The sequence below is a fragment of the Bordetella sp. genome (genome assembly GCF_051960075.1).
Classification (GTDB): Bacteria; Pseudomonadota; Gammaproteobacteria; order Burkholderiales; family Burkholderiaceae_B; genus Bordetella.
In genome coordinates this window covers 1-56,797 of sequence record NZ_JBQCER010000044.1, presented here as the reverse complement: position 1 = coordinate 56,797, position 56,797 = coordinate 1, and the positions used below count along the sequence as shown (strand labels likewise).

Here is a 56,797-nt window from a genome sequence, read left to right as displayed (position 1 = left end):
TCGCCCGCCTGGTGCGCGGCAATACGCTGGTGCTCAAGAACCTGACCTACATCGAATCGGCCCGCAGCATCGGCGCGTCCGACTGGACCATAATCATTCGGCACATTTTGCCTGGTACGATTTCTTCCATCGTGGTGTACTTTACGATGCGCGTGGGTACCTCCATCATTACGGCGGCCAGCCTGTCGTTTCTGGGCATGGGCGCACAGCCGCCCACGCCGGAATGGGGCGCCATGCTCAACGACGCGCGCGCCGACATGGTCAATGCGCCGCACGAGGCGCTCTTCCCTAGCCTGGCCATCTTCCTTACGGTGCTGGCCTTCAACCTGCTGGGTGATGCTTTGCGCGATGCGCTCGACCCGAAGATCGACCGGCGCTGACCATGGTTTGAAAAGGGTTTAGACGATGCAAACGATGAAAGAAGGCGACGCGCCGCGCATCGGCGTCCTGCCTTCGGGTCCACGCGATTCGATTTGCGACGTGGACGGCGTGACGGTCGGGCATTGCACGCTCGATCACGATTCGGTGCAGACTGGCGTGACGGTGATCCGCCCGCACGGCGGCGACCCGTTTCGCGACAAAGTGCCCTCCGGCTTGACGGTGCTCAACGGTTTCGGCAAGAGCGTCGGTCTCATGCAGGTGCAGGAGCTGGGCGTGCTCGAAACGCCGATCGCGCTTACCGGCACCTTTGGCGTGGGCGCCGTGTTCAACGCGCAGGTGCTGCAGGCCATCCAGGCCAATCCCGGCGTGGGCCGCGAGCTGGGTACGGTCAACCCGCTGGTGTTCGAGTGCAACGACGGCTATCTCAACGACATGCAGTTCCTGCCGGTGGCCGAAGCGCATTATCTGCGAGCCTTGGATGCGGCCGATTCCGATTTCGCGCAAGGCGCGGTCGGGGCGGGGCGCGGCATGTCCAGCTTCGGTCTCAAGGGCGGCATCGGTTCGGCCTCGCGTGTGGCGACGATAGCGGGGCGACCGTATCAGGTGGGCGCGCTGGTGCTGTCCAATTTCGGCAAGCTGCCTGCACTGACCGTGGCCGGCCGGCCCTTCGGTCGTTTGCTTTCCGAAAGACTGGCGCAGGGCGTGGCGCGGCGCAAAGGCTTGGACGATCAGGTCGACAAAGGCTCGATCATTGTGTTGATCGCCACCGATGCGCCGCTGGACGCGCGCCAACTGCGCCGCCTGTCGCTGCGCGCAGGCGCCGGGCTGGCGCGCACGGGGTCGAATTTCGGCCACGGCAGCGGCGACATCGCGCTGGCTTTTTCCACGGCCTACACCGTGCCGCACCTGGCCGAGCGCGGCATGCCGGCTGTGCCCATGTTGCACGAGACCCGGCTCGATCCGCTGTTCGACGCGGCGGCCGAAGCCGTCGAGCAATCCATCATTGCCGCGCTGTGGCGCGCCGAAATGGTGCTTGGGCGCGACAGCCATGTGCGCCTGGCCGTGCGCGAGCTGATTCCCGATTGGCGCGACTGGCTGGCTCGCACGGTCTTGTGATTTTTACCGCTGCGGCATGCGGGCATTGACTCCTCTCGGATTTGCATCATGAAAATACTCATTTCCACCGATATCGAGGGCGTGGCCGGTGTGTTCCATGCCGAGCAGACACGCGCCGGCAACGGCGAATACGAGCGCGCCCGCGCCTGGATGACGGCCGAGGCCAACGCCGCCGTGCTGGGCGCGTTCGCGGGCGGCGCCACCGAGGTGCTGGTCAACGATTCGCACGGCGGCTTTCGCAATCTGCTGCCCGACCAGATCGACGAGCGCGCCCGCCTGGTGCTGGGCAAGCCGCGCTACCTGGGCATGATGAGCGGCCTGGAAGAGGGCTGCGACGCCGTGCTCATGGTGGGCTATCACAGCCGCGCGCAGGGCCGCGGCGTGCTGGCGCACACCATCAACGGCTTCGCTTTCGCGCGTGTGCGGCTGAACGACACAGAGCTGGGCGAGGCCGGCCTGTACGGGGCGCTGGCGGGGGAGTTGGGCGTACCGGTGCTGATGGCCAGCGGCGACGATGTGTTTGTGGCCGAAACACGCCCTCTCTTTCCGTGGGCCGAATGGGTGCAGACCAAGGTGGCGCATGGGCAGGGCAGCGGCGTGACGCTGTCGCCCGGCGCTTCGTGCAAGGCTATCGCCCAGGCGGCCGAGAGGGCCGTGCGAGCAACCCTGTCGCGTGAGGAGAAGGACAAGGCAGGGCTTTTCCGCATTCCCGGTCCGATAGAATGCCAACTGCAGACCCAAAGCACTGCGCTGGCCGATCTGTTCTGCACATGGCCAGCGCTGGAACGCGTCGACGGCGTGACGCTGCGCTTCACGGTAGGTACCGTGCAGGCCGCCGTCCGTACGCTCAACAGCCTGTCGGCCATGTCTTTCATGCTGCGTTAGCGTCACCAGGCCCTCGTACAAACAGGAATCCCATGTTCACTATTCCCGACCGCATTGCCTCCCTGCGGCAAGCCATGCGCCGCCTCAAGCTCGATGCCTGCATCGTGCCCTCCTCGGATCCGCATCTTTCCGAATATCTGCCGCAATATTGGCAAGGCCGGCGCTGGTTGTCGGGCTTTACCGGCTCGGTGGCCACGCTGGTGGTAACGGCCGATTTCGCCGGGCTGTGGGTCGACAGCCGCTATTGGGTGCAGGCCGAGAAGCAACTGGCCGGCAGCGGCATCGCGCTGATGAAGCTGGCCGTGCAGGGGGCGCTGGGTCACGTCGAATGGCTGGCGGCCAATTTGCGCGCGGGCGCACGCGTAGGCGTGGACGGCCGCGTGCTGGGCCTGTCGGCCTTTCGCGCGCTGACGCAGGCGCTGACCCCGGCGGGCGTGGCGCTGGACATCATGGCCGATCCGCTGGGCGAAATCTGGCAGGACCGCCCGCCTCTCCCGGCCGAACCGGTCTTCGAACACCTGCCGCCTTACGCCACGCAGTCGCGCGCCGAGCGTCTGGCGCGCGTGCGCGCAGCCATGGCAGAACACAAGGCCGACGTGCACCTGCTGTGCACGCTGGACGACATCGCCTGGGTGTTCAATCTGCGCGGCTCCGATGTCGAATACAACCCGGTGTTCCTGGCCCATGCCCTCATCGGCCAGGACCATGCCACGCTCTTCGTGGGCGAGGGCAAGGTGTCCGGCGCGCTGCGCGCGCGTCTGGCTCAAGACGGCGTCGACATCGCGCCCTACGAGCAGGCCGCCGAAGCCCTGGGCTCGATCGAAGCGGACCAGACCCTGCTGATCGACCCGGCGCGCGTGACCTGCGGCGTGTTCCACCTGATGGATCCCGCCGTCGCGCGCGTCGAGGCAGTCAATCCTTCGACCTTCTTCAAGTCGCGCAAGAGCGACGCCGAACTGGCCCACGTGCGCGAGGCCATGGCGCACGACGGCGCGGCGCTGTGCGAATTCTTTGCCTGGTTCGAGGCCGCGATGGCGGCCGGCGAGACCGTGACCGAGCTGGACGTCGACACGCACCTCACGGCCGCGCGCGCGCGCCGGCCCAACTATGTCAGCCTGAGCTTTTCGACCATCGCCGCCTTCAACGCCAACGGCGCCATGCCGCATTACCGCGCCTTGCCCGAGTCGCACGCGGTCATCGAGGGCGACGGTCTGCTTCTCATCGATTCGGGCGGCCAGTACCTGGGCGGCACGACCGACATCACCCGGGTCGTGCCGGTGGGTACGCCGTCGGCCGACCAGAAGGTGGATTACACGCTGGTGCTCAAGGGCATGATCGCGCTGTCGCGCGCGGCCTTTCCGCGCGGCACGCCCGGCCCGGTGCTCGACGCCATCGCGCGCGCGCCGATCTGGGCGGGCGGCGCCGAATACGGCCACGGCACGGGCCACGGCGTGGGTTATTTCCTCAATGTGCACGAAGGACCCCAGGTGATCGCCTACCGCGCGATGCCGCTGCCGCACACGGCCATGGAGCCGGGCATGATCACCTCCAACGAGCCCGGCATCTACCGGCCCGGCCGCTGGGGCGTGCGCATCGAAAACCTCACGGCCTGCCGTCCCTGGTTGTCGGGCGAGCTGGGCGAGTTCCTGTGCTTCGAGACGCTCACGCTCTGCCCCATCGACACGCGCTGCATCGACCGCGACCTGATGCGTCCCGACGAGATCGATTGGCTCGACGATTACCACGCGACGGTGCGGCAGCGCTTGTTGCCGTTGGTGTCGGCAGGAGCGGCGCGGGATTGGCTGATCGCTCGTACTGAGCCGTTGTGAGCGCTTTAGCTGCCTAGACCGATTTCTTGAGTCGCCGAGGCTGCCCTGCGCAATTCCGATGCTCGGCGCTTGCGCGCCTGTGCTTCGGATTGCTCCGGGGTCCTCGGCTTGCAGCAGCCTCATGCGGGGGCTGAAGAACGCAAATCAAATCAGCAACTCCAACGACCGATACATCCGCCGTCGCTCCGAATCCTGCGCCGTCGCGCCTGCGCGTATCGAGATCGTCAAACAATCAAGAAAACACTCCGCCGCTGCCGACAAAGGCACGCCGCGCCGCGCGACGACGCTCACGGTGGTGCGGTCGACCTCTTCCTTCAAGGTGAGCGCGCGCAGATTCTCGCGCGCCAGCCGCGTCTCCACCAGCGGCCACGGAAAAATGCTCACGATGTCGGTGTGCATGAGCAGGCCCATCGCCACCGCCCAGGAGTGCGCCAGATGCACTGTTCTGGGCAGCGGCAGGCCGTGCCGGTGAAACACCGTGTCGGCGATCATCTCCTTGCTGGCCGGGTCCCAGTTGAGCAGCCACTCGCTGTCCTGGAACTCGCTCAGCGACTGCGCGTGTTCCAGCGGATGGCCCTTGCGCACCACCACGGCCGATTCGGTCGCCATGAGCGGCGTCTGGGCGAATTCCGCATGCAGCGTGGCGGGCATCGGCTTGCCCAGGGAAAAATCCAGGGTGCCGTCGCGCAGGCGCGGCATCGTGATGTTGAGCAGGCCCTCGTAGAACTCCAGTTGCATCTGCGGCATGCGCGCGCGAAAAAGGCTCACGGCATCGGGCAGGAAGGACAGCGCCACCCAGGGCGTGACGCCGATCGCCAGCGTGCCGCGGTATTGGCCGCGTCGGCTGTCCAGGTCCTCCTGCGCGCGCGCCATCTGGTGCATGATGGCGCGGGCATGTTCGAGCAGCGCCTGGCCGGCTTCGGTGAAGGCGATGCCGTTGGCGTTGCGCACGACCAGCGCGATCTGCTGTTCGGCTTCCAGTTCCCGTATCGCCTTGGTCGCCGCCGCGGGCGAGATGCCCAGGGCGCGCGCCGCAGCCCGGATGCTGCCCGTGTCGGCCATGGCGACAAGCGTACGAAACTGGTGGAATTTCATAAGTGAAAACCCTTGGGGCAACTATTGGTTGGCGGGCCAACCATTGTAGGGCTGCCCGCGCAAAACCGTCGTCACTATCCTAACGGGCTATTGCCAACGCATAGGCCCCGCTGCCAGGAGACGACGATGAACGCCCCGCTCATTCCTTCCGAGATTGCCGCGATCGAACAAGAGATGATCGCGCTGCGTCATTCGATCCATGCCCACCCCGAACTGGCCTACGAAGAATTCGTCACCAGCGACCTGGTCGCGCAGCGCCTGCAGGAATGGGGCTACGAGGTGCACCGCGGCCTGGGCGGCACCGGCGTCATCGGCACCCTGAAGGCGGGCAGCGGCAGCCGTCGGCTGGGCCTGCGCGCCGACATGGACGCGCTGCCCATCCACGAAACCACCGGGCTCGACTACGCCAGCCGCGTACCGGGCAAGATGCATGCCTGCGGCCACGACGGCCATACGGCCATGCTGCTGACGGCGGCCCGGCACCTGGCGCAGACGCGCAATTTCGACGGCACGCTGCATTTGATTTTCCAGCCTGCGGAAGAGGGCCTGGCCGGCGCCAAGCGCATGATCGAAGAGGGGTTGTTCGATCTTTTCCCGTGCGACGCGGTGTTCGCCATGCACAACATGCCGGGCCATCCGACCGGCAAATTCGGTTTCCGTTCCGGGGCCTTCATGGCCTCGTCGGACACGGTCGTCATCGACATCGACGGCCGCGGCGGCCACGGCGCGGTGCCGCACAAGACGGTGGACCCGGTCGTGGTGTGCGCCAACTTGGTGCTGGCCCTGCAGACCATCGTGTCGCGCAACGTGGCGCCGCTGGACATGGCGATCATCACGGTGGGCGCGATCCACGCGGGCGAAGCCCCCAATGTGATTCCGCAGACCGCGCAGATGCGGCTTTCGGTGCGCGCCCTGCGCCCCGAGGTGCGCGACCTGTTGCAAGAGCGCATCACGGCCCTGGCGCACGCGCAGGCCGCCGTCTATGGCGCCACGGCCCGCGTCGATTATCAGCGCCGTTATCCGGTGCTGGTCAACGACGCGGCCATGACCGAGTTCGCCGAAAGCGTCGCGCGCGACTGGGTGGGCGAAGAGGGCGTTATCGCCAATCTGGATCCGCTCACGGGCAGTGAAGACTTCGCCTTCATGCTCGAACATTGCGCGGGCAGCTATCTCATCATCGGCAACGGCGACGGCGAAGGCGGCTGCATGGTCCATAACCCGGGATACGACTTCAACGACGACTGCCTCGCGCTGGGCGCAGCCTACTGGGTCAAGCTCGCCGAACGTTTTCTGCGCGGCTGACGCGCACGCCCCGATCACTATCCGGAGACAACAAGAATGAGCGCCATTTCGACGCCGGCGGGCAGCCTCTCGCCCCTATCGCACGGGCGCGTCCAGCGCGCCAAGGCCATCGCGGCCATCACGTTGGGCAACGGCCTGGAGTTTTTCGACTTCACCGTCTACAGCTTTTTCGCCTCGCTGATCGGCGCGCAGTATTTTCCGGTGCACGGCTCGCTGAACCAACTGCTGTTCGCCGCCGGCAGCTTCGGCGTGGGCTTCTTCATGCGCCCCTTGGGCGCGGCGGTGATCGGCGGCTACGCCGACCGGGCGGGCCGCAAGGCGGCCATGACGCTCACGCTCTCGCTCATGGCCGTCGGTTCGGCCATCATCGCGTTCGCGCCCACGTATGCGGCGATCGGCATCGCCGCGCCCGCGCTGATCGTGTTCTCGCGCCTGCTCCAGGGCTTCGCCGTGGGCGGAGAAGTCGGCGCCTCGACCGCCATGCTGCTGGAATACGCTGACGGCCGCACGCGCGGCTTCTACGGCAGTTGGCAGTACGTCAGCCAGGCGCTCAACGCCGTGTGCGGCGCCTTGCTCTGCCTGGCCCTGTCCGCGCTGTTGTCCAGGCATGCGCTGGAAAGCTGGGGCTGGCGGGTGCCCTTCGTGCTGGGCATGCTGGTCGCGCCGGTCGGCATCTACATTCGCCGGCATCTCGATGAAACCCTGCACGACGAGTCGTCCAAAACCGGGCAGGCGCAAGCGCCCATGCACCCCTTGCGCGAACTGCTGACGCGCCACCCCCTGGGCCTGCTGGCCGGCGTGGTCACGACCATCGGCGGCACGGCGGCCAACTACATCGTCCTGTTCTACATCGCCACCTATTCCATCAAGATCCTGGGCCTGCCCATGTCGGTGGGTATGGGCGCAGCGCTCGTGGCCGCGCTGGTCACGGCGGTGTGCTCGCCCTTCGCCGGCTCGCTGTCCGATCGCGTGGGGCGCAAATGGGTCATGGGCGTGTCCCGCGTGCTGCTGGTGCTGGTGATCTATCCGGCCTTCATGGCGATCCATGCCTGGCCCACCGTGCCGACCGTGCTGTCGGTCGTGGCCGGGTTGGCCGTGCTCGTGGCGTTCACGGCGGTGCCCAACATCGTCCTGCTGCCCGAGCTGTTCCCTCGGCACCTGCGCGTCACCGGCATGTCCGTTGTCTACAGCGTGGGCGTGGCGATCTTCGGCGGCTTCGCGCAATTCTTCGCCACGCTGCTGATCAAGCTGCTGGACGACCAGACGGCGCCCGCCTGGTATCTGATCGGCTGCGGCGTAGTCTCTTTGCTGATCTTTCCCTGGATCCGCGAGCCCGCGGGTCGGCCGCTGGATTGATGCACGAAAAAATCAGGGCGGAACGCCGCAGCGCCCCGCCCTGATTTTTTGTCCGTCCGGCGCTCAGCCTTCGCGGAACAGGAAGCTGTAGGCGCTCAGCGCCGGCACGCCGCCCAGGTGAGCGTAGAGCACCTTCGACCCGGCGGGGAATTCGCCCAGGCGCACTTTGTCGATCATGCCGTGCATCGACTTGCCTTCGTAGACCGGGTCGGTCATCACGCCTTCGAGTCGGGCGCACAGGCGGATCGCTTCGAGCGTGCCGTCGTTGGGCAGGCCGTATTCGGGGCCGCCGTAGCGTTCGTCCAGCACAACGTCGGCGGCAGTGATCTCGCGGCCCAGTTCGACCTTGTCCGCCGTCTGGCGCGCGATGCGCAGGATCTGCTCGCGCGTCTGCGCGGGCTTGGCCGAGGCATCGATGCCGATCACGCGGTCCGCGCGGCCGTCGGCGGCAAAGCCCACCACCATGCCCGCCTGTGTGCTGCCCGTGACCGAGCACACCACGATGTAGTCGAATTTGAAGCCGAGTTCGGCCTCCTGTTGGCGCACTTCCTCGGCGAAGCCGACGAAGCCCAGGCCGCCCAGGGGGTGGTCGGAGCAGCCGGCAGGAATGGCATAGGGCTTGCCGCCAGACTGACGTACGCTTTCGAGCGCGTCTTCCCAGCTCTTGCGAAAACCGATGTCGAAGCCGTCGGCAACCAGGCGCACGTCCGCGCCCATGATGCGCGACATCTGGATGTTGCCCACACGGTCGTACACCGCATCGTAGTAGTTGACCCAGTTTTCCTGAACGAGCACGCACTTCATGCCCAGATGCGCGGCGACCGCGGCGACCTGCCGGGTTTGATTCGACTGGATGCCGCCGATGGAAACCAGCGTGTCGCAGCCTTGGGCCAGCGCCTCGGGGATGAGGTATTCGAGCTTGCGGGTTTTGTTGCCGCCGAACGCCAGGCCGCTGTTGCAGTCGTCGCGCTTGGCGTACAGCTCGACCTTGCCGCCCAGGTGCTTGCTCAGGCGGGGTAGGGGCTGAATCGGGGTGGGGCCGAAAGTGAGCGGATGGCGAGGAAATTTCTTCAGATTCATGGGAGGGCTCCGAGGGACAGGGGAGGCTAGGGCATCGATCCTGTAAAGCCAGGGCTGGACGCGTGTTGCGCCGATGCCGCCATGGAATCCATGGTAGATAAGTTGGCAAGAAATAGGGTTGCGAAAATTGCTATTTATATTTACTTAAAATCAATTTAAGTAGATATTGTTTTTTATTTATTTCTTTTAAATAAGAATGAAAGCAATTAAATTGCAAAACGGCTCGGCGAAAAACGATCCGACCAGCCCGGCAATCGATCGGGTCGATCGTGCCATCCTGCGCCAGCTTCAGCGCGACGCTTCCATTTCGAATGTGGCGCTGGCGGCCAAGGTCAATCTGAGCGCGCCGGCCTGCCTGCGCCGGGTCGACCGGCTCAAAGGCATGGGGTTGATACGCGGCACGGTGGCGTTGCTCGACGCCAAGGCGCTCGATCTGGGCATGCTGGTGATGATCGGCGTCGTGCTCGACCGCTCTACGCCCGACTCCTTCGCCGAGTTCGAAAAGGCGGCGCAGAAGGTGTCCGGCTGTATGGAGTGCCATGTCGTTACGGGCGAATTCGACTACTTCATGCTGGTGCGCACCAAGGACGGCGACAGCTTCAGCCGGCTCCATGCCGAGCAGTTGCTTTATCTGCCTGGTGTGCGGCAGATCCGCTCCTTCATGGTGATCAAGGAAATCCTCTCCACCACGAGCATTCCGATCTAGGGCGCGGCAGCGACAAAAGGCCCTAGATTTCGCCGGGAGTTGGCGCTAGTACCCATTGACACCGCTATAATCCAAATTTCCCGCATGCACCTGAGGGGACGCAAACCCTTAAGGTGCCATTACGATGACCAAATACGTGTTTGTCACCGGCGGTGTCGTCTCTTCCCTGGGCAAGGGAATAGCCGCCGCGTCTCTGGCCGCCATCCTCGAATCGCGCGGCCTGCAAGTCACCCTCCTCAAGCTTGACCCCTACATCAACGTCGACCCGGGCACCATGAGCCCCTTCCAGCATGGCGAAGTGTTCGTCACGGAAGACGGCGCCGAAACCGATCTGGACCTGGGCCACTACGAGCGCTTCATCTCGGCCAAGATGCGCAAGGTGAACAACTTCACCACCGGCCAGATCTACGAATCGGTGCTGCGCAAAGAGCGCCATGGCGACTACCTGGGCAAGACCGTCCAGGTCATTCCGCATATCACCAACGAAATCCAGGACTTCATCGCCCGCGGCGCCGATGCCTCCTGGAACGGCGCCACCGACGTGGCCATCGTCGAGATCGGCGGCACGGTAGGCGACATCGAATCGCTGCCTTTCCTCGAGGCGGCGCGCCAGATGAGCCTGCGCCTGGGGCGCAACAGCGCGGCCTTCGTGCACCTGACGCTGGTGCCCTTCATTGCCTCGGCCGGCGAGCTCAAGACCAAGCCCACGCAGCATTCGGTGCAGAAGCTGCGCGAAATCGGCATCTATCCCAACGTGCTGCTGTGCCGCGCCGACCGCCGCGTGCCCGACGACGAGCGCGCCAAGATCTCGATGTTCTCCAACGTGCCGCTGGATGCCGTGATCTCGGTGTGGGACGCCGATTCCATCTACAAAATTCCCACCATGCTGCACGACCAGGGCGTGGACAACATCGTCTGCGAAGCCCTGGGTCTCACGCCGCCGCCCGCCGACCTGTCCATGTGGGACAGGCTGGTCGATGCGCTCGAACATCCGCTGCATGAGGTCACCATCGGCATGGTCGGCAAATACGTCGACCTGACCGAGTCGTACAAGTCGCTGTCCGAAGCCCTGGTGCACGCCGGCATCCACACGCGCTCGCGCGTGCGCATCGAATACCTCGACTCCGAAGACATCGACGCCAACGGCACCGACGCGTTGCGCGGCCTGGACGCCATTCTGGTGCCCGGCGGCTTCGGCAAGCGCGGCACCGAAGGCAAGATCAAGGCCATCCGCTACGCCCGCGAAAACGGCATTCCGTATCTGGGCATCTGCCTGGGCATGCAACTGGCCGTGATCGAGTACGCCCGCCATGTGGTCGGCCTGGAAGGCGCCAGCAGCACCGAGTTCGACGCCGACACGCCGCACCCCGTGGTGGCTCTGATCACCGAATGGATGGACCGCGAAGGCCGCGTCGAAAAGCGCGATGCCTCGTCCGACCTGGGCGGCACCATGCGCAAGGGCGCGCAGCGCTGCCCCATCAAGCCGGGCACGCTGGCCTCGCGCATCTACGGCGCCGAGGTCAACGAACGCCACCGCCACCGCTACGAAGTCAATAACATCTACGTGCCGCGTCTGGAGGCGGCGGGCATGACGATCAGCTCGCTCACGCCCACCGAGAACCTGCCCGAGATGATGGAGCTGCCTTCGCACCCCTGGTTCGTGGGCGTGCAGTTCCACCCCGAGTTCACCTCCACGCCGCGCGACGGCCATCCGCTGTTCTCCAGCTTCATCCGCGCCGCGCTCGAGCACAAGGCGCAGCGCACCAAGGGAGACTGAGATGACGACCCCCACGCTCACTTCGTTCTCTGCCCCCCAAGGGGGCGCGTCGGATCCTAGGGGCGGCCCGGCGAATCCGACCATGAATCTTTGCGGTTTCGACGTCGGCCTGGACAAGCCTTTCTTCCTCATCGCCGGCCCCTGCGTGATCGAGTCGCGCCAGATGGCGTTCGACACTGCGGGTCTGCTCAAGGAAATCACCGGCAAGCTGGGCATCCCCTTCATCTACAAGAGCTCCTTCGACAAGGCCAACCGCAGTTCGGGCAAGTCGTATCGCGGCCCGGGCATGGACGAAGGCCTGAAGATCCTCGCCGACGTCAAGAAAGACCTGGGCGTGCCGGTGCTCACCGACGTGCACGACACGCCGCAGATCGAGGCCGTGGCCTCGGTCGTCGACGTGCTGCAGACGCCGGCTTTCCTGTGCCGCCAGACCGACTTCATCCGCGCCTGCGCGGCCACGAAGAAGCCGGTCAACATCAAGAAGGGCCAGTTCCTCGCGCCACACGACATGGTGCAGGTGGTCAACAAGGCGCGCGACGCGGCCATCGAGGCAGGCGGCGACGGCGGCAACATCATGGTGTGCGAGCGCGGCGCTTCGTTCGGCTACAACAACCTGGTGTCCGACATGCGCTCGCTGGCCATCATGCGCGAGACTGGCTGCCCGGTGGTGTTCGACGCCACCCATTCGGTGCAATTGCCCGGCGGGCAGGGCACTTCGTCGGGCGGTCAGCGCGAGTTCGTGCCGGTGCTGGCGCGCGCGGCCGTTGCCGTGGGCGTGTCGGGCCTGTTCATGGAAACGCATCCCGATCCGGCGCATGCGCTGTCCGACGGACCCAACGCCGTGCCGCTGAGCCATATGGCGGCGCTGCTGGAAACCCTCATTGCCCTCGACGGCATCACCAAGCGCAACGGTTTCATCGAAAGCCGCGCCGACTGGGCCTGCGCGGACTGACGTCGCGCTAATCGGATTTTCATCATTTCAGGAAAGTGAACTCATGAGTGCTATCGTCGACATCATCGGCCGCGAAATCCTCGATTCGCGCGGCAATCCCACCGTCGAATGCGACGTGCTGCTAGAGTCTGGCTCCATGGGCCGCGCCGCAGTGCCGTCGGGCGCCTCCACCGGCACGCGCGAAGCCATCGAGCTGCGCGACAACGACAAGGGCCGTTATCTGGGCAAGGGCGTGCTGCGCGCCGTCGAGAACGTCAATACCGAGATATCCGAAGCGCTCATGGGCCTGGACGCGCAGGAGCAGACCTTCATCGACCGCACCCTGATCGAGTTGGACGGCACCGACGCCAAGGAACGCCTGGGCGCCAACGCCATCCTGGCCGCTTCCATGGCCGTGGCCCGCGCCGCCGCCGACGAATCCGGCCTGTCGCTGTACCGCTACTTCGGCGGCAGCGGCCCGCTCTCCATGCCCGTGCCGATGATGAACGTCATCAACGGCGGCGCGCATGCCAACAACACGCTCGACATGCAGGAGTTCATGATTCTGCCGGTGGGCGCGGGCAGTTTCCGCGAAGCCCTGCGCTGGGGCGCCGAGGTCTTCCACAACCTGAAGAAGCTGATCAGCAAGCAGGGCATGTCCACGGCCGTGGGCGACGAGGGCGGTTTCGCGCCCAACGTGGCCAACCACGAGGCGGCCATCCAGCTCATTCTCAACGCCATCGACGCGGCCGGCTACGAGCCCGGCAAGCAGATCGCCCTGGGCCTGGATTGCGCCAGCTCCGAGTTCTACAAAAACGGCAAATACGTGCTCGAAGGCGAGGGCGGCGCGTCGCTGTCGTCGCAGGAGTTCGCCAACCTGCTGGCCACCTGGTGCGACAAATACCCCATCATCTCCATCGAAGACGGCATGGCCGAAAACGATTGGGACGGCTGGAAGCTTCTGACCGATCAGTTGGGCAAGAAGGTGCAGCTGGTGGGCGACGACATCTTCGTCACCAACACCCGCATCCTGCGCGAAGGCATCCAGAAGGGCGTGGCCAACTCGATCCTCATCAAGATCAACCAGATCGGCACGCTCACCGAAACCTTTGCCGCCATCGAGATGGCCAAGCGCGCCGGCTACACCGCCGTGGTGTCGCACCGCTCGGGCGAAACCGAAGACTCGACCATTGCCGATATCGCCGTGGCCACCAACGCCATGCAGATCAAGACCGGCTCTCTGTCGCGTTCGGACCGCATGGCCAAGTACAACCAGTTGCTGCGCATCGAAGAAGAACTGGCCGAAGTGGCTTCCTACCCGGGAGTCGAGGCTTTCTACAATCTGCGCTGATTTCCGGGCGTAATGCGGCGGCTGCGACGCCGCCGCGTCGCCAGGGAGTTTGTCGCAGCTGTCGAGAAGGTGTGCGCCGATGCGTCTGTTGTTCCTGCTGCTGTTCGTGCTGACCGCATTGATCCAGTACCCGCTCTGGCTGGGCAAGGGCGGCTGGCGCAATGTATGGGACATGCAGAAGCAGGTCGCCCAGCAGCGTGCGTCCAACGACAGCATGCGAGCCCGCAACGCGGCCATGGAAGCCGAAGTGCAGAGTTTGCAGAGCGGCACCGACGCGATCGAGGAGCGCGCCCGCACCGAACTGGGCATGATGCGTCCTGGCGAGGTGTTCGTCGAAATGCTGCCGCCCGGAACCCCTGCGCCCAACACGGCGACGGCCGCGGTAGCCAACGTTACGGCGGCGCAGGAAGCCGAGGCCAAAGCCGCGCGCGCCAAACCGGCTGCCAGGCCCGCGCCCGGCAAACACAAGCCGTAGCCGCGCGCATCCGCCGGCGCAGAGCGACATAAAGACATGAACGATCACCTCAAAAAATACCTATTCGAAAACCGCTCGGTCCGAATCCAGGCCGTGCGCCTGGAAGACACCTGGCGCGACGCGCTGACCCATCATGCTTACACGCCTGCCGTGCGCAGGCTGCTGGGCGAACTGGTCGCGGCTGCGACCTTGCTCGCGGCCAACATCAAGTTCGACGGTTCTCTTCTGCTGCAGATCCAGGGCGACGGCCCGATTTCCCTGGTGGTGGTGGAGTGCAAGATGGAGCCTGCGCGCGCACCGATCCCGCAGGCACCCGAGGGGACTGCCGGCGGCTCGGGGCGGCCCGGCACCGCCGTCGACCTGAGTTTGCGCGCCACCGTCAAAGTGCGCGAAGGCCAGGTCGTGCCCGAGGACGGTACGCTGCAATCGCTGCTCAACGCGCATGGCGAGGGGCGTTTCATGGTGCTGCTCGACCCCAGACGCAAGACACCGGGTCAACAGACCTACCAGGGCATTGTGCCGCTGGAGGGCGACACGGTGGCTCAAGTGCTGGAACACTATATGAAGGCGTCCGAGCAGCTCGACACCCGCCTGTGGTTGGCGGCCGACGACCGACACGCCGCGGGTCTGCTCGTGCAGCGCCTGCCCGATCACGGCGGGCAGGTCGGCGAGGCGCCTGATGAGGCCTGGAATCGCGCCACGCAGCTGGCCTCGACGCTGGGCGCCGACGAACTGCTCGCCGTCGATACCGATACGCTTATACATCGCCTGTATTGGGAAGAGACGCTCCTCACCTTCGATCCGCAGAACGTGCGCTGGCATTGCCCTTGCGGGCGCGAACGCGTGGCCGAGATGCTGCGCATGCTGGGCCGTGACGAGGTCGATTCCATCCTGGCCGAGCAAGGGCAGGTGGAGGTCTTGTGCGATTTCTGCGGCAAACCCTATCGGTTCGACTCGGTGGACTGCGCCGGCCTGTTTGCGGCACGCGCGCCGATGGCCGATGCGCCGCATCCGCCCACGGTGCATTGATGCAGGCGGCCCGCCGGCTGCGTGACGATCCGGTCGCAGCGTAGTTTCCACAATCGACGCGGCTGTGTGCGGCTTGCATACTGCCGCGCCATGCATCGGTCTCTCTTACCTCAACGCGGCAGTGCCCTGGTCGAATCGGCCGTGGCGCTCGCGCTCGTGCTTTTTGCCGGCATGGCGGCGCTGGAGTTCGCGCATTGGCAGTTGACGCGTCACCTGGCGCTGGTGGCGCTGACCGAGGCGGCACGGGCCGGTGCCGCGGCGCATCTGCGCCCTGAGCCCATGGCGCAGGCTTTTGAAGCCGGCATGGCGCCGCGCTACGCCGCACCAGACGGCGGTTCGCGCAGGCGACTGCGCGCGGCCTGGGATCGCCTGCAGGCGCGCACGGGTCTGCCCGTCTGGCGCATATGGGTACTGCAGCCGGATCAAGCGGCCCATGCCGATTTCGGCCAACCCGGCCTGCGGCTGCCCGACGACGCGCGCGGACGTCCGGCCATACGCAACGACTATCAGGCGGAGCAGCATGCGGATCATGCGGCGCGGTGGCCGCAAGGCCGCGGCCTTCGTTCAGGATTGACGATCTACGAGGCCAATGTGCTGCGCCTGCGGCTGATCTATGTGGTCGAACCGCTGGTACCTGCCCTGCGGCCGCTGCTGCGCGCGCTCGCGGCCGGCTCCGCTGACGCGTGCGGACGCCGTATTCTGGCCGCCGGTGCCTTGCCCATTGCGCTGGAGCTGACCATGGACATGCAATCCCATGCCTTGCCGTGGCCGGCGGGCCATGGGGTTTTACCGGCTAACCATACGTGTTGAATCCAGGTCATATATGATTCTGATTCCGCTTCTTGGGGCGTCGATCTCGAACCCGTCCGCCTATATGCCGCTCAGGACCGATTTGTCCGCAATGCCTGCGATGCAAGATGAACCGGCTGCAATGGCCGTCATCGCATCGCAGGACGAAGCGCAGCTGTATGGTCCGGCCTGCGCACCGGGCCTGTCCGCGCTTTTGCGGGACATCGCTCCCCTGGCCGACGATATCATCGAGACCTATCAACGCGGCCTGGCGGGCATGCCCAGGGTGCGCAATCTTCTGAAGGCCTTGTCGAGCGACGAGCTCGATGCGCTCAAGCGCTGGCAGGCAGACAATCTGCTCGGCCTGCTCGAACCGGGCTTGACCGCGCAGGGCCACGAAGCCATGGCCCGTCTCGTGGGGCGCCGCCTCGCGCTGTCTTGCATCGGCCGGGAAGAGCTCGCCTTTGCCAAAGATCTGCTCTACACCCTGATTCTCGAACGGGTGGGGCGCGACAAGCACGAGCAGGCGCTGTCCATCCTGTCGGCCCGCATGATGCGCGACCTGGCCTGGCATCTGACGGTCTACCAGGAAATCTACGCGCGGCGCGCCCGGCTGCTGCTCAGCATCACGCGCCTGGCCTGGGAAGCGGGCAACTATAGCGACCTTGTCTCCAAAACCGCCGAGCTGCTGGCGAGCCATCCCGGCATTTGCGCCTGCCTGGTTGGCCGACCCGGCGACATGGCGTCTCTTTGCTTCGAGGCGGTCGAAGGTGCCGGGCTCGAAACCTATCTTGCTCGCGTCCAGGCGATCCGCGCATCTCATATCGAAAGCGGCGACCAGTGGGCAGGAAACAGCCCCGCGGAAAAGGCCTGGCGCAGCAACCGAATCGAGCATTGCATCAATGTCGCTACCGATGCAGACATGCCGCTCTGGCGCAATGTGGCGCTGGAATATGGCTATCGCTCCATCGTCGCGGTGCCGCTGGCCAGTCAGTCCGGCACCGGCCCCACGGCCATGCTGGGCTTGTACAGCAACTATTCCGGCGGATTCAGCTCAGACGATCAGATCGCTTTTCTCAAGCAGCTGCAGTCGCTGCTGACCTACGCCATCCTCCGCCTCGATGCCCAGGAGGGCGTCATTCATCCGGTGCCTTACCGGCAGCGCCGCCATTGGGCCGATCTGATCACGACCGATGCTTTGCGGATGTATTACCAGCCGCTGCTCGATCTCAAGACGCGCCGTATCGTCAAGGTCGAGGCGCTGGCCCGCTTGCGCGATGGTGACCGGCTGCTGTCACCCGGCGAATTCTTCCCGGCTCTGACCAGTGAAGATTTCCTCGTGCTGTATGCCCGCGGCCTGGATCAGGTTCTGCGCCAGTGGGTCGCCTGGCAAAAGAGCGAGCTGAGTCTGGATCTGGCCGTTTCCATCAATATTCCTGCAGATGCGCTGGGCGACAGCCGCTATTACGATGCCACGGTGCGTGCACTGACGGAAAACGGCTGCCCGGCTTCCATTCTTACGCTCGAAATCCTCGAGACCGACGACATGTCGGTGGGCATCGACGTCGTCGCGGCGCTGGATCGTTATCGGGAATTGGGCGTCAGCCTGGCCGAGGACGATCTGGGGTCGGGTCACAGCAGTCTCAAACGCATGCGCGAGCTGCCGTTCGATGCGGTCAAGATCGACCGCAGCCTGGTGGTGATCGGCGACGAAAACGCCGCCGACGTGCTGCCTTTCATCTATCAGCTCACCCGCCTGGGCCACTCGCTCGGCAAATCGGTGATCGTAGAGGGCGTCGAAGACGAAGACCTGCTCGAGGCCGTGACGATTCTGGGCGCCGATGCCATTCAGGGCTATGTCCTGACGCCGCCCCTGCCGGCCGACGAGATCACCGCCTGGCTGGCGGCGCATCCGACCTATCCCGAGCCGCCGTACAAGCATGGCGTCCTGGGGCAGATGGCTCGGCTGCTGATCTGGGAAGAATGCCTCTATCTGCTGCGCGACGAGGCATCGGTCACGAACCGGGTGGCCGACGTCAATCCGCCGGCGCTGCCTTTCGACATCATCGACCCGGGGCTCGCGCGCGTGTTCATGCTGGCTGCCATCAATCAGGGGCCGGGCAGCCCCGAATATCGCGAAATCCGCGACAAACTCATGCAGTCGCTGTCCGGACGAACCATATAGGTAAAAAGCGCGCGGTTGTTTTGCGCTTTCTACCGCTTTTATCCGATGCGTTTGAGCGCCGTCTTGTATTGTTGGCCGCGTTCGACGTAGTGCCGCGTATTGGCGTGCATGGTGGCGATTTCTTCGGGGGTGAGTTCGCGCACTACCTTGCCGATGCCGATCACCAGGGAGTTGTCGGGAATCACGCGCCCTTCTGGCACGATGGCCCCCGCGCCCACCAGACAGTTTCGGCCGACGACGGCCCGGTTCAGGACAATGGCCTGCATGCCGATCAGCGCGCCGTCCTGGATCGTGCAGCCGTGCAGCATGGCCTGATGGCCGACGGTGACGTTCTCGCCCACGATCAGCGGGCAATCTGCATCCACGTGCAATACGCTGGATTCCTGCACGTTGCTGCCGCGGCCGATGGTAATGGGCTCGTTGTCGCCGCGGATCGCGACGTGCGACCAGATGCTGACGAATTCGCTCAATACGACCTGGCCGATGATGTCGGCGCTTTCTGCAATGTAGGCGCTGGGGGCGACGTCGGGGACGAGATTGTCCAATCGGTAGAGGGCCATGCGATCTATCTCGAAATGTCGGGATGTTGAGGGAGTTGTTCCAGCGGCTCGCGGGTCGCCCGGACGACGTCTGCGGCGCGCCCCGCATGCCATAGGTAGCCCTCGGCGTCGAGGCGGGCCAGTTCGCCCGTGCGGAGCCAGTCGCCGCCGAATTTGTCGCGTGTGGCGGCCTCGTTGCCCCAATAGCCCAAGAATAGCGCCGGATCAGGATGACCGTGTATATCGTAGCGGTTGACGGCCACCTCGCCGATCTGTCCCGCAGGACAGGCCTGGCCTTGCTCGTCGATCACCGCCACACGATGGCCGGGGTAGGGCCGGCCCATGCTGCCGGTTTTGATGGGCCAGCGCTTGCCGCTGTCGCCGATCAGATAACTCGCCTCGGGCTGGCCGAACATGGCATTGGGCGCCAGGCCCAGAGCCGTCTCGCACCAGGTTCGGGCCGCCTCATCCAGGGGCTCGCCTGTGCTCACAACGGCGCGCAAAGCCAGCCGATGGTGCTCGCGCACCTCGGCGGAGCCTTGCATCAGCGCCGTGATCTCGGTCGAGGCGAGGCAGGCGTTGGTGATCTGATAGCGCTGCAGGAGAGCGAAGGCGCGTTCGGGCGAGAAGCGGCCGCGCGTACCGACGACGGGATGGCCGAAATACAGCGCGGGCAGAAGGGCATTGATCAGACCATCGGTCTGGGTCCAGGCGGCGGGCGACCACAGCACGTCGCCGTGCTTGGGAAACCAGTTATGCGCGGCGACGAAGCCGGGCAGGCTGCCTATGAGCACGCTGTGTGGCAGCAGCACGCCCTGGGGCTCGCCCTCGACGTCGGAGGGATAGAGCAGGATGGCCGGATCGCTGGCGCGAGTGGCGACCGGCTTGAAACTGGCAGGTTGGCGTGCCAGCAGACTGCGCCAGGGCAGAATGCGCTCGTTGACCAGATCGACGCCGATGATCAGTTGCAGGTGGGGGCAGCGATCTGCGGCCGCGAGCAGGGCAGGCCCGGCGTCGGTATCGACGATCGCGACCTGGGCGCCCGAATCACGCAGGCGGACTTGCATGGCATCTGTGCCGAGCTGCGAAGGCAAAGGCATCGACACGGCCCCCACCGTGTAGATGGCCATATAGGCCACCACAGTTTCCGGACGTTGGTCCATGGCCACCGCCACACGGTCGCCCGGCGTCACGCCCAACTTGACGAGTCCGTTGGCCAGTTGATTGACGGCCTCGGCCAGTCGTGCGTAGGTCCAGACCTCGCGCTGGCTGTCTTCGTCTTCGTAGAAGATGGCAATGCTGCGCGCATGCGCGGGAGTGGCGGCCCATTGATGGCAGCATGCCTGCGCAATGTTGAATTGAGCGGGAACCAGCCAGCTGAAGGTTTGGTAGAGCGCCTGGTATTGGTCGTTCATGGCCCTGGGGTGTGTAGCGCACACAGCTTCTGCAACCGGCCCGACGGTTCGCGGCAGGGTGCCGGTGGGCCAGATGTCAAGCATGACCTAGCGTGACCGGGACTGCAATATGTACCATGCTCCTATTAGGGACATACAAGGGTTATTACGCACAAAAAGGAGCGGACCTTCTGCAGCAGAGATAAAAAAACCCGCCTCAGCGGCGGGTTTGAAAGGGGCTTCGAAAAGCCCCCAAGGGGAAAGGTTGCTGTCTTACATGCCGGCGCGGGCCAGTTGCGGACGGCCGGAGTCGCGGCGCAGGGCGTGCAGCAGCTTGCCAGCCCATGCTTGCAGTGCGCGCAGCGGATGCGGGCGGAACTGCTCTTCGATCGCCATCAGCACCAGCTGGCGCTCCAGTTCGTCGGACATGTAATTCAGATCGTCAGTCAGACGATCATTGGAGAAATTGTAGGGGGCCATTGCGCTACTCCGAAAAGCTTGCGAACTGGTTTCACTATTCAGTTCGTTCAGGGTTAACCCTATTTTAGGGTAAACCCTGTTCCATTGCAAGCTTGGCGTTGTGCGGGTGCGACGCGTCGCGGTGCTACGCATCGCGGTAGCTGCTGGCCACCAGCTCGAAGCCGAAAAGGCGGCAGTCCAGCGACCCGTTGTGGATGGGCGTGCGGCGCTGGGGTTTGAGGCGCAACTGCTGCGGCAGCGTCATGTCGCTGCTGATGGCGTGCAGTCGCCAGCCGGCGTAATGTTTTTTGAGATTGGAAGCCCAATCGCGCCACAAGCCCTCGTCGATCTGGTCCATCCGATCACCGTAGGGCGGATTGGTCACGATCCAGCCGGGTTCGCTGGGCGGCGCAACCGTGCGGGCGTCACCCACCTCAAAACGGATGGTATCGGGAGTGAGCCAGGCGCGCTCGGCGTTGGCGCGCGCGTATTCCACCGCCTGGAGGTCCAGGTCGCAACCGAAGATCGGAGTATCGAGCTGGGTGCGAATGCGTGTGCGGGCGTCGTCCTTGAGGTCGCGCCAGTGGCGATTGTCGAAGCCGCGCAGGCGTTCGAAGCCGAATGGTCGCCAGATGCCGGCCGGGACGCCCAGAGCGATGCCGGCAGCTTCGATGAGGATGGTGCCGCTGCCGCAGAAGGGGTCCATGAGGGGGGCGGCCGGATCCCAGCCGGACAAAGCCAGTAGGCCTGCGGCCAGGTTTTCGCGCAAAGGGGCTTCGCCCTTGTCCAGGCGCCAGCCGCGCTTGAAGAGCGATTCGCCGGAGGTGTCCAGGTAAAGCGTGGCCAGGGTGCCGTGGATGAACAGGTGCACGCGCGCGTCAGGACGCACGGTGTCGATATCTGGGCGGGCCCCTTCGCGGTCGCGCAGGCGGTCGCAGATGCCGTCCTTGGCACGCAGGTTGCAGTACTGCAGGCTGCGCACCGGGCTTTTGATTGCGGAGGTGTCGACGCGCAGGGTCTGTTCGGCACCGAACCAGCGCTCCCAGGGTACGCCGTAAGCCAGGTCGAGAATATCGTCTTCGTGGCCGATTTCTTCCTGCGCAACCTGGGCGAGGATGCGGGTGGCCAGACGCGAGTACAAATTGGCGCGCTGAATGCCGCTCCAGTCCGCGGTGAAACTGCAGCCGGCGCGGCCGGGTCGGGCGTCGTCGAATCCCAGAGCCTGCATCTCCGCGGCCAAGGCTTCTTCCAGGCCCTGGGGGCAGGGGGCAAAGACGTTGAAGATTTCGGCTTGCCTGGCGCCCAGGGGGCGCCTGCGTTTTTCTACGCGAGGCTCGTCGATGAAAGCGATGGCGTCTTCATCGCCGTCGTCGATTTCATCGGGTCGGTCGGGCTCGGCGAGTTCTTGGGCCGAAGGTTCCCGCGAATGGCTTTGCCGCTGTTCGCCCGGTCGGCCTGATTCCTGCCGATGCCCGGTCTTTGCCTTGTCTCGTTCCGCCTGCGCGGCATGTTTGGCTCGAGCGCCGCTGCGTTTGCGCCGCGGGTTTTCTTGTCCCGAGCCTGCATCGTCGGCGGCTGAGCTGCCGGGGCGGGTCAAAGTCAGCGTCTTGCGCGGGCGGTCGGTGTCGTCGGACATGTGGGTAGGGAAAGCCGCAGCGGCTTCAGAAAGGTTTGACGACCACCAGCGTTACCACGATGAGCAGCAGCACGACGGGAATTTCGTTGAACCAACGGTAAAAGGTATGCGCGCGGGAGTTACGTCCCTGCTCGAATTTGCGCAGCATGACGCCGCAGGCGTGATGGTAGCCGATGACGAGCACCACCATCAGCAGTTTGACATGCATCCAGCCGTTGCCTGCGCCCATGCCGATACCGTAGCCCAGGAACAGCCATAGACCCAGCAGCACGGCGGGAAAGGCCAGGATGGTGGTGAAGCGGTACAGGCGGCGCGCCATGCCCAGCAGACACGCCTGGGCGCCGGGGTCGGTCTCCTGGGCCAGGTTGACGTAGATGCGGGGCAGGTAGAACAGCCCGGCGAACCACGACGTGACGAAGACGATGTGCAGGGCCTTGACCCAGAGCATGAGCATGATGCGCGACCCGTTAAAAGTGGACTTTCGCAATTGTAGGCGGATTGCTCGGCGTAAAATCGTCGACAATCTTGCGATAAATGCTGTGTCATCCTATTGTTTTTTCATAAAAATACAAATATCGTCGACAAAATGAGCAAAGTATTCAAATTGCCAATACCGTCGGCGCCCGAAGGAGAGACCCTGTCGGATCACGCATTCCGGCAGATCCAGTCGGCCATCGTCACGGGCGAGATTGCGCCGGGCAGCCGCATATCCGAGCCCGAGCTGGTGCGCGCTTACGGCGTCAGCCGCGGACCGCTGCGCGAGGCCTTGCATCGGCTCGAAGGGCAGCGGCTGCTGGTGCGTGTGCCGCATTCGGGCGTGCGGGTGGTGGCGCTCAGCCGCCAGGAGCTGAACGAGCTCTACCAGATCCGCGAATCGCTCGAAGGCATGGCCTGCAGGCTGGCGGCGCAGAACATGACGCCTGCGGCTATCGACGAATTGTGCCAGGTGCTGCTGGCCCACGAGCGCGACGAGAATTTCCAGGCCGGACGGGGCTATTACCCACAGGAGGGCGGCTACGATTTCCACTACCGCATCGTGCAGGGCAGCGGCAACCAGATGTTGTTCCGTCTGCTGTGCGAAGACCTCTACCAATTGGCGCGCATGTACCGCATCCAGTATTCGAGCACGCCCAACCGGCCGCCCCAGGTCTATGCCGAGCATCACCGCATACTCGACGCCATCGCCGACGGCGACGGCGAGCTTGCGGAGCTTCTGATGCGCCGGCATATCCGGGCGTCCTATCTCAACATCGAACGTGAAATCGCGCAGGCCGACCTGCAGCGTACCGAGGCATCATGAACTCTCAATACCGCAAGCCCCTGCCGGGCACCAAGCTTGACTACTTCGATGCGCGCGAGGCCGTGGACGCGATCTCGCCTGGCGCCTATGACGGTCTGCCCTACACCTCGCGCGTGCTGGCCGAGAACCTGGTGCGGCGCTGCGATCCCGCGCTACTGCCCGAGCGCAGGCGCGACCTGGATTTTCCGTGGTTTCCGACCCGCGTGGTGTGCCACGACATTCTGGGCCAGACGGCGCTGGTGGACCTGGCCGGCCTGCGCGATGCCATCGCCGGGCAGGGCGGCGATCCGTCCCAGGTCAACCCGGTGGTGCCGGTGCAACTGATCGTCGACCATTCGCTGGCCGTGGAATACGGCGGCTTCGATCCCGACGCCTTCGCCAAGAACCGCGCGGTGGAAGACCGCCGCAACGAAGACCGCTTCCACTTCATCGACTGGACCAAGCAGGCCTTCCGCAATATCGATGTGGTGCCCCCGGGCAACGGCATCATGCACCAGATCAATCTGGAGCGCATGTCGCCGGTGGTGCACGCGCAGGACGGCGTGGCCTACCCCGACACGCTGGTGGGAACCGACAGCCACACGCCACACGTGGACGCGCTGGGCGTGATCGCCGTGGGTGTGGGCGGGCTGGAAGCCGAGAACGTCATGCTCGGCCGCGCCTCGTGGATGCGCCTGCCCGACATCGTCGGCGTGGAGCTCACCGGTCGCCGCCAGCCCGGCATCACCGCCACCGACATCGTGCTGACGCTGACCGAATTCCTGCGTAAAGAAAAGGTCGTGGGCGCGTATCTCGAATTCTACGGCGAAGGCGCGTCCAGCCTCACGCTGGGAGACCGGGCCACCATCTCCAACATGGCGCCGGAATACGGCGCTACGGCGGCCATGTTCGCCATCGATCCGCAGACCATTGCGTATCTGAAGCTCACCGGGCGCGACGACGCGCAGGTCAGGCTGGTCGAGACCTATGCCAAGACGGCGGGCCTGTGGGCCGATACGCTCAAGAACGCCCGATACGAGCGCGTGCTGCGTTTTGACCTGAGCACCGTGGTGCGCACGCTGGCCGGACCGTCCAATCCGCATCGCCGCCTGCCGGTATCCGAACTGGCCGCGAAAGGCATTGCCGGCGAGGTCGAGAACGTTCCCGGCCGGATGCCCGACGGCGCAGTCATCATTGCCGCCATCACCAGCTGCACCAACACCAGCAACCCGCGCAACGTGATCGCCGCGGGTCTCTTGGCGCGCAATGCCAACCGCGCGGGCCTGACGCGCAAGCCCTGGGTCAAGAGCTCGCTCGCGCCCGGTTCGCGCGCGGTCGCGCTGTATCTCGATGAGGCGGGTCTCACGCAAGAGCTGGAGCAGCTGGGCTTTGGCGTGGTGGCATTTGCCTGCACGACCTGCAATGGCATGTCGGGCGCGCTCGATCCGCAGATCCAGCGGGAGATCATCGAGCGCGATCTCTACGCCACCGCAGTGCTCTCGGGCAATCGCAATTTCGACGGCCGCATCCACCCCTATGCCAAGCAGGCGTTCCTGGCCTCGCCGCCGCTGGTGGTGGCCTATGCCATCGCCGGCACCATCCGCTTCGACATCGAGCAGGACGTGCTGGGCAAGGATGCCTCCGGCAAGGAAATCCGCCTCAAGGACATCTGGCCCACCGACGAGGAGATCGACGCGGTCGTGGCCAAGTCCGTCAAGCCCGAGCATTTCCGCAAAGTCTACGAGCCCATGTTCGCCGTGCAGGATCAGCGCGGCCCGGCGGCCGATCCGCTGTACGCCTGGCGCCCGCAAAGCACCTATATTCGCCGTCCACCCTATTGGGAGGGCGCGCTTGCTGCCGAGCGCACCCTGCGCGGCATGCGGCCCCTGGCACTCCTGGGCGACAACATCACCACCGATCACCTCTCGCCGTCCAACGCCATCATGGCCGATAGCGCCGCCGGCGAATACCTGGCCAGGATGGGCCTGCCGGAAGAAGACTTCAACTCCTACGCTACGCACCGCGGCGACCACCTCACGGCGCAGCGCGCCACGTTCGCCAACCCCACGCTCGTCAACGAGATGGCGGTCGACGCCGACGGCAACGTGAAGAAGGGCTCGCTTGCCCGCGTCGAGCCCGAAGGCAAGGTGATGCGGATGTGGGAAGCCATCGAAACCTATATGGACCGCAAGCAGCCGCTCATCATCATTGCCGGCGCCGACTACGGCCAGGGTTCTTCGCGCGACTGGGCAGCCAAGGGCGTGCGTCTTGCCGGCGTGGAAGCCATCGTGGCCGAGGGTTTCGAGCGCATCCACCGCACCAATCTGCTGGGCATGGGTGTGCTGCCGCTGGAATTCAAGCCTGGCGTCAATCGCAAGACGCTGGGGCTGGACGGCACCGAAACCTACGATGTGGTGGGCGAGCCGCAACCGCGTGCAGAGCTGACGCTGGTCGTGCATCGGCGCGGCGGCGAGACGGTGCAGGTGCCAGTCATCTGCCGTCTCGATACGGCCGAAGAGGTTTCGATTTATGCGGCGGGCGGGGTTTTGCAGCGGTTTGCGCAGGACTTCATCGAAGCTGCTCGCGCTTGAAGTTTTATTTGAGGCCGCGTTGTTTGAGTTCTTAAACCGCCGTCGACAGGACTGCGGGAGTTCCGATGCTCGCCCGATGGGCTCCGCTTCGGACTCCCTCCGCCCTATCGCCGGCTCGCCGCATCAGTAGGCGCAAGGCTTTTAAAACCTTCGCATGAGACCGCTGCAAGCCGAGGACCCCGGAGCAATCCGAAGCGGGGGCCGGCCAACCGGAGCCCACCGGGCGAGCATCGGAATTGCGCAGGGCAGCCTCGGCGTCTTAAGAACCCAACCCGTCAACGGCAGTTAAAGAACACAAACCAGGAATCCCTATGTCGACTCACGCACCCCAGATCAAAATCCCCGCCACCTACATGCGCGGCGGCACCAGCAAAGGCGTTTTCTTCAAGCTCACCGACCTGCCCGAGGCCGCGCAGGTGCCCGGCCCCGCGCGCGACGCCCTGCTGATGCGCGTCATCGGCAGTCCCGATCCGTATGGCAAGCAGATCGACGGCATGGGTGCGGCCACCTCCAGCACCAGCAAGACGGTCATCGTCGGCAAGAGCGCGCGCGCCGATCACGACGTCGATTATCTGTTCGGCCAGGTCGCCATCGACCGGGCCTTCGTCGACTGGACCGGCAACTGCGGCAATCTCACCGCAGCGGTCGGCCCCTTTGCCATCAGCAACGGCCTGGTCGACGCCTCGCGCGTACCCAAAAACGGCGTCGCCGTGATCCGCATCTGGCAGGCCAATATCGGCAAGACCATCATCTCTCACGTGCCCATCACCGACGGCATGGTGCAGGAGACCGGCAACTTCGAGTTGGACGGCGTGACCTTCCCGGCCGCCGAAGTGCCGCTCGAATTCATGGACCCGGCCGATGAGGGCGAGGATGGCGGTGCCATGTTCCCCACCGGCAATCTGGTGGACGACCTGGAAGTGCCCGGCGTGGGCACCTTCAAGGCCACCATGATCAATTCCGGCATTCCCACCATTTTTCTCAATGCCAGGGATCTGGGCTACACCGGCACCGAGCTGCAGGGCGACATCAATGGCGATCCTGCGGCGCTCAAACGCTTCGAGACGATCCGCGCCCACGGTGCGCTGAAGATGGGTCTGATCAAGTCGCTGGATGAAATCGCTGGCCGCCAGCACACGCCCAAGGTCGCCTTCGTCGCGCCGCCGGCCGATTACACCGCATCCAGCGGCAAGAAGATCGCCGCCCAGGATGTCGATGTGCTCGCCCGCGCCATGTCGATGGGCATGCTGCATCACGCGATGATGGGCACGGCGTCGGTTGCCATTGCCACCGCGGCCGCGATTCCCGGCACGCTGGTCAACCTGGCGGCGGGCGGCGGCGAGCGCAATGCCGTGCGCTTCGGCCATCCCTCGGGCACGCTGCGCGTGGGGGCGCAGGCCCAGCGGGTCGACGGGCAGTGGGTGGTCAGCAAGGCCCTGATGAGCCGCAGCGCGCGCGTGTTGATGGAAGGCTGGGTGAGGGTGCCGCTGGAGACGCTGCTTTGATCTTCGCTGCGGCGCGCGGCCCGGGCTAATAGGCCTGCGCGAACGCTTCGACGATCACGTCGGCCACGGCGCGTACGCGCGCCGTGCGATGCAGGTCGGCGTGCATGACCAGCCAGATGTCGTAGCCTTCCTCGCGCTTGGGCCAGATGCGTACGAGCTGAGGGATCTCCTGCGCCATATGCACCGGCAGTTCGCCGATGCCCAGGCCGTTGACCACCGCTTCCACGATCATCAGGCCTGAATTGGCCTCGACGGCGACAGTCGCGTTGCGGATCGGCTCGCCGCATAGCGACTCGACCCGATACGACAGCGCCCCGCTCGTATACGTGACGACGCGGTGGCCCGCGAACGCATCGCCCTGGCGAGGCTCGCCGTGGCGCTGCAGATATTCGTGCGAGGCATAAAGACCCACTGCGCGGCGCGAAAGATGTCGCACAATCAGGTCGGGGTTGTCCGGGCGCACGGAGCGCACGGCCAGGTCGGCCTCGCGGCGCGTCAGGTTGGTGACGTGCGTGGATGTGGCCAGCACGATGCGGATGCCGGGGTGCTGCGACTGGAGCCGAGCGATCGCGCTCATCAGGAAATGCCGGCCTATGGTGTCCGAAGTGGCCACGCGCACGGTGCCGCTCAGGCGCCGGTCCAGCCCCTGCATCTGGCGTTCCAGCTGATCGGCGGCCTGCTCCATGCGCTCGGCCGCGGCATAGGCCAGCTCACCCGCCGAGGTTGGCACGTAGCCGCGCGGCGTACGCAGAAAAAGCCGCGCCTCCAGCGCTGTTTCCAGCGCCGCCAGGCGGCGGCCCACGGTGGCCTGGTCCACTTCCAGCGCGGCAGCCGCGGATCGCAGCGTGCCGCTGCGATATAGCGCGAGAAAAGTGCGGGCGTTGTCCCAATCCATAGGCTGATGCGCATTGGCGGCCGCGCGGCGCGGCGAGTGATGCATTTTTGCATGCTACCCAGGCAATTCTACCGCTTTATTGCATCACTTGACGCCCCTACGATGAGGGCCTCGGCGTTCTCGCCCCATCTTTTCGGATCGCGCCCCTATGACTACCTCCTGCCCCTCCATGCCGGCCTATGTCGCGCCGTCCGTCGACAGTTCCCCAAGCGTTGCCGCTCCCAGCCTGCTGCCCCTGGCTACGCTGGCCATCGGCTTCGTCATGGCCATGCTCGACGTTACGGTCGTCAACGTGGCGCTGCCCGGCATTGCCCGGCAATTTCACACCCCTTTGAGCGCCCTGGTCTGGATCGTCGACGGCTATACCCTGACCTTCGCCGCGCTGCTGCTCCTGGCCGGCGCGCTGGCCGACCGGTTCGGCGCCAAGCGCGTCTATCTGGCCGGGTTGGCGATTTTCACCGCGGCCTCGCTGCTTTGCGGTGTGTCGGTCAGCGCCGATATGCTGATCGCGGCACGACTGGTTCAAGGCTTCGGCGCTGCGCTCTTCATGCCCAGCTCGCTCAGCCTGCTGACGCATGCCTATAAAGACGACAGGGTGAGGGCCCGCATGCTGGCGCATTGGTCGGTCATCGTGTCGATCGCCGGCGCCTCCGGGCCGCTGGTCGGCGGCATGCTGATCGACAATTTCGGCTGGCGCAGCGTGTTTCTGATCAATCTGCCCGTGGGCCTGGTCGGTCTGTGGCTGGCCCGAGTCAACATAGCCTCGGCCGCGCGCCATGCGCGCGAGCTCAGTCCCGTCAGCCATGTTCTGGGCGTGCTGTTCCTGAGCGCGGTCAGCTATGCATTGATCGAGGGCAATGTGTACGGCTGGACCAGCCGGCCCATTCTGATCGCGGCGGTCGTGGCCGTCGCCAGCGCCGTGCTGCTGGTTACGCGCGAGCGCTCGCACCCGCATCCGGTGCTGCCCCGGAGCCTGTACCGGTTGCGCGGCTTCGGCGCGTCCAATGCCATCGGTTTTTTGATCAACTTCGGCGCGTACGCCCAGTTCTTTTTGATCAGCCTCTATCTGCAGCAAGCGCAAAAAGCCAGCGCCATGGGGGCGGGCCTGCTGCTGCTGCCCATGATGTGCGTTTTTGCGTGTGGCAGTTTTCTTTCGGCGCGCATCAGCGCCCGCCTGGGCCTGAAGGCCACGCTGGTGGCCGGTTTGTCGGTGGGGACTGCCATGGGAGCCCTGGCCGCGTTCTCCGGCGCTTCCACGTACGGCAGCTTCATTGTTTTCGTCGCGCTCTGCAACCTGGGCATAGGCGCGGCGGTTCCCGCCATGACGGCCCTCACCATGCAGATCGCCGGCCATGCCTATGCCAACAGCGCCGCCGCCGCACTCAATGCCAACCGTCAGTCGGGTGCGCTGGTCGGCGTCGCCGTGATGGGCATGCTGATACACGGGCTGACCGACTGGCCGCAACGCCTCGTCGCGGCCTTTGCCATCGGCGCGGTCGGCTATGGCCTTGGCGTGCTGCTGGCATGGCGGCGGCTGGGCACCAAGGGCCAGGCCGCGGCCGTTCCAGCCGCCTGAGTCGCAATGAGGCCGGCGCGGCGCGCCGCCGCGTGCTAGGCCGGATCGTTACGGCGCTGGCGCTGTATCCGTACTCGCGCCGCTTCGAGCCCCGTGCCCGCATCGAGCACCGCGCCCTGCGCAGAAGCGTCCTGCGCAAAGACTTCTTGCGCCAGGCGCGTCAGCGTCCCGTCCCCGGCTACCTCCACCGCCAGACGCGCGCCGCGCTCTACGGCATGCCGCAGCGTGTCGCGCCACAGCACGGGCCGCGCCATGTTCCAGGCCAGATCATGGACGATTAGGTCTGCGCGCAGCAAGGCCCGCGCCCGGCTGCTGCTCAGATACATGATGCGCGGCGCATGCCGCGCGGCTTTTTCCGCTGCAGCCGCCAGATCCGCCGCTTGCGCATCGAGCAGCGGGCAGTGCGACGGTACCGCCATGCGCAAGCGGGTCGCCGCGCAAGCGCCGTGCGTCTGCGCGAGCGCCATGACGCGGGCAAGCGCCGCATCGCTGCCCGCCACGACGATCTGTCGTTCGGCGTTCAGGTTGGCAATATAGGCAGGGTTCGCCGCCGAGTGGACTTGCGCGACGAGGGCGCTCACCTGCTGTTCGTCCAGTCCGACGAGGGCGGCCATGCCGTAGCCGCGGGGATAGGCGTCCTGCATGAGTTGTCCGCGCAGGCGGACCAGGCGCAGCGCAGCGCCAAAGTCGATCACGCCCGCCACCGCGGCCGCGGGCCATGCGCCGATCGACAGGCCGGCGACCATGTCCGGGGCGGCATCCTGCCGGATCAGTGCGCGCGCTACGGCTACGCCCGCAATCGCCAGGCACAGCTGCGTGGCGACGGTCGACTGGAGGGCCTGCTCGGTGTCGAGTTCGAGGGGGTCGGCATCGAGCGCGTCGCCCGCTTCATCCATCGTCTGCGCCACGGCCGGGTCGTGCGGCAGCGCATGCAGCATGCCCGCGCGCTGACTGCCCTGGCCGGAAAACATGAACAAACTGCTCATGCCGATTCGTCCCAGGGATCGGCGACCAGCCTCGGACCCGCGTCGGTCTTGAGCAGCGTCCGGCGAGGCGTTGCCAGCCAGTCGCGCAGCGCGAAGCCGCCGCGGCCGGTGTCGATCTGCAGGTCGACGCGGCATTCGGCTTGATCCAACAGGCTCGCGAGGCGCCTGCATTGCGTGGCGGATGGGGCCCGTGCCATGCGCATGACAAGGTCCAGATCGCTTTCGCTGCGCAACACGGGCAGGCCGCTGGCGAGCATGAATCCGACGCCGCCGGTCGGGCCCCAGGGCCAGCCGAACGCGTCGAGTTCGGCGGCGAGCGCGCGCAGCGCGCGCAGCGCGGCGAAGGGCGCATCGTGGGGCAGGGCGCTCGCCTTGGCGGCCAGCATTTCGGGAGTGATCACGCGAGTGATCGCGTCGCGTGAGATGAGGACGGCCAAACGTTCATGCCTAGCCCGGCCGCGCAGGCCCGCGGGCACGGCGCCATCGATGCCCTGCGGCGCGCGGCGCACGACCATGGGGGCTTCACGCCGGCATGCCGCTACCGCCCACGCCGGCAATGGCGCACCGTCCGGCGTCCGCGGCATCCCGCCGGCGTTCAGCAAATCGTGCGCGTGCAGCCGCCCCTGTGTCATTGCGCCGACGTCCTCTGCCGCATGCTGTACCGGGGTGGCGACGCGAGCGGCTATTGCGCCGGCGCGTTCCACTGCGCGCGCAGGCGTTCGCGCACTTGCGACGACGCCTTGCGCAACGGCGCGCCCAGCCGGCTTTCCAGGCCGCGCGACGGATCCGCGGCGATATCGGCCAGCGCAGCCGCAAGCGAAGATTTCACGATATCGACGTCGCTCGCATCGGGCGCATCGGCCGAGCGCACCTTCAGCAGACGCCAAAGCAATCCAAGGGAAGCGAAGCTGGCAATATCGTAGGCCATGGGCGCAATGTCCTTGGCGAGGCGCTCGAGATCGGCCACCGAGCGCAACGTCACGCGCGCTGCCGCGGCCTTGCCCATCGCATGCACCATCACTTGATCGTCGTCGAGTGCGAGCAGGCGGTTGGCCTGATAACCGTGAGCCAGCAGCGCGCCCGACATCGCGCGGCCGACGATCAGTCCGATTACCGGATGTCCGGCCAGGCGCGCCGCGGCATAGGCGTCCGCTGCCGCGGCCAATGCGAGATGGATGCCGTAGGCCTCTTCGCGGCGTCCGTAAGCCTGGCTGGCCACGTCGATGACGGCGACAATCGCGCGCTTGGTCTCGCGTACGGCGTCTTCGGCGATGGCATCGCGCACCGCAGCGGCGAGCTGCCAGCCTTCGATCAGGCCGACCTCGCCGCCGCGCGCGCGCGGGAAGCGATTGTGCGCGTCAGGAACGACGGCGATGTAGCGCGCCGGCCGTCCGGCCAGTTCGGCGTCGGCCACTTGCAGCGTATTGCCGTAATCGGCGCGTGGCGCATTGGGGGCTAACGCCGCCATCCAGATCGCGCCGCGACGGGAAAGTTCGGTCTGGCTCATGCGGGATTCCTCGCAGCATAAAGTGCGCGCGCGTTCTCGGCCGAGGCTTGACGCGTGGTGTCGGCGCAGGCGAGTCGTTCAAGATAGTGGCGCACTTGTTCGCTGCGCGCTTGCCGGGTGACGCCTGCCCGCAGCCATGCCAGGACCTGTTCGCGGATGGCGACGGAGTCGTCTTCGATGCAAAGGTCGGCCAGCCCGGTGGCGGCGCGTTGCTCGCCGCCGCTCAGGCTCCAGATGAACGGACGGTTGCCCGAGTCGTACTCTTCAATGCCGGCTTCCTGCTCAATGACTTGCGGACCGTTCAGGCCCAGACGCGCTTCGCGCGTCATCAGCAAATAACTGCACAGCCCGGCGGCAATGCTCATGCCGCCGAAGCAGCCGACTGTGCCCGCAGTGATGCCGATAACGGGCCCGTATTCGCGCAGCGCGCATATGGCGGCATGAATCTCGGCAATAGCGGCCAGCCCGAGATTGGCCTCTTGGAGCCGCACGCCACCCGTCTCGAAGACGATGACGGCGCGCGTCGGGATGCCGGCGCGGTTGTCCTCCACCGCCAGTTCGAGCGCGCCGGCGATTTTCGCGCCCGACACCTCGCCCATACTGCCGCCCTGGAACGCGCCTTCGATGGCGAGCACCACGGCGGACCGTCCGTCGAGCGTGCCGCGCGCCACCACCGCGCCGTCGTCGGCCTGCGCAACGATGCCCTGGCGCGGCAGCCATGGCGACGCCAGTTGTTCGAACGGATCGAGCAGCTCGCGAAAGCTGCCCGGATCGAGCAGGGCGATGGCTCGCCGACGGGCATCGCGTTCGATGAAGCTGTCTCGTTCTAAGGGATTGCGCGACATGTCGTGTCCTTTCAGGCTTGCGCCGCGGTTTCGAACGCCTGCTCCAGCCGCAGGCCCACCACCGCGGGCGTGGCGCCGAAATCGTTGATGAGGATTCGGGCGGCCGGCCAGACGCGCGAACCGAACAGGCGCGCCAGCTGCGCCTGCCACGTGCCGGCCATGCCTTGCACGGAGGTGGTGATGGACACGTCGATGCGGCCGGAGACTCCGGGGGCGAGCAGCACCTCCAGGTCGCCCGAGCCGACCACGCCGGCATGGGCGCGCCGACTGGCCGGCGCGCCGCCGGCGAATTGAAATTCAAGCTTCTCCATATGCGTTTTCCTTGTGAGCGAATCGGGCGCCATCGGCTTCGTTCGCGTTGACGGGCAGGCGGTCGAGGAATAGGGTCGCAGCAAGCAGATCGGCCGCGCCGCCGGACGAGACATGCCGCGCCATCATGGTTTTTTCGAGCAGACGAAAGGCGCGACGGCCCGACTGCGTCGCCAGGCCGCCCGCGGCGCGCACGCAGGTGGCGCCTGCCTGCACGGCATGCAGGGCCTGGGCGCCGCCGCGCGCGAGCACGCAGGTGTCGTCGAGCGTGGCCATGATGGCGAGCAGCGCATCGACGCGCGCATGGTCTTCGCGCATGCCTGCCGCCCGCGCATGGCGCAGCGCAGGCAGTGCCGCGTTGACGACGTGCGGGAAGCCCGCGCGGGCCTGCCCCTTGGCGCCGCCGACGCCATAATCGTTGCAGGCTTGTTCGCCCTTGTGGCCGGTCTGGCGGGGAGCATGGCGGTCGGTGAGCCTGGCGAGCCATCCCGCGCGCACGGCGACCGACGCCGCATCCGGCGTGTGCGGCGCCTGCGCCGCGGCGGTCACCAAAAGGCCCAAGGCCCAGATGGCGCCGCGATGCGTATTGACGCCGCCCGTGGCCCGCAGCATGGCGGCCTCGCCTTCGCGGCCCAGCAGGCCGATGCGTTCGCGCAATGCCAAGGGCGCTTCGATTTGCGCACCGGCCAGCGCCATGGCTTCGAACGCCGGGCGCAGCGCTTGCGCCGAGTGCGTCATCAGCGCCCAGTTCAAGTCATGATGGGCACCGCTGCCGCGCATGTCCACCAGGCCGGGCTTGGGCGAGAGCGTCGCTTCGTCGATCAGCGCCGATTCCACCAGCGCCGCGAGCCGGCGCGCGAGCGCCGCAGTATCGACGGGCCGGGGCCGGTGCGATGCGATCGACAAATTCGGGGAGGCCTGCATCACCAGCTCCGGAAACGCGCAGGCGGTTCGTACAAGCCGCCGGACCATTCCACGAGGTCGGCAATGCTCTTGGCGGCGAGCAGCTCGCGACTGGCGTCGCTGCGCCGCACGTCCAGGTCTTCGGGGAGGGCGATCAGGCCTTCGCGCCGCATCTGCCCCGTCTTGGCCGGGTCGTGCCGCAGGCCGACGCTGGTCACGCCCGCCACGGCCGCAATCATGGCGCGCCGCTCTTCCAGCGTACGCGCCTTGTACAGATAGGCGATGCCGTCCTCGGTCAGCAAATGGGTCACATCATCCCCGTAGACCATGATCGGGGCGAGCGGCATGCCGCTCTGCCTGGCCACGGCCACTGCGTCCAGGGTGTCGACGAAGGTGGGCTTGCCGCCCTCCTGGAATGTCTCGACCATCTGCACGACCAGCTTCTTGCCGCGTTCGAGCATCGTCACGGGCTCGGTCATGTCCAGCCAGGCGGGCGTGGCATGCCTGCGGCCGCGCGGATCGTGACCCATATTGGGCGCGCCGCCGAAGCCCGCCAGGCGGCCGCGCGTGACGGTGGACGAGTGCCCGTCGCCATCCACCTGCAGCGTCGCGCCGATGAAAAGGTCCACCGCATATTGGCCGGCGAGCTGGCACAGCATGCGGTTCGAGCGCATCGAGCCGTCGTGGCCGGTGAAGAACACATCCGGACGAGCAGCCATATAGCGCTCCATGCCCAGTTCGGTGCCGAAGGAGTGCACGCTTTCCACCCAGCCCGACTCGATGGCGGGAATCAGCGTGGGGTGCGGATTGAGCGTCCAGTTGCGGCAGATCTTGCCTTTCAGGCCCAAGCGCTCGCCGTAGGTCGGCAGGATCAATTCGATGGCCGCGGTGTTGAAGCCGATGCCATGGTTGAGCGATTGCACATTGTGCCGCTGGTAGATGCCGCGTATGGCCATCATCGCCATCAGCACGTGCACCGGTTTGATCAGGCGCGGATCGCGCGTGAACAGCGGCTCGATGTAAAAGGGCCTGTCGGCCTGCACGATGAAATCGACCCACGATCCCGGGATGTCCACGCGCGGCAGATCGGACGGATCGTCGACGATCTCGTTGACCTGCGCAATCACGATGCCATTGGAAAATGCCGCCGGCTCCACCAGCGCGGGCGTGTCCTCGGTGCTGGGGCCGGTGTAGAGGTTGCCTTCGCGATCGGCCTTGAACCCGGCCACCAGCGCGACGTTGGGGATGAGATCCACCACCAGACGCGCATAGAGCTCGATATAGGTGTGGATGGCGCCCACTTCCAGCAGGCCGTCGGCCAGCAGCTGGCTGATGCGCAGGCTTTGCGGTCCGGCGAAAGAAAAGTCGAGCTTGCGCGCGATGCCCGCCTCGAAGAGATCCAGATGTTCGGCGCGGCTCACGCTGGGCATGATCATGTGCAGGTCGTGCAGCCGTTGCGGGCTGACCTTGGCCAGCGCGCGCGACAGGAAATCGGCCTGCTTCTGGTTGTTGCCTTCCAGCGCGACGCGGTCGCCTGGGGCGATCAGCGCCTCCAGCGCGGCGACGATGTCGTCTGTGGGAATGGTTTTGCCGCTGACGATCTTGCGGGCCGCAGCCAGGCGGCGTTCCTTTTCGTCGCGCCGCCGGCGCCATTGGGCCGGTACGGCTGAGGTGGGGGACATCGCTTGCATGGATGGGCGGCTCCAGCCGTGAGTGACAGGGTGGTTTCACTCTATGCGCGCGAGCAGGCTGCTTCAATCAAGTTGATCGTGGTTTTATTAATCCCAAGTTAATGAAACAATGCGCGCAAGCGTCGGCGCAACGAGAGAGCACAGCCGGCAAGCCGGCGGAGACCAAAAGTCATGGCAATCGACGAAGAGATCACGCTCAAGAAGCTGGAGGTTTTCCAATCCTTCATGATGCTGGGCAACCTCGCGCGCGTTTCGGAAGCGATGGGGCAGAGCACGGTCAGCGTGCATCGCGCGCTGCATACGCTGGAGGAAGGCCTGCGCTGCCCCTTGTTCAAGCGCGACGGCCGCAAACTGATACCGTTGCCGGCCGCCTATGTGTTCGCCGAGCACGTTGAGCGCATCCTGGACGAATGCGAAGCCGGTGTACGCCGTACCCGCGAAGCGGCGGGCTTTTCGTCGACGGTCTTGAAAATCGGCTGCCTCTATTCGATGACGGTTGGCACGCTGCCGCACGTGCTCGTGGGCTTGAAGACGCGCCGCTCGGCGCTCGATATCGAACTGACGCTGGGCTCGAACGGCAGCCTTCTGTCCAAGCTGGAGGACGGCCAGCTCGACGCCATCATCATCGCCCTGGGCGAGCCGCTGCGCAATCCGGACTTGCTGACCGTGCCGATGTTCGACGACCGGATTTTCTTCGCAGCACCGCTCGATTCGCCCTACGCAGCGTCGGCCGAGGTCGACCTGCAGGCGGTGCGCGGCGAGAAATTCGTCGCGCTCGGCGACGATTTCGCGACTTATCACGATTTTATGGTCGCCTTCGGCAAGGCCGGCTTCGCGCCCGAGATCGCGCTGCGCGTGGGCGATATCTTCTCGCTCATGAATCTGGTGAGCGGCGGCGTGGGCTATGCGCTGCTGCCGCGCCGCGTGGCGGATTTCAGTCCCAAGGTGCAGTTGATTCCTCTGGCCGAACGCTATTGCATAGACCAGCATATCGTGCTGGTCATGCAGCGCAATCGCGAACGCGATCCCAATCTGCTGGCGCTTTCGGCCGAGTGCCGCCTGCTCGGATCATTAACCTGATAGTAATGTACGCACACCGCGCTTGATTGATGCGCGCCCCGCTGGTTCGTAAATTTCCTGCAAGCCGGAGCCTCGCGTCCCGGTTTCGACTCACGCGCGCGACAATGCATCGGCGCACCCGAACGATTCCCCAAGGAGGAATGATGGAGACACTCAATAACGCGGGCACAATGGGCGCGCGCGCCAGGCGCACGCCGCTCACTCGAGCCCAGATCACCGGTTTCTGGGGAGCCTGGGCAGGATGGACGCTCGACGGCATGGATTCGGTGATCTACGCCCTCGTGATGGCGCCTGCGCTGACCGAACTGCTGCCCAACTCGGGTTACAAGGCTACGCCTGCCACGATCGGTCTGGTGGGTTCGATTCTGTTCGCCCTGTTCCTCGTCGGCTGGGGGCTGTCGTTCATCTGGGGCCCGCTTGCGGACCGGTTCGGACGCACCAAAGTGCTTGCGGCCACGATTTTCATGTTCGCGGTGTTCACGGGACTGGCCGCGACCTCGCACACGATCTGGGAGCTCGGTCTGTATCGCTTTCTGGCCGGGGTCGGCATCGGCGGCGAGTGGGCGCTGGCCGGCACCTATGTCGCCGAGGCCTGGCCGGAAGACCGGCGCAAGATGGGCGCGGGCTATCTGCAGACCGGCTACTACACGGGCTTCTTCCTGGCTGCCGCGCTGAACTACACCGTCGGCGCGCATTACGGCTGGCGGTCCATGTTCCTGGTGGGCGCCGTGCCGGTCATCGTCTCCATCATCGTGCTGTTGCGCGTCAAAGAGTCCGACAAGTGGCGCCAGGCCGAGAGCCGCGTCGAAGCGGCCGTAGCGCGCCGCAAAGGGCCCCTGTCGGAGATCTTCAGCCCGCGCTATGTCAAGCGCACGACCGTGGCTGCGGTGCTGCTGACGGTCGCCATCATCGGCCTTTGGGCCGGCGCGGTCTACGAGCCGGCTGCGGTCATCCAGCTCGCGCTCAAGAGCGGCATGAGCCAGCCGAATGCGGTACGCATGGCGTCGATCGCCACGGGCGTACTCTCGATCGGAACGATTCTGGGTTGTCTTGCGCTGCCGCCCATGGCGGAGATGATGGGTCGCCGCAAGACGCTGGCCATCTATTTCGCAGGGATGGCCCTCGCGATCGCCGCCTCTTTCGGCTGGGCTTTCTACCTGCCTGGCGGACTGGTGCCGTTCATCGCGCTGCTTTTCGTACTGGGCTTTTTCGGCGGCAATTTCACGATGTTCAGCCTCTGGCTGCCCGAGCAGTTCGAGACCCGCGTTCGGGCGACGGCATTTGCCTTCTGCACGTCGGTCGGGCGCTTCGTGGGCGCCGGAGTGAATTTCCTGCTCGGCGCCGCAGTGCTGCACATGGGCACGCTGGGTGTGCCGGTCGCCCTGACCGCACTGGTTTTCGTCGCGGGCCTGTTCGTCATCCCGTTTGCACCCGAGACGCGCGGCGAGGTTCTGCCTCAATAAGAGCGTTTGCGCCGCGAGGCGACCTGCGAAAAAATGCCCGCAAATGCGGGCATTTTTCTTTGAGCACCGTACCGCGCGCCTACTTGCGTTTGGCCAGGTCGACCCATTTCTGGTCTTCCGGCCCTACGTAGTTCGCGGTGGGGCGGATGATCTTGTTGTCGACGCGCTGCTCGATGATGTGCGCCGACCACCCGGCGGTGCGGGCGATCACGAAGAGCGGCGTGAACATTTCGGTTGGCACGCCCATCATGTGATAGCTCACGGCCGAGAACCAGTCCAGGTTGGGAAACATCTTCTTGATTTCCCACATCACGGTTTCCAGGCGCTCGGCGATATCGAACATCTTGGTGCTGCCGGCCTGCTTGGACAGCTTGCGGGCGACTTCCTTGATGACCTTGTTGCGCGGGTCGGAGATGGTATAGACCGGGTGGCCGAAGCCGATGATGACTTCTTTGTTTTCCACGCGCTGGCGGATGTCGGCCTCGGCCGCGTCGGGGGTGTCGTAGCGTTTCTGAATTTCGAAGGCCACCTCGTTGGCGCCGCCGTGCTTGGGGCCGCGCAGCGCACCGATGCCGCCGGTGATGGCCGAGTACATGTCGGAACCCGTTCCGGCCACGACGCGGCAGGTGAAGGTCGAGGCGTTGAATTCATGCTCGGCGTAAAGAATGAGCGACGTGTGCATGGCGCGCACCCACTCGTCCGATGGGCGCTTGCCGTGCAGCAAATGCAGGAAGTGGCCGCCGATGCTGTCGTCATCGGTCTGCACGTCGATCACGCGGCCGTTGTGGCTGTAGTGGTACCAGTAGAGCAGGGCCGAACCCAGGTTGGCCATGAGGCGGTCGGCGATGTCGCGCGCGCCGGGCAGGTTGTGGTCGTCTTTCTCGGGCAGCACGCAACCCAGCACGGACACGGCGGTGCGCATCACGTCCATGGGGTGGCTCGAGGCGGGCAGGGCTTCCAGCGCGGCTTGCAGATCGGTCGGCAGGCCGCGCAAGGCGCGCAGCTTTTCCTTGTAGGCCTTGAGCTCGGCTTTGTTGGGCAGTTTGCCGTGGACCAGCAGGTGAGCGATTTCTTCGAACTCGGCAACGTCGGCGAAGTCGAGAATGTCGTAGCCGCGGTAGTGCAGGTCGTTGCCGGTGCGGCCGACCGTGCACAGCGCGGTGTTGCCCGCCACGACGCCGGACAGGGCGACCGATTTCTTGGGCTTGAAGCCGGTTGTGGCTTCGGAGGCGGGGGCCGCGGCGGCGGTTTTCTTTTTGGGAGCCGTGCTCATGGTCTGTCTACTCCTTGCAGCTTTGGGGTTTGAATGCTTCGGTAACGAAAATGGACGATAAAAAAAGGCCAGGGATCTCCTGGCCTTTTTCGGTCTGCTTACTTCAGCAGGTCTTTCACGCCTTCGCGCTCTTCGAGCAGTTCCTTCAGCGTGAAGTCCATCTTCTCGCGCGAGAAGGCGTCGATTTCCAGGCCTTCGACGCGCTTGTATTCGCCGTTGTCGGTGGTCACGGGCACGCCATAGATGATGCCTTCGGGGATGCCGTAGGAGCCGTCCGAGGGCACGCCCATGGTGACCCACTTGCCGTTGCTGCCCAGGATCCAGTCATGCACGTGGTCGATGGCGGCGTTGGCGGCCGAGGCGGCCGAGGACAGGCCGCGCGCATCGATGATGGCGGCGCCGCGCTTGCCCACGGTGGGGATGAACACCTCGCGGTTCCAGGCCTGGTCATTGATGATCTGGTCGATCTTCTGGCCCTTGACGGTGGTGAAGCGGGTGTCGGGATACATCGTGGGCGAGTGATTGCCCCAGACGATCAGGTTTTCGATGTCGGCCACGGCCTTGCCGGACTTGGCGGCCAGTTGCGACAGGGCGCGGTTGTGGTCCAGGCGCAGCATGGCGGTGAAGTTCTTGGCGGGCAGGTCCGGCGCCGACTTCATCGCGATGTAGGCGTTGGTGTTGGCGGGGTTGCCCACGACCAGCACCTTGACATCGCGCTTGGCCACGGCGTTCAGGGCCTTGCCCTGGGCCGTGAAGATCTGGGCGTTGGCGCTCAAGAGATCCTTGCGCTCCATGCCCGGGCCGCGGGGACGGGCGCCGACCCGCAGCGCGACGTCGACGTCCTTGAAGGCGGTCATGGGGTCGCCGTGCGCGGTCATTTCCTGCAACAGCGGGAAGGCGCAGTCGTCCAGTTCCATCATGACGCCCTTGAGGGCCTTCTGCGCTTTTTCGTCGGGGATTTCGAGCAGTTGCAGGATCACCGGCTGGTCTTTGCCGAGCATTTCGCCGGAGGCGATGCGGAACAGCAGGGCGTAACCGATCTGGCCGGCAGCGCCGGTGACGGCGACGCGCATGGCGGGCTTGGACATGAACATTTCTCCGTAAAGAGGTTGGAAAGACAGGAGCGCTTTCCAGTGTAATCGGTGCGTCCGGCCTCGATCTGGCGTGCCTGGCGAAAACTGCCGCAGGGCGTTTCGCGCCGGCTCTGCCGGCCTGGACCCGTCCCGCATCCTAGATCGGATTGGTGCTTTGCGTCAATTCATCTTATATCTTATATAAGACATAAGATGTTGGACAGCACTTCGGCCCGCGTGCGACAATGCCCGCAACCCACACAGCCTGTTTTCCCTTAGCGGAAACGGGCGCCATGCCGACGCGCACATCTCCCCATCCATGACTGCTGAAGCCCGCCCCGATTCCCTGGCGCGCGCCGCCAGGCCGAACGACGAGAATCCGCCGGCCGCCGTCAAGCCGGCAGGGCGGGGCGAGGGCGCCGCGTTCAGTCCGCTCTACAGGCAGATCAAGTCGCTGCTGGTGCAAAGCCTGGAGCGCGGCGAGTGGAAGCCCGGCGAACTCATTCCCAGTGAAATCGACCTGGCCGCCCGCTTCCAGGTGAGCCAGGGCACGGTGCGCAAAGCCATCGACGAGCTCGCCGCCGAGCACATGCTGCTGCGCCGTCAGGGCAAAGGCACCTTCGTCGCAACACACCACGAAGCGCGTGTGCGCTACCGCTTTCTTCGCCTGGCGCCCGACGAAGAGGGCGAGAACGTGCGTACCGAAAGCCGTATTCTCGAATGCCGCCGCGCGCGTCCGTCGGCCGAGATCGCCCGCATTCTGGAGCTGCGCGCCGGCGAAACCGCCGTCACGATACGACGCGTGCTTTCCTTCGACGGTGTGGCGACTGTGGTCGACGACATCTGGCTGCCCGGCTCGGTCTTTCGCGGCCTCACCCTGGACGTACTGGCCGCCAACCGCGGGCCGCTCTACGGCCTTTTCGAAACCCAGTTCGGCGTGAGCATGGTGCACGCCGACGAAAAGCTGCGCGCCGTTCCCGCCAGCGGCGAGATCGCCGATCTTCTGGGCATCGACGCCGGCGCGCCGCTGCTGCAGGTCGATCGCGTGTCCTATACCTACGGCGGTCGACCCATGGAAGTCAGGCGGGGTACCTACCTTACCAATCACTTCCATTATCGCAATAGCTTGAATTGATGGAAATTTTTATCGCCGTTTGAAACGGACTGCTACCTGAGGGACAATACCGGGGTTTCCCTCACGGGAAGCAGGTGTTCTCGCCACGAAATTTGCCTTACCCAAAAACCTAGCCATAAACCCAGAAATACCGAGGTCGTCATGTCCGACTCAGCTGCTCAGAACGTCAAGCCAGCGCGTCCCGAATTTCGCAATATCGGCTTGTCCGATATCAGCAAATACCGCCTTCCTTTACCGGGGCGACTGTCCATCCTGCATCGTGTCAGCGGCATGCTGCTGTTCCTGTGCCTGCCTCTGGTCCTGCTCCCGCTGTGGGGCGCCAGCGTGAGTTCGCCGGAAGGCTACGCCAGCGTGGCCAAGTGCGTGGGTTACTTCCCTGTCAAAGTCGTTCTGCTGGTCCTGATCTGGGGCTTTTTGCATCACTTCTGCGCGGGTATCCGCTTCCTGCTTCTGGACCTGCACTACGGCGTGGACAAGGCTTCGGCGCGCAAGAGCGCCGGCGTGGTGTTCGTCGTCAGCCTGCTGCTCACGCTGATTTTCGCCCTCAAACTGTTCGGAGCTCTGTAAATGGCAGCCAGCAACAACTACGGCCATAAGCGCCTCGTCGTCGGCGCCCATTACGGCGTCGGCGATTTCATCGTTCAGCGCGCCACCGCCGTCATCATGGCGGTGTACACGGTGATCCTGGCTATCGGCCTGCTGGTCGAGCCGCTTACCTACGAAGGCTGGAGGTCGATCTTCGCCTTCCATGTGTACACGCTTCCCGTGGGTCAGCTTCTGGCCACGCTCGCTTTCCTTTCGCTGGCCTGGCATGCCTGGATCGGCGTGCGCGACGTCTGGATGGACTACATCAAGTCCGTCGCGCTGCGCCTGACGCTGCAGGTTCTGACCCTGCTGTGGCTGGTCGGCACGTTCGTCTATTTCGCGCAATACCTCTGGAGAATCTAAGCCGTGGTCGCTGTCATGAATTCCCTGCCGCGCCGCCAGTTTGATGTGGTGGTCGTAGGCGCCGGTGGTGCCGGCATGCGTTGTTCCCTGCAATTGGCTCAGGCGGGCCTGTCGGTCGCGGTGCTGTCCAAAGTGTTTCCCACCCGTTCGCACACCGTGGCGGCGCAAGGCGGCGTGAGCGCCTCTCTGGGCAACATGAGCGAAGACAACTGGTACTGGCACATGTACGACACCGTCAAGGGGTCGGACTGGCTGGGCGACCAGGACGCCATCGAGTTCATGTGCCGCGAGGCGCCGAGCGCCGTGTACGAAATGGAACATTTCGGCATGCCGTTCGACCGCAACCCCGACGGCACCATCTATCAGCGTCCGTTCGGCGGCCATACCGCCAACTTCGGCGAGAAGCCCGTGCAGCGCGCCTGCGCCGCGGCCGACCGCACCGGCCATGCGCTCCTGCACACGCTCTACCAGCGCAACGTCGCTGCCCGCACGCAATTTTTCGTCGAATGGATGGCGCTGGATTTGCTGCGCAACGACGCCGGCGACGTACTCGGCGTGACCGCGCTCGAAATGGAAACGGGCGAGATCTATGTTCTCGAAGCCAAGACCACCGTGCTGGCCACGGGCGGCGCCGGCCGCATCTGGGCCGCTTCCACCAATGCCTTCATCAACACGGGCGACGGCCTGGGCATGGCGGCGCGAGCCGGCATTGCGCTGCAGGACATGGAGTTCTGGCAGTTCCACCCCACCGGCGTGGCCGGCGCGGGCGTGCTGATCACCGAAGGCGTGCGCGGCGAAGGCGGCATCCTGCTCAACAAGGACGGCGAGCGCTTCATGGAGCGCTATGCGCCCACGCTCAAAGACCTGGCCCCGCGCGACTTCGTGTCGCGCTCGATGGACCAGGAAATCAAGGAAGGCCGCGGCTGCGGTCCCGACGGCAGCTATGTGGTGCTCAAGCTCGATCACCTGGGCGCCGACACGATCAACAAGCGCCTGCCTTCGATCCGCGAAATCGCCATCAAGTTCGGCAACGTCGATCCGATCAAGGAGCCGATCCCGGTCGTGCCTACCATCCACTACATGATGGGCGGCATTCCCACCAACTACAACGGCCAGGTCACGAGCTGGACCAACGGCGAGAGCAAGATCGTCAACGGTCTGTACGCCATCGGCGAGTGCGCGGCTGTGTCGGTGCACGGCGCCAACCGTCTGGGCACCAACTCGTTGCTTGACCTCATCGTGTTCGGCCGCGCCGCGGGCAACCACATCGTCGGCTCGCATCCCGAGCGCCAGCACCAGCATCAACCGTTGCCCAAGGAAGCGGTCGACTACTCGGTAGGCCGCATCGATGCGCTGGAATCGCGCACTTCGGGCGAGAAGCCCCAGGACGTCGGCAACGGCATCCGCGCAGCCATGCAGGCGCACTGCGGCGTGTTCCGCACGATCGATCTGCTGCAGAAGGGCGTGGGCAAGATCGACGAGTTGACCGGCATGGCCAACAGCATTTACTTCAAGGACAAATCCAAGGTGTTCAACACCGCGCGCATCGAGGCGCTGGAAATCGCCAACATGGTCGAAGTGGCCCGCGCCACGATCAAGTCGGCGGCCAACCGCACCGAAAGCCGCGGCGCTCACGCTCTGGACGATCATCCGCATCGCGACGACGACAACTGGCTCAAGCACACCCTGTGGTATTCGTCGGACGGCCGCCTGGAATACAAGCCCGTCCACATGAAGCCCCTCACGGTTGAGTCCTTCCCGCCCAAGGCTCGTACTTTCTAAGCAGGATGCACGCAATGACCAAGCGTATAGTCAAGTTCGAAATCTACCGCTACGACCCGGACAAGGACGAGCGACCCTACATGCAAAAGCTGGATGTCGAACTCCAGCCGCACGACAAGATGCTGCTGGACGCCATCTTGCGCATCAAGAACGACATGGACGACAGCCTGGCGATTCGCCGGTCGTGTCGCGAAGGCGTGTGCGGCTCGGACGCCATGAACATCAACGGCAAGAACGGCCTGGCCTGCACGACCAATCTGAACGATCTGACCCAGCCCATCGTGCTGCGTCCGCTGCCGGGCCTGCCGGTGATCCGCGACCTGATCGTGGACATGACGCAGTTCTACAATCAGTACCACTCGATTCGCCCGTACCTCATCAACGACACGCCGCCGCCCGAACGCGAGCGCCTGCAGTCGCCCGAGGCCCGCGAAGAACTCGATGGCCTGTACGAGTGCATATTGTGTGCCTGCTGCTCGACGTCTTGTCCGTCGTTCTGGTGGAACCCGGATAAGTTCGTCGGCCCCGCCGGGTTGCTGCAAGCCTATCGCTTCATCGCAGACAGCCGCGACGAGGCTACCGGCTCGCGTCTGGACAACCTGGAAGATCCTTATCGCCTCTTCCGCTGCCACACCATCATGAACTGCGTCGATGTCTGCCCCAAGGGTCTGAATCCCACCAAGGCCATCGGCAAGATCAAAGAGCTGATGGTGCGCCGTACTGTGTGACGGTAGGCCCCGGTGTAACCGGGGCTTAATCATTTTGTTGTATCTGTTTGAAAGGGTTTCTGCTTATGAGCAGACTAACCGAGTTGGAACGTGCGCGTCTGCGTTGGCGGGCGCGCCGAGGCTTGCTGGAAAACGACCTTATCATTACGCGGTATCTTGATGCTTACGAGCATCAGCTTACCGACGAGGATGTAAGCGCGTTGACCCAGCTTTTCGAGTTGGGCGACAACGAACTGCTGGACATATTGCTGGCGCGTGCCGAACTCCACGGTGCACTCGACACTCCCAGGCTGCGAGATATCGTCGGCCAGATGCGAGCGCTCTGATTTCTACGAGGAATAGATCATGAAATTGTCCGACAACAAAGCCACCCTATCTTTCTCCAACGGCAGCCCGTCCATCGAATTGCCGATCTACCAGGGCACCATCGGCCCCGACGTGATCGACATCCGCAAGCTGTACGGCCAGACGGGTATGTTCACGTACGATCCCGGCTTTCTGTCGACTGCCGCTACGGCGTCGGGCATTACCTAGATCGACGGCGACAAGGGCGAACTGCTGTATCGCGGCTACCCCATCGAGCAGCTCGCGGTCAATTGCGACTACCTGGACACCTGCTATCTGATCCTGAACGGCGATCTGCCGAACGAAGCGCAAAAGAAGGAATTCGACACCTCGGTCACGCGCCACACCATGGTGCACGAGCAGATGAACTTCTTCCTGCGCGGCTTCCGTCGCGACGCCCATCCCATGGCCGTGCTGACCGGCCTGGTGGGCGCGCTGTCGGCCTTCTATCACGACTCGACCGACATCACGAATCCGCAGCACCGCTATATTTCGGCCATCCGCCTGATCGCCAAGATGCCCACGCTGGTGGCCATGGCATACAAGTATTCGCGCGGTGAGCCCACGATCTACCCGAAGAACGAGCTGTCCTACACCGGCAATTTCCTGCGCATGATGTTCGCCAATCCGTGCGAGGACTACCAGGTGAACGATGTCGTCGAACGCGCGCTCGACCGCATCTTCATTCTGCACGCCGACCACGAGCAAAATGCCTCGACCTCTACCGTGCGCCTGTGCGGTTCGTCGGGCACCAATCCTTTCGCAGCCATCGCCTCGGGCGTGGCCTGTCTGTGGGGTCCGGCCCACGGCGGCGCCAACGAAGCCTGCCTGCACATGCTCGAACATATCCAGGCCAATGGCGGCCTGGCCACGGTGGGCAAGTTCATGGAGCAGGTCAAGGACAAGAATTCGGGCGTGCGTCTGATGGGCTTCGGCCACCGCGTGTACAAGAACTACGACCCGCGCGCCAAGCTGATGCAGGAAACCTGCAAGGAAGTGCTTGGCGCCCTGGGCCTGGAAAACGATCCTTTGCTCAAGCTGGCCATGGCGCTGGAGAAGATCGCGCTGGAAGACGACTACTTCGTGCAGCGCAAGCTCTATCCGAACGTGGACTTCTACTCGGGTATCGTCCAGCGCGCCATCGGCATCCCGACCTCGCTGTTCACCGGCATCTTCGCGCTGGCCCGCACCACGGGCTGGATCGCGCAGTGGGCCGAAATGATCGCCGACCCCGAGTACAAGATCGGCCGTCCGCGCCAGTTGTACACCGGCGAGTCCGTGCGCCAGGTCAAGGGTTAAGCAATACTCGCGTGCGTGGCGGACTCCGGTCCGCCGCGATAGAAAGGGCTGTTCGATTGCGAATAGCCCTTTTTTCTTTAGACGCGTTGCGTCTTGGGCGTATAGCGCCCCGGCACTTCGAAGCGAGCGGGGCATACCCGCCGAACGCCGAACGGACTTAAGAACCAGCAGCGCAGCGAATCAGAGCAGCAGCGCAGCGAGGCAGCAGAACACAGGAATGACCATGCATCATCAGTTATTCGCCGCGTGCCACGCCACCAGCTTCTTGCGATACGCCTCGATGTCCCCGATGGGACGACGCGCCACGCCCGACTCCGCGGCCGCTTGGGCCACGGCGGGAGCCACCGCCGAGATCAGACGCGGATCGAACGGCGTGGGAATGATGTAGTCCGGACCGAACTCGGCCTCGTCGTGCGTCAGCTCCGCGATCGCTTTCACGCTGGCCAGCTTCATCGCCTCGTTGATCGTCGTGGCGCCGCAATCGAGTGCGCCGCGGAAGATGACGGGGAAGCACAACACATTGTTGACCTGGTTCGGGTAGTCCGAGCGGCCGGTGGCGATGATGCAGTCGGGGCGGGCGTCGCGTGCGACCTCGGGCAGGATCTCGGGCGTTGGGTTGGCCAGGGCCAGGATGATGGGTCTGTCGGCCATGGTCTTGACCATCTCGGGCGTGAGCGCGCCGGCTGCCGAGCAGCCCAGGAAGATGTCTGCGCCTTGCACCACATCGGCCAGCGTGCGGGCTTGCGTGTGCTGCGCGTAGCGCTGCTTGTTGGGTTCCATCTTGGCGTCGCGGCCTTCCCAGATCACGCCGCGCGAATCGACCACATAAATGTTTTCGCGCTTGATGCCCAGGTCGACCATCAGGTCCAGGCAGGCGATGGCGGCTGCGCCGGCGCCCGAGACTGCGACTTTGACCTTGCCGATTTCCTTGCCCACGACTTTCAGGCCGTTGAGCACTGCGGCCGAGGAGATGATGGCGGTGCCGTGCTGGTCGTCGTGAAAGACGGGGATCTTCATGCGCTCGCGCAGCTTCGTCTCGATATAGAAGCACTCTGGGGCCTTGATGTCTTCGAGGTTGACCCCGCCCAGAGTGGGCTCGAGCGCTGCGATGATATCCACTAGCTTGTCGGGATCGGTCTCGGCCAGCTCGATGTCGAAGACGTCGATGCCGGCGAATTTCTGGAACAGACATCCCTTGCCTTCCATCACGGGTTTGGATGCCATGGGGCCGATATTGCCCAGGCCCAGAACGGCAGTGCCGTTGGAAATCACGCCGACCAGATTGCCGCGCGATGTGTAGCGCGAGGCGGCTTCTTCGCCGTGTTCGTGAATGGCCATACAGGCGGCCGCCACCCCGGGGGAGTAGGCCAGAGACAGATCGTCCTTGCCATTGAGGGGTTTGGTGGGCTTGACCGAAATTTTGCCGGGAGCGGGGTACTGGTGATAGTCCAGGGCTTGCTTGATGAAAGTCTGATCCATGAGGAAGCTGCTTGAAAATAAAAGAAAAAAAATCGGAAAACAAACTGATGCCGTCGGAAAGGCGCGTCGCCGTGGGCCGTGGGCTGCGTTGGAGTGGGGGGCAGTGTAGCGAAGTGACACGGGAGAGACATGACGCGCCGCAATAGCTGACTCGCTGCTTATTTCCGCGCGCTACGGACGGTCGATAAAAAGGCGAAGCCTGTCTGGCAAAGGGGTATACTGCAAAGCGGTGGCTGTAAAAGCCCCTTGCATAAGGTTCAAATATCAGTACGGCGCCTTCTGCTCCGCTATCCGCTAAACGGGAAGCCCGTGTCGCGGAAGGTTTTCCTGCATCGTATCGGGTGAAACGCCCGTCTAGGTGAAGCACATATGTCTTCGGAACAAGAGTCCCTCTCCAATTCTTATCTTTTTGGGGGCAACGCCCCTTACGTCGAAGAGCTTTACGAAGCCTATCTCGACAATCCCGGTTCGGTGTCCGACAACTGGCGCGCCTATTTCGACCAGCTCCAGCACGCACCGGCCACCGATGGCCAGGCTTCCACCCGCGATCAGGCCCACGCGCCCATCATTCAGTCGTTCGCCGAGCGCGCCCGCGCCAATGCGTTCGCCGTGCGTACCGCCGAACCCGACATGTCGGTGGCCAGCAAGCAGGTGGCCGTGCAGTCGCTGATCGGCGCCTACCGCAGCCTTGGATCTCAATGGGCCGACCTCGATCCGCTCAAGCGGCAGGAGCGCCCCAACATTCCCGAACTAGATCCGGCTTTCTACGGTCTGACCGAAGCCGACCTCGATCAGGAATACGCCGCGACCAACAGTTATTTCACGACCGCCAGCACCATGACGCTGCGCGAGATTCTTAAAGCGTTGCGCGACACCTACTGCCGCAGCATCGGCGCCGAATTCATGTATGTGTCCGATCCGGTCGCCAAGCGCTGGATCCGCGAACGCCTCGAAACCACCCGGGCCACGCCGAGCTACACCAACGAGCAGCGGCGCCGCATCCTGCAGCAGCTGACCGACGCCGAAGGCCTGGAGCGCTTCCTGCACACCAAGTACGTCGGCCAGAAGCGCTTCTCGCTTGAGGGCGGCGAAAGCTTCATCGTTGCCATGGACGAAGTCGTCAACCACGCCACGGAAGTCGGCGTGCAGGAAATCGTGGTCGGCATGGCCCACCGCGGCCGCCTGAACCTGCTTGTGAACATCATGGGCAAGATGCCCGGCGACCTGTTCGCCGAGTTCGAAGGCAAGCACGCCGAAGGCCTGACCGACGGCGACGTGAAGTACCACAACGGTTTCTCCAGCGACATCTCGGGCCGCGGCGGCCCGGTGCACCTGTCGCTGGCCTTCAACCCCTCCCATCTGGAAATCGTGAACCCGGTGGTCGAGGGCAGCGTGCGCGCCCGCCAAGAACGTCGCGGCGACCACGAAGGCAAGCAGGTACTGCCGGTGCTGGTGCACGGCGACGCGGCTATCGCAGGCCAGGGCGTCGTGATGGAAACGCTCAACCTCGCGCTGACGCGCGGCTACGGCACGGGCGGCACGCTGCACATTGTCATCAACAACCAGATCGGCTTCACCACGTCCGATCCGCGCGATGCGCGATCCACGCTGTATTGCACCGACGTGGTCAAGATGATCGAAGCCCCGGTGTTCCACGTCAACGCCGACGATCCCGATGCCGTGGTGTTTGCCACTCAGCTGGCGCTGGACTTCCGCACGGAGTTCAAGCGCGATGTCGTGATCGACATCATCTGCTTCCGCAAACTGGGCCACAACGAGCAGGACACGCCCGCGCTGACGCAACCTCTGATGTACAAGAGCATCGGTCACCATCCCGGCACCCGCAAGCTCTACGCCGACAAGCTCACCGCCCAAGGCGTACTGGCCGAAGGCGAGGGCGACCAGATGGTCAAGGACTATCGACAGCTGATGGAAGACGGTCAGAAAACCGTCGAGCCCGTGCTGACCGATTACAAGAGCAAGCACGCCATCGACTGGTCGCCTTTCCTGGGCGCCAAGTGGACCGACGCCGCCGACACGGCCGTGCCGCTGGCCGAGCTCAAACGCATCGGCGAACGCATCACTTCCGTGCCGGAAGGCTTTACGGTGCATCCGCTGGTCAAGAAGCTGCTGGCCGACCGAGCCAACATGGCCAAGGGCGAGCAGAACCTCGACTGGGGCATGGGCGAACATATGGCCTACGCCACGTTGGTGGCTTCGGGTTATGCCGTACGCCTCACCGGCCAGGACGCCGGCCGCGGCACGTTCACCCACCGCCACGCCGTGCTGCATGACCAGAACCGCGAACGCTGGAACGACGGCACCTACATCCCGCTGCAGAACGTCTCCGAAGGCCAGGCGCCTTTCACGGTGATCGACTCCGTGTTGTCCGAAGAAGCGGTGCTCGGTTTCGAATACGGCTATGCCTGCGCCGAACCCAACACGCTGACGCTTTGGGAGGGCCAGTTCGGCGACTTCGCCAACGGCGCCCAGGTGGTGATCGACCAGTTCATCACCTCCGGCGAGGCCAAGTGGGGCCGGCAGTGCGGTTTGGTCATGCTGCTGCCGCACGGCTACGAAGGCCAGGGACCCGAGCACTCGTCTGCCCGCATCGAACGCTACCTGCAGCTGTGCGCCGACAACAACATTCAGGCGGTTCAGCCGACCACGGGCGCGCAGATCTTCCACCTGCTGCGCCGCCAGATGATCCGCCCCTTCCGCAAGCCGCTGGTGGTCTTCACGCCCAAGTCGCTGCTGCGCAACAAGGACGCCAGCTCGCCGCTATCCGATCTGGCCAGCGGCCATTTCTACCCCGTCATCGGCGAAGTGGACGAGTCCATCAAGCCCGCGTCGGTCAAGCGCGTGCTGGTGTGCTCGGGCAAGATCTACTACGACCTGGTCCACGCCCGCAAGGAGCGCGGCGCCGACCATGTGGCCATCGTCCGTGTCGAGCAGCTCTACCCCTTCGCCCACAAGGCCTTCGAAGCCGAGCTGAAGAAGTACGGCAAGGCCACCGAGGTCATCTGGGTGCAGGACGAGCCGCAGAACCAAGGGCCCTGGTTCTACGTGCAGCATCATGTGTACGAAAACATGAGCGAAGGCCAGAAGCTGGGCTATGCCGGGCGTCCGGCCTCGGCATCTCCGGCCGTGGGTTATATGGCCAAGCATCTGGAACAGCTCAAGGTCCTGCTGGATCAAGCCTATGCGCCCAAGTACAAGGGCTTCGTTCTGACCAAATAAGAAACGAACTCAGGCGGGCGCCGATCAAGTGCCCGCCTTATTTTCATTCGCTAGAACATCGAACAATCACACACACGGGATACCCACCATCATGGCCATTACCGACGTCGTCGTTCCCCAACTGTCCGAGTCCATCTCGGAAGCCACGCTGATGAACTGGAAGAAGAAGGCCGGCGAAGCCGTCACGGCCGACGAAACCCTCATCGAAATCGAGACCGACAAGGTCGTGCTCGAAGTGCCCGCACCCGCCTCGGGCGTGCTGGCTGAGATCGTCGAAGCCGATGGCGCCACCGTGACCTCGGGCCAGCTCCTGGCCAAGATCGACACCGCCGCCAAGGCCGCCGCCGCACCGGCTCCGGCAGCCGCAGCCGCAGCCGCAGCCGCAGCGCCTGCCGCCGCTCCCGCGCCTGTTGCGGCTGCGCCCGCGCCCGCCAGCAATGCCGCCGCCGGCATCGCATCGCCCGCCGCCTCGAAGATCCTGGCCGAGAAGGGCGTGGATGCTGCGTCGGTGTCCGGTTCCGGCCGCGACGGCCGCGTGACCAAGGGCGACGCCCTGGCGGCCTCGGCGGCTCCCAAGGCGGCCGCACCCATTGCGCCGCCGACCCTGTCGCTGGACGGTCGCCCCGAGCAGCGCGTGCCCATGAGCCGCCTGCGCGCCCGCGTTGCCGAGCGTTTGCTGCAATCGCAATCCGAGAACGCCATCCTGACGACCTTCAACGAGGTCAACATGAAGGCCGTCATCGATCTGCGCAACAAGTACAAGGAAAAATTCGAGAAGGACCACGGCGTCAAGCTGGGCTTCATGTCCTTCTTCGTCAAGGCTGCCGTGGCCGCGCTCAAGAAGTATCCGGTCATCAACGCCTCGGTCGACGGCAAGGACATCATCTATCACGGCTACTTCGACATCGGCATCGCCGTGGGCAGCCCGCGCGGCCTGGTGGTGCCCATCCTGCGCAACGCCGACCAGCTCTCGATCGCCGACATCGAAAAGACCAGCGCCGACTTCGGCCGCCGCGCGGCCGACGGCAAGCTTGGCATCGAAGAGATGACTGGCGGCACGTTCTCCATCTCCAACGGCGGCGTGTTCGGCTCGATGCTGTCCACGCCCATCATCAATCCGCCGCAATCGGCCATCCTGGGCATCCACGCCACCAAAGACCGCCCTGTGGTCGAAAACGGCCAGGTCGTGATCCGTCCGATCAACTACCTCGCGCTGTCCTACGATCACCGCATCATCGACGGCCGCGAAGCCGTGCTGGGTCTGGTGGCCATGAAAGAAGCCCTGGAAGACCCGCAGCGCCTGCTGCTGGACCTGTGATCGGAGCGCACCAAATGGCTAAGCACTTCGACGTAATCGTGATCGGCGCCGGCCCCGGCGGCTATATCGCCGCCATCCGCGCGGCTCAGCTCGGCATGTCCGTAGCGTGCATCGACGCCTGGCAGAACGGGCAGGGCGGCCCGGCGCCCGGCGGCACCTGCACCAACGTGGGCTGCATTCCCTCGAAGGCGCTGCTGCAATCGTCCGAGCACTATGAGGCCGCCGGCCACCACTTTGCCGAGCACGGCATCGAGGTCAAGGGCCTGGGCCTGAAGCTCGACACCATGATCAGCCGCAAGAACAGCGTGGTCAAACAGAACAACGACGGCATTCTGTATCTCTTCAAGAAGAACAAGGTCACGTTCTTTCACGGCAAGGGCGCCTTTGTCGGCAAAGCCGACGGCGGCTATGCCCTCAAGATCACCGGCACCGCGAGCGAAGACCTGGTCGGCAAGCACATCGTGGTGGCCACGGGTTCCAGCCCGCGCGAACTGCCGGGCCTGCCTTTCGATGAAAAGGTCGTGCTGTCCAACGACGGCGCCCTGAGCATCGACACCGTGCCCAAGAAGCTGGGCGTGATCGGCGGCGGGGTGATCGGCCTGGAAATGGGCAGCGTGTGGCGTCGCCTGGGCGCCGAAGTCACCGTTCTGGAGGCCATGCCCGAGTTCCTGGCCATGGCCGATCAGCAGGTCGCCAAGGAAGCGCTGAAGATCTTCACCAAGCAGGGCCTAGCCATCGAAACCGGCATCAAGCTGGGCGACGTCAAGGCAACGGCCAAGAACGTCACCGTACCCTACACCAACGCCAAGGGCGAAGAACAGAAGCTGGTAGTGGACAAGCTGATCGTCTCGATCGGCCGCATTCCCTACACCGGTGGGTTGAACGCGGAAGCTGTGGGTTTGAAGCTCGACGAGCGCGGCTTTGTCGCCGTGGATGGCGACTGCAAGACCAATCTGCCCAACGTCTGGGCCGTCGGCGACGTCGTGCGCGGCCCCATGCTGGCGCACAAGGCCGAAGAAGAAGGTGTGGCGGTTGCCGAACGCATCGCCGGCCAACACGGCCACGTCAATTTCGACACGGTCCCGTCGGTGATCTACACCTCGCCGGAAATCGCCTGGGTAGGCAAGAACGAGCAGCAGCTCAAGAAAGAAGGCCGCGAATACAAAGCGGGCTCGTTCCCTTTCCTTGCCAACGGCCGTGCCCGCGCGCTGGGTGACACCACCGGTTTTGCCAAAGTGATCGCCGACGCCAAGACCGATGAAGTTCTGGGCGTACACATCGTCGGCCCCATGGCCTCCGAGTTGATCGCCGAGGCCGTGACCATCATGGAGTTCAAGGGCGCCGCCGAAGACATCGCCCGCATCTGCCACGCTCATCCCACGCTGTCGGAATCCGTGAAGGAAGCCGCCCTGGCCGTGGACAAGCGCGCGCTGAACTTCTGAGGCCATACGGTCGCATGACGATTCTTTGAGTCGCATTACGCTTCAGCGAGCCGAGGACCCCGGAGCAATCCGAAGCGCAGCCCACCGGGCGAGCATCGGAATTGCGCAGGGCAGCCTCGGCGGCTAAAGAACTCAAATATGGGCGGTTCTCCTGATTAAGGGAGACCGCCCATTGCTCATGAACAGCACCTAATGAACGTCCAGGAATATTACGAACAGGCCCTAGCCGAGCGCGGCTATCAGTCCGACGAAGCCCAGCAGCGTGCGGTCAACCGCCTGCAGCGCTATTACGACGACTGGGTGCACTACAAGGCCCTGCGCAGCAATGCCTTGAAGAAACTGCTCAATCGTCCGGAAGTGCCGCGCGGCGTTTACCTGTGGGGCGGCGTGGGGCGAGGCAAGAGTTTCCTGATGGACGCCTTCTACGCCACCGTGCCCGTGGTGCGCAAGACGCGCCTGCATTTTCACGAATTCATGCGCAGCGTGCATCGCGAGCTGGAAGAGGTGAAGGGCATGCAGGATCCGCTGGACGAGGTCGCGCGCCGCATCGCGCGGCGGTACCGGCTTATCTGCTTCGACGAGTTCCATGTGTCGGACATTGCCGACGCCATGATCCTGTACCGCCTTCTGCTCAAGCTGTTCGAGTACGGCACCTCGTTCATCATGACGTCCAATTACGAGCCGTCCACGCTCTATCCAGAAGGCCTGCACCGCGATCGCATCCTGCCGGCCATCGAGCTCATCCAGAAGCGCATGGACGTGTTGAACGTGGACGCCGGCGTCGACTATCGGCGCCGCACACTGGAGCAAGTGCAAAGCTATCACTGTCCGCTGGACGACAAGGCGGACGCGGCTTTGCAACAAACCTTCGACAAGCTGGCCGACACGTATCCGGAGAAGAATCCGGTGCTGCATATCGAGCACCGCGAGATCAAGGCGCTGGCGCTCGCCGGCACGGTGGTGTGGTTCGACTTTGCCACGCTCTGCGGCGGGCCGCGTTCGCAGAACGATTATCTTGAGCTGGCCAGTCGCTTCAACGCGGTGATCCTGTCAGGCGTGCCGCGAATGGGGCCGCGGCATCAGTCCGAAGCGCGCCGCTTTACCTGGTTGATCGACGTCTTCTACGACCACAAGGTCAAGCTCATCATGTCGGCGCAATGCCCGCCCGAAGAGCTTTATACCGAAGGGGCATTCGCCAACGAATTCCAGCGGACGGTCTCGCGCATTCTCGAAATGCAGTCCAAGGAATATCTGGAGTCGGAGCGGCGGCATACCGTCGACCTATAGCCGATCGTCCTCGGGGCGCGGCCGGGCCCGCATGTGGGCCGCCGGCTTACTGCACCGTGCGATTGCGTCCGTCCCGCTTGGCCAGATAAAGGTTTTCATCGGCATGGGGAAACAGTCCCCAGACCGTTTTTTCCAGATTGGTGCTGCTCTGCTCGGCATGAGCGATGCCGATGCTGATGGTGACCGCCACGTCGCGTCGGTCGAGCGTCAGCGGCGTGTCGGCGATCGCCAGGCGCACCGTATCGGCCAGGGCGTAAAAGACCGGCGGCGCATAGCCGAAACAGACCACCATGAACTCCTCGCCGCCGATGCGGCTGACCAATCGCGGCTCCGGAACCGTGTCGTGGACGATGCCGGCGATATGCTTGAGTACCTGGTCGCCGCAGACGTGGCCGAAACTGTCGTTGATTTTCTTGAAGTGGTCGACGTCGATCAGCATGATGTTGACGCAGGACTCGCGGTAGGCGCGCTGCTCGGCATACTTGTTCAGCGCATCGGTCAGG

The 56,797-nt window shown here is 64.7% G+C and carries 47 protein-coding genes and 3 pseudogenes (1 of these 50 cut by a window edge); 31 read left to right on the top strand and 19 right to left on the bottom strand.

Annotation, left to right across the window (positions count from 1 at the left end; genetic code table 11):
• The 4 genes in view from gsiD to ACTHJ1_RS05520 are tightly spaced (at most 48 nt apart) and all read left to right on the top strand, a layout consistent with a single transcriptional unit that may run on beyond the window.
• A protein-coding gene (gene gsiD / locus ACTHJ1_RS05535) for a glutathione ABC transporter permease GsiD (RefSeq protein WP_440188890.1) crosses the window boundary here: on the top strand, positions 1-380 show its final stretch. 517 nt of this gene lie to the left of the window's left edge; only the last 380 of its 897 coding nucleotides appear in the window; the start codon falls outside the window, past its left edge; its stop codon occupies positions 378-380.
• A 25-nt stretch (positions 381-405) separates the two neighbouring features.
• Positions 406-1,497, top strand: a complete 1,092-nt coding sequence (locus ACTHJ1_RS05530) for a DmpA family aminopeptidase (RefSeq protein ID WP_440188887.1) — start codon at positions 406-408, stop codon at positions 1,495-1,497.
• A 48-nt stretch (positions 1,498-1,545) separates the two neighbouring features.
• Positions 1,546-2,382, top strand: coding sequence for a M55 family metallopeptidase (locus ACTHJ1_RS05525; protein WP_440188884.1), 837 nt, complete (start codon positions 1,546-1,548; stop codon positions 2,380-2,382).
• Positions 2,383-2,414: 32 nt separating this feature from the next.
• Positions 2,415-4,211: an aminopeptidase P family protein gene (locus ACTHJ1_RS05520; RefSeq protein WP_440188881.1), complete on the top strand. Its 1,797-nt coding sequence runs from the start codon at positions 2,415-2,417 to the stop codon at positions 4,209-4,211.
• Between the two features lie 144 nt (positions 4,212-4,355).
• Here ACTHJ1_RS05520 and ACTHJ1_RS05515 read toward each other — a convergent pair whose 3' ends face one another.
• Positions 4,356-5,306 (bottom strand): LysR substrate-binding domain-containing protein, encoded by a 951-nt coding sequence (locus ACTHJ1_RS05515; RefSeq protein WP_440188878.1) that lies wholly within the window; start codon positions 5,304-5,306, stop codon positions 4,356-4,358.
• Between the two features lie 126 nt (positions 5,307-5,432).
• Between ACTHJ1_RS05515 and ACTHJ1_RS05510 the strand changes: the two genes are divergently transcribed.
• Entirely contained in the window at positions 5,433-6,608 is a 1,176-nt protein-coding gene (locus ACTHJ1_RS05510) for a M20 aminoacylase family protein (RefSeq protein WP_440188875.1), read from the top strand.
• A 36-nt stretch (positions 6,609-6,644) separates the two neighbouring features.
• Positions 6,645-7,964, top strand: coding sequence for an MFS transporter (locus tag ACTHJ1_RS05505; protein WP_440188872.1), 1,320 nt, complete (start codon positions 6,645-6,647; stop codon positions 7,962-7,964).
• A 63-nt stretch (positions 7,965-8,027) separates the two neighbouring features.
• On the opposite strand, the gene ACTHJ1_RS05500 is transcribed toward ACTHJ1_RS05505, so the two are convergent.
• Positions 8,028-9,044 carry a 1-aminocyclopropane-1-carboxylate deaminase gene (locus tag ACTHJ1_RS05500; protein ID WP_440188869.1) on the bottom strand — a complete coding sequence of 339 codons (1,017 nt, stop codon included), beginning with the start codon at positions 9,042-9,044 and terminating at the stop codon, positions 8,028-8,030.
• 196 nt (positions 9,045-9,240) lie between these two features.
• On the opposite strand from ACTHJ1_RS05500, the gene ACTHJ1_RS05495 reads away from it, so the two are divergent.
• The 8 genes from ACTHJ1_RS05495 to ACTHJ1_RS05460 all read left to right on the top strand — a co-directional run bounded on the left by ACTHJ1_RS05495 (position 9,241) and on the right by ACTHJ1_RS05460 (position 18,287).
• Positions 9,241-9,750 (top strand): Lrp/AsnC family transcriptional regulator, encoded by a 510-nt coding sequence (locus ACTHJ1_RS05495; RefSeq protein ID WP_440188866.1) that lies wholly within the window; start codon positions 9,241-9,243, stop codon positions 9,748-9,750.
• 124 nt (positions 9,751-9,874) lie between these two features.
• Positions 9,875-11,527 (top strand): CTP synthase, encoded by a 1,653-nt coding sequence (locus ACTHJ1_RS05490; protein WP_440188863.1) that lies wholly within the window; start codon positions 9,875-9,877, stop codon positions 11,525-11,527.
• A gap of 82 nt (positions 11,528-11,609) precedes the next feature.
• Positions 11,610-12,479, top strand: a complete 870-nt coding sequence (gene kdsA, locus ACTHJ1_RS05485; protein ID WP_440188860.1) for a 3-deoxy-8-phosphooctulonate synthase — start codon at positions 11,610-11,612, stop codon at positions 12,477-12,479.
• Between the two features lie 43 nt (positions 12,480-12,522).
• The gene (eno, locus tag ACTHJ1_RS05480; RefSeq protein ID WP_440188857.1) at positions 12,523-13,809 is read left to right on the top strand and encodes a phosphopyruvate hydratase; all 1,287 of its coding nucleotides are present in this window, start codon (positions 12,523-12,525) and stop codon (positions 13,807-13,809) included.
• Between the two features lie 79 nt (positions 13,810-13,888).
• Entirely contained in the window at positions 13,889-14,284 is a 396-nt protein-coding gene (gene ftsB / locus ACTHJ1_RS05475) for a cell division protein FtsB (protein ID WP_440188854.1), read from the top strand.
• Between the two features lie 36 nt (positions 14,285-14,320).
• Positions 14,321-15,313 (top strand): Hsp33 family molecular chaperone HslO, encoded by a 993-nt coding sequence (gene hslO, locus ACTHJ1_RS05470; protein WP_440188851.1) that lies wholly within the window; start codon positions 14,321-14,323, stop codon positions 15,311-15,313.
• A 90-nt stretch (positions 15,314-15,403) separates the two neighbouring features.
• Positions 15,404-16,123, top strand: a complete 720-nt coding sequence (locus tag ACTHJ1_RS05465) for a TadE/TadG family type IV pilus assembly protein (RefSeq protein ID WP_440188848.1) — start codon at positions 15,404-15,406, stop codon at positions 16,121-16,123.
• 121 nt (positions 16,124-16,244) lie between these two features.
• Entirely contained in the window at positions 16,245-18,287 is a 2,043-nt protein-coding gene (locus ACTHJ1_RS05460; RefSeq protein WP_440188845.1) for an EAL domain-containing protein, read from the top strand.
• A gap of 38 nt (positions 18,288-18,325) precedes the next feature.
• On the opposite strand, the gene ACTHJ1_RS05455 is transcribed toward ACTHJ1_RS05460, so the two are convergent.
• The 5 genes and pseudogenes from ACTHJ1_RS05455 to ACTHJ1_RS05435 all read right to left on the bottom strand — a co-directional run bounded on the left by ACTHJ1_RS05455 (position 18,326) and on the right by ACTHJ1_RS05435 (position 22,763).
• The gene (locus ACTHJ1_RS05455) at positions 18,326-18,847 is read right to left on the bottom strand and encodes a gamma carbonic anhydrase family protein (protein WP_440188842.1); all 522 of its coding nucleotides are present in this window, start codon (positions 18,845-18,847) and stop codon (positions 18,326-18,328) included.
• A gap of 56 nt (positions 18,848-18,903) precedes the next feature.
• Positions 18,904-20,241, bottom strand: a pseudogene (locus ACTHJ1_RS05450) (acyl-CoA synthetase); the annotation flags it as partial.
• Positions 20,242-20,493: 252 nt separating this feature from the next.
• Positions 20,494-20,700 (bottom strand): hypothetical protein, encoded by a 207-nt coding sequence (locus tag ACTHJ1_RS05445; protein WP_440188839.1) that lies wholly within the window; start codon positions 20,698-20,700, stop codon positions 20,494-20,496.
• 124 nt (positions 20,701-20,824) lie between these two features.
• Positions 20,825-22,315 carry a THUMP domain-containing class I SAM-dependent RNA methyltransferase gene (locus ACTHJ1_RS05440; RefSeq protein ID WP_440188836.1) on the bottom strand — a complete coding sequence of 497 codons (1,491 nt, stop codon included), beginning with the start codon at positions 22,313-22,315 and terminating at the stop codon, positions 20,825-20,827.
• Between the two features lie 25 nt (positions 22,316-22,340).
• Positions 22,341-22,763, bottom strand: a complete 423-nt coding sequence (locus ACTHJ1_RS05435) for a CopD family protein (protein WP_440188923.1) — start codon at positions 22,761-22,763, stop codon at positions 22,341-22,343.
• Positions 22,764-22,901: 138 nt separating this feature from the next.
• Here ACTHJ1_RS05435 and ACTHJ1_RS05430 point away from each other — a divergent pair, with 138 nt between their 5' ends.
• The 3 genes from ACTHJ1_RS05430 to prpF all read left to right on the top strand — a co-directional run bounded on the left by ACTHJ1_RS05430 (position 22,902) and on the right by prpF (position 27,690).
• Complete coding sequence (locus tag ACTHJ1_RS05430; RefSeq protein ID WP_440188833.1) at positions 22,902-23,615, top strand: GntR family transcriptional regulator; 714 nt, start codon at positions 22,902-22,904, stop codon at positions 23,613-23,615.
• On the top strand, positions 23,612-26,185 hold the full coding sequence (acnD, locus tag ACTHJ1_RS05425) for a Fe/S-dependent 2-methylisocitrate dehydratase AcnD (protein WP_440188830.1): 2,574 nt from the start codon (positions 23,612-23,614) through the stop codon (positions 26,183-26,185). The genes ACTHJ1_RS05430 and acnD overlap by 4 nt, the downstream gene beginning before the upstream one ends.
• A 311-nt stretch (positions 26,186-26,496) precedes the next feature.
• Complete coding sequence (gene prpF / locus ACTHJ1_RS05420; protein WP_440188827.1) at positions 26,497-27,690, top strand: 2-methylaconitate cis-trans isomerase PrpF; 1,194 nt, start codon at positions 26,497-26,499, stop codon at positions 27,688-27,690.
• 25 nt (positions 27,691-27,715) lie between these two features.
• Here prpF and ACTHJ1_RS05415 read toward each other — a convergent pair whose 3' ends face one another.
• Positions 27,716-28,585 carry a LysR family transcriptional regulator gene (locus tag ACTHJ1_RS05415; protein WP_440188920.1) on the bottom strand — a complete coding sequence of 290 codons (870 nt, stop codon included), beginning with the start codon at positions 28,583-28,585 and terminating at the stop codon, positions 27,716-27,718.
• Positions 28,586-28,733: 148 nt separating this feature from the next.
• Between ACTHJ1_RS05415 and ACTHJ1_RS05410 the strand changes: the two genes are divergently transcribed.
• Positions 28,734-30,161, top strand: coding sequence for an MFS transporter (locus ACTHJ1_RS05410; RefSeq protein ID WP_440188824.1), 1,428 nt, complete (start codon positions 28,734-28,736; stop codon positions 30,159-30,161).
• 35 nt (positions 30,162-30,196) lie between these two features.
• Here ACTHJ1_RS05410 and ACTHJ1_RS05405 read toward each other — a convergent pair whose 3' ends face one another.
• Genes ACTHJ1_RS05405 through mdcA form a run of 7 tightly spaced genes read right to left on the bottom strand, consistent with a single transcriptional unit; the run spans position 30,197 to position 36,402 of the window.
• Entirely contained in the window at positions 30,197-31,147 is a 951-nt protein-coding gene (locus tag ACTHJ1_RS05405) for a malonate decarboxylase subunit epsilon (RefSeq protein WP_440188821.1), read from the bottom strand.
• Complete coding sequence (locus tag ACTHJ1_RS05400; protein WP_440188818.1) at positions 31,144-31,779, bottom strand: malonate decarboxylase holo-ACP synthase; 636 nt, start codon at positions 31,777-31,779, stop codon at positions 31,144-31,146. Before ACTHJ1_RS05400 ends, ACTHJ1_RS05405 begins: the two co-directional genes overlap by 4 nt.
• Before the next feature lie 50 nt (positions 31,780-31,829).
• Complete coding sequence (gene mdcE / locus ACTHJ1_RS05395) at positions 31,830-32,654, bottom strand: biotin-independent malonate decarboxylase subunit gamma (RefSeq protein ID WP_440188815.1); 825 nt, start codon at positions 32,652-32,654, stop codon at positions 31,830-31,832.
• Positions 32,651-33,499, bottom strand: a complete 849-nt coding sequence (locus ACTHJ1_RS05390) for a biotin-independent malonate decarboxylase subunit beta (RefSeq protein ID WP_440188812.1) — start codon at positions 33,497-33,499, stop codon at positions 32,651-32,653. The genes mdcE and ACTHJ1_RS05390 overlap by 4 nt, the downstream gene beginning before the upstream one ends.
• Positions 33,500-33,510: 11 nt before the next feature.
• Positions 33,511-33,810, bottom strand: coding sequence for a malonate decarboxylase subunit delta (locus ACTHJ1_RS05385; RefSeq protein WP_440188809.1), 300 nt, complete (start codon positions 33,808-33,810; stop codon positions 33,511-33,513).
• Positions 33,797-34,732 (bottom strand): triphosphoribosyl-dephospho-CoA synthase, encoded by a 936-nt coding sequence (locus ACTHJ1_RS05380; RefSeq protein WP_440188806.1) that lies wholly within the window; start codon positions 34,730-34,732, stop codon positions 33,797-33,799. The genes ACTHJ1_RS05385 and ACTHJ1_RS05380 overlap by 14 nt, the downstream gene beginning before the upstream one ends.
• A complete protein-coding gene (gene mdcA, locus ACTHJ1_RS05375; RefSeq protein WP_440188803.1) occupies positions 34,732-36,402 on the bottom strand; it encodes a malonate decarboxylase subunit alpha in 1,671 nt (556 codons plus the stop codon). The genes ACTHJ1_RS05380 and mdcA overlap by 1 nt, the downstream gene beginning before the upstream one ends.
• A gap of 171 nt (positions 36,403-36,573) precedes the next feature.
• Here mdcA and ACTHJ1_RS05370 point away from each other — a divergent pair, with 171 nt between their 5' ends.
• A complete protein-coding gene (locus ACTHJ1_RS05370; RefSeq protein ID WP_440188800.1) occupies positions 36,574-37,482 on the top strand; it encodes a LysR substrate-binding domain-containing protein in 909 nt (302 codons plus the stop codon).
• 143 nt (positions 37,483-37,625) lie between these two features.
• Positions 37,626-38,945: an MFS transporter gene (locus tag ACTHJ1_RS05365; RefSeq protein ID WP_440188917.1), complete on the top strand. Its 1,320-nt coding sequence runs from the start codon at positions 37,626-37,628 to the stop codon at positions 38,943-38,945.
• 79 nt (positions 38,946-39,024) lie between these two features.
• On the opposite strand, the gene prpC is transcribed toward ACTHJ1_RS05365, so the two are convergent.
• Both prpC and ACTHJ1_RS05355 read right to left on the bottom strand, forming a co-directional pair.
• Positions 39,025-40,218 (bottom strand): bifunctional 2-methylcitrate synthase/citrate synthase, encoded by a 1,194-nt coding sequence (gene prpC, locus ACTHJ1_RS05360; protein WP_440188797.1) that lies wholly within the window; start codon positions 40,216-40,218, stop codon positions 39,025-39,027.
• Positions 40,219-40,316: 98 nt separating this feature from the next.
• Positions 40,317-41,306, bottom strand: coding sequence for a malate dehydrogenase (locus ACTHJ1_RS05355; RefSeq protein ID WP_440188794.1), 990 nt, complete (start codon positions 41,304-41,306; stop codon positions 40,317-40,319).
• 304 nt (positions 41,307-41,610) lie between these two features.
• Here ACTHJ1_RS05355 and ACTHJ1_RS05350 point away from each other — a divergent pair, with 304 nt between their 5' ends.
• From ACTHJ1_RS05350 to ACTHJ1_RS05320, 7 genes and pseudogenes are all read left to right on the top strand, one after another.
• Positions 41,611-42,426 carry a GntR family transcriptional regulator gene (locus tag ACTHJ1_RS05350; protein ID WP_440188791.1) on the top strand — a complete coding sequence of 272 codons (816 nt, stop codon included), beginning with the start codon at positions 41,611-41,613 and terminating at the stop codon, positions 42,424-42,426.
• A gap of 141 nt (positions 42,427-42,567) precedes the next feature.
• The gene (sdhC, locus tag ACTHJ1_RS05345) at positions 42,568-42,993 is read left to right on the top strand and encodes a succinate dehydrogenase, cytochrome b556 subunit (RefSeq protein ID WP_440188788.1); all 426 of its coding nucleotides are present in this window, start codon (positions 42,568-42,570) and stop codon (positions 42,991-42,993) included.
• Positions 42,994-43,374, top strand: a complete 381-nt coding sequence (gene sdhD, locus ACTHJ1_RS05340; RefSeq protein WP_440188785.1) for a succinate dehydrogenase, hydrophobic membrane anchor protein — start codon at positions 42,994-42,996, stop codon at positions 43,372-43,374.
• Positions 43,375-43,377: 3 nt separating this feature from the next.
• On the top strand, positions 43,378-45,156 hold the full coding sequence (gene sdhA / locus ACTHJ1_RS05335; protein ID WP_440188782.1) for a succinate dehydrogenase flavoprotein subunit: 1,779 nt from the start codon (positions 43,378-43,380) through the stop codon (positions 45,154-45,156).
• Positions 45,157-45,170: 14 nt separating this feature from the next.
• The gene (locus tag ACTHJ1_RS05330; RefSeq protein ID WP_440188779.1) at positions 45,171-45,884 is read left to right on the top strand and encodes a succinate dehydrogenase iron-sulfur subunit; all 714 of its coding nucleotides are present in this window, start codon (positions 45,171-45,173) and stop codon (positions 45,882-45,884) included.
• A 65-nt stretch (positions 45,885-45,949) separates the two neighbouring features.
• Positions 45,950-46,210, top strand: a complete 261-nt coding sequence (locus tag ACTHJ1_RS05325) for a succinate dehydrogenase assembly factor 2 (RefSeq protein ID WP_330915860.1) — start codon at positions 45,950-45,952, stop codon at positions 46,208-46,210.
• A 19-nt stretch (positions 46,211-46,229) separates the two neighbouring features.
• A pseudogene (locus ACTHJ1_RS05320) lies at positions 46,230-47,528 on the top strand (citrate synthase).
• Between the two features lie 249 nt (positions 47,529-47,777).
• Here ACTHJ1_RS05320 and ACTHJ1_RS05315 read toward each other — a convergent pair.
• Positions 47,778-49,007: pseudogene (locus tag ACTHJ1_RS05315) on the bottom strand (malic enzyme-like NAD(P)-binding protein); the annotation flags it as partial.
• A 369-nt stretch (positions 49,008-49,376) separates the two neighbouring features.
• On the opposite strand from ACTHJ1_RS05315, the gene ACTHJ1_RS05310 reads away from it, so the two are divergent.
• The 4 genes from ACTHJ1_RS05310 (at position 49,377) to zapE (ending at position 56,294) form a co-directional block, all read left to right on the top strand.
• On the top strand, positions 49,377-52,247 hold the full coding sequence (locus ACTHJ1_RS05310) for a 2-oxoglutarate dehydrogenase E1 component (RefSeq protein ID WP_440188777.1): 2,871 nt from the start codon (positions 49,377-49,379) through the stop codon (positions 52,245-52,247).
• Positions 52,248-52,338: 91 nt separating this feature from the next.
• Entirely contained in the window at positions 52,339-53,565 is a 1,227-nt protein-coding gene (gene odhB / locus ACTHJ1_RS05305) for a 2-oxoglutarate dehydrogenase complex dihydrolipoyllysine-residue succinyltransferase (RefSeq protein ID WP_440188774.1), read from the top strand.
• A 14-nt stretch (positions 53,566-53,579) separates the two neighbouring features.
• Positions 53,580-55,007 (top strand): dihydrolipoyl dehydrogenase, encoded by a 1,428-nt coding sequence (lpdA, locus tag ACTHJ1_RS05300; protein ID WP_440188771.1) that lies wholly within the window; start codon positions 53,580-53,582, stop codon positions 55,005-55,007.
• 192 nt (positions 55,008-55,199) lie between these two features.
• On the top strand, positions 55,200-56,294 hold the full coding sequence (zapE, locus tag ACTHJ1_RS05295) for a cell division protein ZapE (protein WP_440188768.1): 1,095 nt from the start codon (positions 55,200-55,202) through the stop codon (positions 56,292-56,294).
• 46 nt (positions 56,295-56,340) lie between these two features.
• Here zapE and ACTHJ1_RS05290 read toward each other — a convergent pair.
• Positions 56,341-56,797 (bottom strand): GGDEF domain-containing protein (locus ACTHJ1_RS05290; RefSeq protein ID WP_440188765.1); only part of this gene is annotated, 457 nt, incomplete at its 5' end.

Excerpts from the sequence above, each read along its gene's own strand:
- ACTHJ1_RS05530 (WP_440188887.1), top strand. The coding sequence starts at position 406 with ATGCAAACGATGAAAGAAGGCGACGCGCCGCGCATCGGCGTCCTGCCT.
- ACTHJ1_RS05525 (WP_440188884.1), top strand. The coding sequence starts at position 1,546 with ATGAAAATACTCATTTCCACCGATATCGAGGGCGTGGCCGGTGTGTTC.
- ACTHJ1_RS05520 (WP_440188881.1), top strand. The coding sequence starts at position 2,415 with ATGTTCACTATTCCCGACCGCATTGCCTCCCTGCGGCAAGCCATGCGC.
- ACTHJ1_RS05515 (WP_440188878.1), bottom strand. The coding sequence starts at position 5,306 with ATGAAATTCCACCAGTTTCGTACGCTTGTCGCCATGGCCGACACGGGC.
- ACTHJ1_RS05510 (WP_440188875.1), top strand. The coding sequence starts at position 5,433 with ATGAACGCCCCGCTCATTCCTTCCGAGATTGCCGCGATCGAACAAGAG.
- ACTHJ1_RS05505 (WP_440188872.1), top strand. The coding sequence starts at position 6,645 with ATGAGCGCCATTTCGACGCCGGCGGGCAGCCTCTCGCCCCTATCGCAC.
- ACTHJ1_RS05500 (WP_440188869.1), bottom strand. The coding sequence starts at position 9,044 with ATGAATCTGAAGAAATTTCCTCGCCATCCGCTCACTTTCGGCCCCACC.
- ACTHJ1_RS05495 (WP_440188866.1), top strand. The coding sequence starts at position 9,241 with ATGAAAGCAATTAAATTGCAAAACGGCTCGGCGAAAAACGATCCGACC.
- ACTHJ1_RS05490 (WP_440188863.1), top strand. The coding sequence starts at position 9,875 with ATGACCAAATACGTGTTTGTCACCGGCGGTGTCGTCTCTTCCCTGGGC.
- kdsA (WP_440188860.1), top strand. The coding sequence starts at position 11,610 with ATGAATCTTTGCGGTTTCGACGTCGGCCTGGACAAGCCTTTCTTCCTC.
- eno (WP_440188857.1), top strand. The coding sequence starts at position 12,523 with ATGAGTGCTATCGTCGACATCATCGGCCGCGAAATCCTCGATTCGCGC.
- ftsB (WP_440188854.1), top strand. The coding sequence starts at position 13,889 with ATGCGTCTGTTGTTCCTGCTGCTGTTCGTGCTGACCGCATTGATCCAG.
- hslO (WP_440188851.1), top strand. The coding sequence starts at position 14,321 with ATGAACGATCACCTCAAAAAATACCTATTCGAAAACCGCTCGGTCCGA.
- ACTHJ1_RS05465 (WP_440188848.1), top strand. The coding sequence starts at position 15,404 with ATGCATCGGTCTCTCTTACCTCAACGCGGCAGTGCCCTGGTCGAATCG.
- ACTHJ1_RS05460 (WP_440188845.1), top strand. The coding sequence starts at position 16,245 with ATGGCCGTCATCGCATCGCAGGACGAAGCGCAGCTGTATGGTCCGGCC.
- ACTHJ1_RS05455 (WP_440188842.1), bottom strand. The coding sequence starts at position 18,847 with ATGGCCCTCTACCGATTGGACAATCTCGTCCCCGACGTCGCCCCCAGC.
- ACTHJ1_RS05445 (WP_440188839.1), bottom strand. The coding sequence starts at position 20,700 with ATGGCCCCCTACAATTTCTCCAATGATCGTCTGACTGACGATCTGAAT.
- ACTHJ1_RS05440 (WP_440188836.1), bottom strand. The coding sequence starts at position 22,315 with ATGTCCGACGACACCGACCGCCCGCGCAAGACGCTGACTTTGACCCGC.
- ACTHJ1_RS05435 (WP_440188923.1), bottom strand. The coding sequence starts at position 22,763 with ATGCTCTGGGTCAAGGCCCTGCACATCGTCTTCGTCACGTCGTGGTTC.
- ACTHJ1_RS05430 (WP_440188833.1), top strand. The coding sequence starts at position 22,902 with ATGAGCAAAGTATTCAAATTGCCAATACCGTCGGCGCCCGAAGGAGAG.
- acnD (WP_440188830.1), top strand. The coding sequence starts at position 23,612 with ATGAACTCTCAATACCGCAAGCCCCTGCCGGGCACCAAGCTTGACTAC.
- prpF (WP_440188827.1), top strand. The coding sequence starts at position 26,497 with ATGTCGACTCACGCACCCCAGATCAAAATCCCCGCCACCTACATGCGC.
- ACTHJ1_RS05415 (WP_440188920.1), bottom strand. The coding sequence starts at position 28,585 with ATGGATTGGGACAACGCCCGCACTTTTCTCGCGCTATATCGCAGCGGC.
- ACTHJ1_RS05410 (WP_440188824.1), top strand. The coding sequence starts at position 28,734 with ATGACTACCTCCTGCCCCTCCATGCCGGCCTATGTCGCGCCGTCCGTC.
- ACTHJ1_RS05405 (WP_440188821.1), bottom strand. The coding sequence starts at position 31,147 with ATGAGCAGTTTGTTCATGTTTTCCGGCCAGGGCAGTCAGCGCGCGGGC.
- ACTHJ1_RS05400 (WP_440188818.1), bottom strand. The coding sequence starts at position 31,779 with ATGACACAGGGGCGGCTGCACGCGCACGATTTGCTGAACGCCGGCGGG.
- mdcE (WP_440188815.1), bottom strand. The coding sequence starts at position 32,654 with ATGAGCCAGACCGAACTTTCCCGTCGCGGCGCGATCTGGATGGCGGCG.
- ACTHJ1_RS05390 (WP_440188812.1), bottom strand. The coding sequence starts at position 33,499 with ATGTCGCGCAATCCCTTAGAACGAGACAGCTTCATCGAACGCGATGCC.
- ACTHJ1_RS05385 (WP_440188809.1), bottom strand. The coding sequence starts at position 33,810 with ATGGAGAAGCTTGAATTTCAATTCGCCGGCGGCGCGCCGGCCAGTCGG.
- ACTHJ1_RS05380 (WP_440188806.1), bottom strand. The coding sequence starts at position 34,732 with ATGCAGGCCTCCCCGAATTTGTCGATCGCATCGCACCGGCCCCGGCCC.
- mdcA (WP_440188803.1), bottom strand. The coding sequence starts at position 36,402 with ATGCAAGCGATGTCCCCCACCTCAGCCGTACCGGCCCAATGGCGCCGG.
- ACTHJ1_RS05370 (WP_440188800.1), top strand. The coding sequence starts at position 36,574 with ATGGCAATCGACGAAGAGATCACGCTCAAGAAGCTGGAGGTTTTCCAA.
- ACTHJ1_RS05365 (WP_440188917.1), top strand. The coding sequence starts at position 37,626 with ATGGAGACACTCAATAACGCGGGCACAATGGGCGCGCGCGCCAGGCGC.
- prpC (WP_440188797.1), bottom strand. The coding sequence starts at position 40,218 with ATGAGCACGGCTCCCAAAAAGAAAACCGCCGCCGCGGCCCCCGCCTCC.
- ACTHJ1_RS05355 (WP_440188794.1), bottom strand. The coding sequence starts at position 41,306 with ATGTCCAAGCCCGCCATGCGCGTCGCCGTCACCGGCGCTGCCGGCCAG.
- ACTHJ1_RS05350 (WP_440188791.1), top strand. The coding sequence starts at position 41,611 with ATGACTGCTGAAGCCCGCCCCGATTCCCTGGCGCGCGCCGCCAGGCCG.
- sdhC (WP_440188788.1), top strand. The coding sequence starts at position 42,568 with ATGTCCGACTCAGCTGCTCAGAACGTCAAGCCAGCGCGTCCCGAATTT.
- sdhD (WP_440188785.1), top strand. The coding sequence starts at position 42,994 with ATGGCAGCCAGCAACAACTACGGCCATAAGCGCCTCGTCGTCGGCGCC.
- ACTHJ1_RS05330 (WP_440188779.1), top strand. The coding sequence starts at position 45,171 with ATGACCAAGCGTATAGTCAAGTTCGAAATCTACCGCTACGACCCGGAC.
- ACTHJ1_RS05325 (WP_330915860.1), top strand. The coding sequence starts at position 45,950 with ATGAGCAGACTAACCGAGTTGGAACGTGCGCGTCTGCGTTGGCGGGCG.
- ACTHJ1_RS05310 (WP_440188777.1), top strand. The coding sequence starts at position 49,377 with ATGTCTTCGGAACAAGAGTCCCTCTCCAATTCTTATCTTTTTGGGGGC.
- odhB (WP_440188774.1), top strand. The coding sequence starts at position 52,339 with ATGGCCATTACCGACGTCGTCGTTCCCCAACTGTCCGAGTCCATCTCG.
- lpdA (WP_440188771.1), top strand. The coding sequence starts at position 53,580 with ATGGCTAAGCACTTCGACGTAATCGTGATCGGCGCCGGCCCCGGCGGC.
- zapE (WP_440188768.1), top strand. The coding sequence starts at position 55,200 with ATGAACGTCCAGGAATATTACGAACAGGCCCTAGCCGAGCGCGGCTAT.